The sequence below is a fragment of the Emticicia sp. MM genome (assembly GCF_001649495.1).
Map to the genome: position 1 here is coordinate 1 of NZ_LXHX01000097.1, position 57,671 is coordinate 57,671.

Consider the following 57,671-nt stretch of genomic DNA (forward strand, 5'->3'; position numbering starts at 1 on the left):
CTACCGAAAAAGTAGAGATACTAAAAAACACCATTCTTCAAAATCCTATTTTTGAAAATAAAGGTATCAGTCTACCACCCATTACTGATGCTATGATTACACAAATTGCAGCAGGTAGTTCACAATGCCAAACTGCTATTGATGGCTTGGTAAAGGATATAGAAGGCACTTCTTTAAAAGAACAATTTAATGATTTAGTCTCTAATCCTAATTTAATTGATGATGTTGTTGAGAATATTGATGCTTGCATTACTGGGGTTCTTAAACCTCTTTGGGAAACCGACGGACATTTTTCTACAGTTTATCTTATTGCGTTACAATTAGGAATGAGTGACACAGATGCAAGAAATTTGGCAATAGCAGCAGAAGACCCAGATACTGATATTAATTTTAAAACTAAAGAATATATTGTAGATGACACTTGGGCTAATGGCTCACTACAAAAAATATATCATACATTAAATGGTGGATTTCATGGAGTAGAAGAATTTCTTACGGCTCTTGGTATTATGAGTACACCCACTTCAGATTTGAAAACTTTAGGATTTCTTATTCATCGGTTTGGAGATACCTACGCACATACAAGACTACGAAGTATAAACCCCAGTGATTTGAATAAATTAGATATTGCGGGAGTAAATGTGTAAGATGGTATATCTCAGACAGAAGCTGATATTTTACAAAAACTAATGCTATCTTGGCAAAATGTGAGTAGTGGAATGATAGAAAATAAAGTGCCGGAATGGATGCAGTTAATCAACGAATACGTACGAAAATATGGAGGAAATCTTGATTATGGCTTAGTTTATAAAACCAGTGTTTGGGTAAATTCGAGAGGAGAAAGAGTTAAACTATCAGATTTTCTGGTTGATGTTTACAAGGTATATGCTCAAAACCCAACTAAGAATGGAAATCTTAGATTATATGGCTGTTCAGATTGTTTTATGACCTTGGAGCATTCTTTTCTTGATAAAGCAAATGCCGATTATATTTTTATAAGAGGAGATTGGTATCTCTCTTATGTGAAGAATTTAGCAGCACTACTCAAATACAAATTTAATTTATCAGGTCAATTAAATATTGAGGTATTTCAGCGAATGGTTGATTATGTTACTAAAAATAAATGCTCTATGAGAGGAGTGATTGATGTAGAAATAGCTTTGCACAATAAAAAAAACAATGTTGATATTTATAAATTCTTAACTAATTGGCAATCACATGGCATAGCGGCAGTAGCTATTGACGATGAAGATATTGAATTACAATATAAAAATGATATTAAAAGAACCCGAAATTATTTGATAAATATTAAAAATAAAGAAATTGTCAATGAAACAAGTTCTTTGGGTTATTTTACTCGATTTATATTTCATAATAAATGCAAATAATTTAATACGACAATGAAAAAAACAGCTTTAAAATCAGTTCTATTTATCCTTGAATGGGTATTAATATTAATCTTTCATATATACTTAAGAAATCATAATCTGCCTGACTTTATAAATTTCAAAAGTAGTTCGATTGATGTAATGAGTAGAGTAGTTTACATCGTTTATGTAACACCCATTTTCTTACTTCTAAGATTATTGCTTCAAACCATTAACAGTCTAAATAAACCTTTATTTATTTTACAAAATATCTATATGCTTACAGTGTTTTTATTAAGCAAAGTAAATGGTGGTGATAGCCTAATGAAGATGTATCTTTTTGGTGCAGTCTTAAATTTAGTTTTCTATTATATAGATGATTTTTTAGTAAAATTAATAGATAAAACAAGCAATAAGTAGATTTTTTGAGATTATTTAATAAATGTAAAAAATAAAGAAATTGTAAATGAAACCAGTTCCCTTGGTGATTTCACACGATTTATATTTCATAACAAATGCAATTAACAAATGAAAAAAATAATTTTAAAATCAACTTTATTTATTCTTGAGTGGATATCCATATTTATTCTTCATATATACATGAGTAAATATAGCCTACCTAAGTTTATAAATTATCAATCTAGCTCAAGTGGTCTCATAAGTAGTTTTATTTACATTGTGTATATATCTCCATTTTTTTTACTATTTAGATTGCTTTCTCAAACTGTTAATAGGATAAATCAACCTATATTCATTATACAAAATTGTTATCTATTCACAGTTTTTTTATTGAGCGAAGTAAATATGCTTTATAAAGATAATTTAATGAAATTATTTTTCTTTGGGGTAGTCTTAAATTTAGTTTTCTATTATATAGATGATTTCTTGGTAAAATTGATAGATAAAAAGGTAGTTAATTAATTTTCAAATGAGCAAAATAGCTTTAAAATCCGCCTTATTTATTATTGAATGAATTTTGATACTTATCCTTCATATATATTTGAGAGACCATACTTTATCAAAATTTGTAAAAGTTACAAGTGGTTCTATTGATGTAATGAGTAGTTTACTTTATATCGTTTATATATCCCCCATTTTTTTGCTTATAAGATTATTATTTCAAACAATCAATGGTGTTATTAAACCCATATTTATTTTACAAAATATCTATATGTTTACCGTCTTTCTTCTGAGTAGTCTAAATGATGGAGATAGCCTAATGAAATTGTATCTGTTTGGTGCCATTTTAAATTTATTATTCTATTATGCAGATGATTTTTTAGTGAAATTGATAGATAAAGTAGGCGAAAAGTAGATTCCTATAATTATTTAACAAACATAAACATAAGGAAATTGTTAATGAAACAATTTCTTTGAGTGATTTTGCACGTTTTATATTTAATAATAAATGTAAATGACTAAAAATTATAAATACTTAATCAAATCTGTCTTATTTATTGCAGAACTCTCATTAGTATTTGTTATACATATTTATATCTTGAATAATCATTTAAGAAATTTTATACAATACAGACAATCGAATGACATTTCTCAAATATTGTATATTGTCTATTTAATTCCTTTATTTTTGATATTAAGAATATTTCTCCAAAATTTTAAAATAGTCAGTACGATAATATTCCTTTTACAGAACATTATCATATTTAATGTTAGTTTGTTGGACAAAGTTTATTTACAAAATGACCTTATAAAAATGTATGTTTTGGGAGTAATCTTGAATATATTATTTTATCTCTTAGACTATTTTTGTATTAGAAGCATTGACAAAATGTTTGATAGATAAATTCTGTTCCATCAAAGTTTGTTGCTTCAATAGATGCTGTTATACAAACAGATTATTTAAAAGAGGCAGAACTTGCTAAAACGAATACATTAGCCTATCTAAGACAAGTAGAAGCAATTGTAAACACGGAGGTAACAGAAATAAAAGATGTGATTAAAATAAACAAAAATTGTACATTTAACACATTAGCATTTAAAATAAAGTTTAAATAAAATGGCGACAAATAAATTGTTTTGGAAATTAATGAAAGAGGATTTACGTATCTGTGTCTTTCAAGTTATACCTTTCTTATTTTATCCTATTGAAGATATAAGGGGTAAAATGATTCTTATTTTCACAATCTCTATTTATCAATTATTAGAAATATTAGTACTAACAATTATTACATTATTTCTTATTTACATTAGTTCTGTTTATATAAAAGAGTTAAAAACATCCCTTCTTTTACTATTGCTTTTATATCTCAACTACTCAATCTCTGCCTTTCACAATAATATTAATAATGCTTCTTTTTCCATATGCTATGTGGTTATTTCAATTTTACTTTTGTACTACTATTCAAATCAAATAGGTAAAATTATTGAAGAACTGGATGTAATGTAATCATCACCAGTGTGGTTTTGTTAGTAAGTAAAGTATGTATTAGTTTCTACATAGTTTACAGAATGATAAAACAGGTAAATGGCAAATACTGTATTGGGTTAGTCAACACTATAAATAATATTTCAATGAAACTTATCGTGAAACAGATTAGTATATCTGATTTAGTATTTGTTTGTTTTTGGATTTTAGGAAACTCTATTTCGGAAAGTTTACATGATTATGGTTTTTTTTTCTATTCATTTGCTTTACTGAGTATATCGTTTTTAGTTGGATATTCAAGCATTAGTATTTTAGAAATAATCAAGAATAAATTCATTCGCATTTTTATTGGGTTGATTATATATGCAATATTACTATTCATTTATATAAGTTTAAATGGAAAGTTTACAAAATGGGGCTTGCTTATCATCATAATTGCGATACAAATATTTTTATTCTATCTCTGCTTAATGATAATCAAGTATTTTTTTTCAAAAAAAACTGACTAAGAATTCTATAATATTTTGTAATGGACTGAATCCTTCACTCCTTATTGTAGTTTTTTTTATTATATCATATGCAAAAACATAATATCAAAAAGAAGCCTGTGTCAGCCCCCAAAAGTTGGAAAATTATATTTAAATGAAAAGAATAGCTTGGATTCTATTAGTGGTTTTTGAAACACTATCAATACCTTTAATTTTCTCATCGGTTGAAAAATTTTTATTAAAAAATGTAAACTTTTTTTAGGACGAGACACAGGGTGAAATTTGGAACAAAACTTGCTCATCACATAATAAACTATTTATATAGCTTTTTACGTTATAGAATTCAATTATTAACCTTATGAACGAATAACTATTTAGACAGTTATTTTGAAAACCAAACACAAAAATGAAGAAAACACTTTTTATAGCACTTGTTGGCGTTTTCATGAGCATGGCTTCATTTGCTCAACACGGTAAGAGTACCACAGGCATAAAGTTTACTGAAGCATCTTGGAAAAAAATTGTTGAAAAAGCCAAAGCCGAGAAAAAGCTTATCTTTATGGATGCCTACACAACTTGGTGTGGGCCTTGTAAAATGCTTCAAGCGAGGGTTTTTCCAGATAAAAACTTGGGAGATTTTTTCAACCAAAACTTTGTAAATGCAGCCATTGATATGGAGTCTGACGAAGGCGTAAGGCTTTCAAGTATCTATGAAGTACAAGGCTATCCATCCTTGTTTTTCATTGACCCAAACACGGGTAAAGTTGTAAAAATGTTTTTGGGTTATACCGAAATTGACCAACTTTTAAGTGCAGGAAAGAAATTGGTAGAGAAGAGAAAAGTGTAATCAATCGTAATATGTGATATTTTAGAAAAGAGAAAGCATTCAATGTTTTCTCTTTTTTTATTATAAACCTTTTACTCAAAAATTCCGTTTATATATGTATATACATCTAATTTTTATATCAAATGAAAAAACTTTTCTTTACACTTGCTTTGGCAAGTATTTCAGCGTTTAGCTTCTCACAAAGTTGTTGCGAATTGGTTTTTGCCAGTAATGATGGAAACATGGGCGTTTTTGCATCGGATAAAGCTTTTATCGCTTCTCACTTAGCACCAATCGTTTATAAGCATACAAGTGAAGTTGGCGGAAAAATGACTGAATTTGCTACACCAGATGGCAAAAAAGCCAATGCGTATTTCGTAAAAGCCAAAAAGAAGTCAGACAAATGGCTCTTTGTATATCAAGAATGGTGGGGCTTAAACGACCACATCAAACGCCAAGCCGATATTTTTTACAATGATTTAGGCGGAAATGTAAATGTGTTAGCACTTGATATGTACGATGGGAAACTGGCAACTGATGCAAGCGAAGCAGGAAAGTATATGCAAGGTGTGGTTGAGGCTCGTCTTGAAAGCATCGTGCAAGGTGGCTTACAATTTGCAGGTAAGAAAGCTAAAGTTGCTAACGTTGGTTGGTGTTTTGGTGGTGGCTGGTCATTGAAATCGGCTATTATTGGTGGAAAACAAACAGTAGGTTCGGTAATGTACTACGGAATGCCAGTAAAAGATGTTGAAAAGCTAAAGACATTGAATACTGATGTTCTTGGTCTTTTCGCAACCGAGCAATGGATTTCTAAAGCAGTAATTGAAGAATTTGCAGCAAATATGAAAACTGCGGGTAAATCTCTCAACTATAAAATCTTTGAAGCTGAACACGCATTTGCGAATCCAAGCAATCCGAAATACGATGAAGCCAAAGCTAAAGAAGCCTACGGAATGGCTATCGAGTATTTAAAAAAGAAACTTTTGTAAATATTCTGGAGCGAACCTTAGGTTCGCTGTAAAAACATAATGAGTTGTACTCAATTTTAGCTTTCAAAAGCAAAAAATTGAGTACAACTCATTTTTTTATCAGCATATTTCAATAAATTCACTTCTCTAAAATCATCCAAACTAAAACCTCCCTGAACCATGCCCTCACGCCGTAGTTTTTTGAGCAAAGCCGCCATGCTTGCCAGTACCTCACTCATTCCATCGTTAAAAGCTTTTTCCCATGAGGAATTACTAACTTTGGCTGCTTACAAACCAGAAAAGTCAGCCATCGAACTGGCAACCGATGAAGATTATTGGTGGCAAATACAGCAAGCTTACACAGTTTCACCACAAATCATTAATCTAAATAATGGAGGTGTGAGTCCATCACCAATGGTAGTGCAAAATGCCGTTGATAGATATAATAAACTCGCCAACGAAGCACCCAGTTATTATATGTGGCGAATCTTAGACCAAGGCAGAGAACCACTGCGTGAAAATTTGGCAAAATATGCAGGAGTTTCGCCCGACGGAATAGCCATCAATCGAAATGCCACCGAAGCTCTCGATACCGTAATTATGGGTTTACCCTTACAGCGAGGCGATGAAATCGTAATGACCCGCTACGACTACCCGAATATGCTGCATGCCTGGCGTCAACGAGAATTACGTGATGGGCTAAAAATCAATTATGTAGAACTTGATTTGCCCGCTGAAGACACTGAATTAATTGTCAAGAAATATGTCGAGCAAATGACCCCACGCACTAAAATTGTGCATATCACGCACATTATGAATTGGAATGGACAAGTTATTCCAGCCAAACGCATTGCCGACGAAGCCCACAAACGTGGTATCGAAGTTTTGATTGATGGAGCTCATTCGTTTGCTCATCTCGAATACAAAATTCCTGATTTGGGCGGAGATTATTACGGAACAAGTCTGCACAAGTGGCTTTCTGCTCCCATCGGTTCGGGAATGCTTTGGGTGAAAAAAGAAAAAATTAGCAAAGTTTTTCCACTTATTCCCAACGATAAACCAAATTCTGACAATATCCGAAAATTTGAAAACCTTGGCACTCGTCCATTTATGATTGAGCAAGCCATCGGACAAGCACTTAATTTCCAATTGGCCATTGGTAATGCAAGAAAAGAAGCCCGTTTACGTTTCTTAAAAGATTATTGGGCAAAAGAGGCAAGTAAAATGCCTAAAATAAAAATGAATACTTCGCTAAAACCCGAATTTTCGGGGGCATTGGCACATTTTAGTGTTGAAGGTTTAGAAGCAGGAAAAATGGAAGGCGAATTGTTTGCTAAGTTCAAAATACACACCTCACCAACCAAATGGGAAAAACTCGATGGAGTGAGAGTTACCCCACACGTTTACACCTCACTACGAGATTTAGACCGTCTCTTAGACGGAGTGCAGCATCTGACAAAACTATAAGACTTAAAACCATAAAAAACCCAAAATATTAGTATGCTTGCATACTAATATTTTTTTATATAACTTTGATTCATCAACAACATTAAAACAAAACCAAGTAAAACTATGACAGCAACTACAATAGAAGGAATCAACTTTAACTTAACCGAAGAACATTTGGCGGTGCAAGCCGCAGCCCGAGATTTCGCCCAAAATGAGCTTTTACCTACTGCCATTGAGCGAGATACCCATTCGGTGTTTCCGTATGAGCAAATCAAGAAAATGGGAGAGTTAGGTTTTATGGGAATGATGGTTTCGCCCGAATACGGTGGCGGTGGTATGGACACAATCTCGTATGTGCTGGCGATGGAAGAAATCTCGAAAGTGGATGCTTCTGCTTCAGTGGCGATGTCGGTCAACAACTCGTTGGTGTGTTGGGGTTTAGAGGCTTTCGGAACAGAAGAACAAAAACAAAAATATTTAAAGCCACTCGCATCGGGCGAAATTATCGGGGCTTTTTGCTTGTCTGAACCCGAAGCTGGCTCAGATGCAACTTCACAAAAAACAACCGCCGAAGACAAAGGCGATTATTATTTAGTAAACGGTACAAAAAACTGGATTACCAATGGTGGAACATCGTCGGTTTGTTTGGTTATTGCTCAAACCCACCCCGAACTAAAACACAAAGGAATCAATGCTTTAATTATCGAAAAAGGCACTGAAGGTTTTGTAGTAGGAAAAAAAGAAGATAAAATGGGAATTCGCTCATCAGATACACATTCTTTGATGTTTACTGATGTAAAAGTTGCGAAAGAAAACCGCATCGGAGCCGATGGTTTTGGATTTAAGTTTGCCATGACAACTCTCAACGGTGGAAGAATCGGAATTGCTGCACAAGCTCTCGGCATTGCAGCAGGTGCATACGAACTGGCCGTAAAATATTCAAAAGAACGTAAATCATTCGGCAAAGCCATCAGCGAACACCAAGCAATTCAGTTTAAATTGGCCGAAATGGCAACCAAAATAGAAGCAGCTCGTTTGTTGGTTTATAAGGCCGCTCGCCAAAAAGACGAAGGCAAAGATTACGTAGAATCAGCAGCGATGGCCAAACTTTTTGCCTCAGAAGTAGCCATGTGGGCAACTACCGAAGCCGTACAGATTCACGGGGGCTATGGTTATGTAAAAGAATTCCACGTAGAACGCCTCATGCGTGATGCTAAAATTACGCAGATTTATGAAGGAACTTCCGAGATTCAAAAACTTGTGATTGCAAGAGAGATTTTGAAATGATAGCTTTGCATAAAATTTGCATTTAGCCATTTTAAAAATTAACATGAAAAATCTATTTCTGGTATTATTTGTTTGCATTGGTTTCTCAGCTTTTTCACAAGAAACCATCACGGCTTCGCAAGCTAAAGATTTTGTGGGTAAAGAAGTTTTCTTGACGGGTAAAGTTGCTGGTTCAAGACTTTTTCAAAGACCAATGGGCGATATGCTTTTGTTAAACATTGATAAACCTCACCCAAGCAATGACATTACTGTTGTTGTTGAAGGTGAAGTCATTTCAAAAGGGAAATTTTCAGAAGCTACTTTACAAGGAAAGTCAATAAAAGTGAAAGGAATTGTGAGTATTTATAAAGAAAAACCACAAATAAAACTCGAAAGCGAAGCTAACCTAACAATCATAGAGTAGCACAAAATTTTAAATTGTGTTGAGAGCGATTTAGAAAATTGCTCTACTAAAAGGCTCAAGTTGAGCCTTTTTTAATATCTGCACCACCTAAATTAAATTTTTTTAAAAATAATATCTTCACTTTTTATCAAAATAAAAATAAAATCTTCTATTTTAGTAGTTTGATTCTTAAAGCAATTAATTTCTATTTCATCCCTAATAAAAAATGAACTTATTCGAGATTAAAGAGCAGGCTAAAGTGTATGATGTTGTCATTGTTGGCTCAGGAGCTGGTGGTGGTATGGCAGCGTATCAACTCGCAAAAGCTGGTGCTAAAGTTTGTTTGTTGGAAGCTGGTGGCTACTTCGACCCCGCTGACCCAAAGTATATTACCCAAATGAAAAACCCTTGGGAATCTCCTCGTCGTGGAGCAAGTACTCGCCATCGTCCGTTTGGAGATTTTGATGCTGCTTGGGGTGGCTGGGACATCGAGGGCGAGCCTTATACGGCTGCTCAAGGTACGCAATTCCGTTGGTTCCGCTCAAGAATGTTGGGTGGGCGTACCAATCACTGGGGGCGTATTTCGATGCGTTTCGGTCCAGATGATTTCAAAAGAGGCTCTTTGACTGGTATTGGCGACGACTGGCCAATTGATTACGAAGACCTTGCACCTTACTATGATAAAGTAGATAAAATGATTGGTCTTTTCGGTACAAAAGAAGGTATCCGAAACGAGCCAGATGGTATTTTCTTACCTCCTCCAAAACCACGTTTGCATGAGTTAATGCTCAAAAAAGCGGCTACAGGCATCGGAATTCCTGTAATTCCTTCTCGTATGGCCATGCTTACGAAGCCAATCAATGACTCTCGTGGTTCGTGTTTCTATTGCGGCCAGTGCGGTCGTGCTTGCCAAGCTTATGCCGACTTCTCGGCTTCTTCGGTGCTTTGTATTCCTGCCGCAAAAACAGGTAACTTGACTTTGATAAACAACGCAATGGTGCGTGAAGTATTGACCGATGCTAACACTGGTTTAACAACGGGTGTTTCGTATGTCAATAAAATGGACTTGAAAGAATACACAATCAAAGGTAAAATTGTGGTTTTGGCGGCCAGTACTTGCGAAACAGCTCGTATTCTTTTAAATTCAAAATCATCAAGATTCCAAAAAGGACTCGCTAACGATAGCGGAGTTGTGGGTAAATACCTCAATGACTCGACTGGTGCGAGCCGTTCGGCATTTATTCCTGCCTTGATGGATAGAAAACGCTACAATGAAGATGGTGTTGGTGGTATGCACGTATTTACGCCATGGTGGTTGGATAATAAAAAATTAGATTTCCCACGTGGGTATCACATCGAATACGGCGGTGGTATGGGAATGCCAGGCGGTGGTTTCGGTGGTGGAATTGAGCGTGTAAACGGTCTTTACACCGATAAAAATGGTAATAAAAAACGTGCTGGTGGCTACGGTGCAGGTTTGAAAGAAGATGTGATTCGTACATACGGTGCGTATATCGGTATGGCTGGACGTGGAGAACCTATTCCGTTGGAGTCGAACTACTGCGAAATCGACCCAAATAATGTTGATAAGTACGGTATTCCGACGCTTCGCTACAACTACAAATGGAGCGAAAATGAAATTAAGCAAGCCAAACACATGCAGGATACATTCGAGCAAATTATCCACGAAATGGGCGGTATTGCTTTGGGTAAAAAACCAGATGCAAGCACCAACTATGGTTTGGCTCAACCAGGAGAAATCATCCACGAAGTTGGAACGGTTCGTATGGGTAATGACCCTAAAAAATCGGCATTGAACAAATGGCAACAAGCACACGATGTGAAAAACTTATTTGTGGTTGATGCGGCTCCGTTTGTTTCGCAAGGTGATAAGAACGTTACATGGACAATCTTGGCGAGTTCGTGGCGTACTTCAGATTACATCATCGACCAAGTAAAAGCTAAGAATTTGTAATTTAGACATGAGATATTAGACAAGAGACAAGAGATTTTGTTTTATATATTTCGGTAGCTTAGGCATCGCTCAGCACCAAAAGAATATCTGATAATAAAATCTCGTATCTCAAATCTTGTGTCTCGCTTCCAAATAAAGAAAAACATGAAACGTAGAGATACATTAAAAGCAATATCTTTAGGTACTTTCGGAATGGCGGCTTTACCAACTACCGATTTGGTAGCGGCTGCTCCAGACCCAAAGCCTTTTAAGACCACGCCTGCTCGTGTAGCCGAGGAAATTGAGCGTGATAAAAAACTAATGGCCGAGAAGTTTTTCACGGCTGCCGAATTGACAACGATTGGTATTTTGTGTGACATTATTATGCCTGCCGATGCAAAATCGGGAAGTGCTACGCAAGTAGGCGTGCCAGCTTACATAGAGTTTATGGCAAAAGACCAACCTGCGTATCAGACTCCACTTCGTGGCGGTTTGAAATGGTTGGATAATGTTTGTTTGAAGCAATTTGGTAAGGTTTTTTCTTTATGTTCGGCAAAAGAAAGAATTCAGATTGTTGATGAAATTGCTTATCCGAATGATGTAAAACCAGAATATACACAAGGAGCAGCATTTTTTACGCAAATGAGAAACCTAACTGTATCGGGTTATTTTACAACACAAACAGGATTTGAAGTATTGGGTTATGTAGGAAATCGCCCAAATCAATGGGATGGTGTTCCGCAAGATGTATTGGATAAATACGGCTTGAAGTATGACCCTCTTTATGACAAAAAAGATTGATTTTTTTAGTCGACAGTTTACAAGGCTCGGTAGAATTTTTCTACTGAGCCTTTATTTTTGCCCAGAACAAAAACGTCGGCATGGCTCGAAGCCATGCCGACGTTAAAAAAGCGTTTTATATAGAAAATTCTACAACAAAGCTCTATCCAAATGTACATAACCACCATCGACGTGAATCAGTTGGCCAGTGGTGTGGCTTGATTTGTCAGAAAGTAAGAAAACGACCATATTGGCTATTTCTTCGGCGGTTGTCATTCGGTTGCCCAATGGAATTTTTGAGTTGATTTTTTCCAAAGTTTCTGCTGGATTTGGCAAGGTTTGTATCCATTTTTCGTAAAGAGGCGTATAACATTCGGCCACAATTAAGGAGTTTACTCTGATGCCGTATTTCAATAATTCAACTGCCCATTCACGCGTGAGAGCATTTCTGCCACCGTTGGCGGCTGCGTAGGCCGATGTACCACCTTGTCCAGTTTCGGCAGTTTTTGAGCCAATATTTACAATCGAACCTTTTGATGCTTTCAGAGCTGGCAAAGCGTGCTGAACGATTAGATAATAATGCACTAAGTTTTTGTGCAAAGACTCCATAAATCGCTCATAATTACCATTTTCGAGTCCAACGCCATCGTTTACACCAGCATTATTCACAACGCCATCAATTCGGCCAAATTTTTGATTGATTTCGGCAATGGCTTTTTCACATTCACTTGGCTGCGAAAGTTCGGCTACCACTTGTTCGCATTTCTGACCCAAAGCAATTATTTCGTTGACCAATTTTAAGTTATCGGCTTCATTACGGCCAATAATTACGGGAATTGCACCTTCATTGGCCAACACTCTCACGATGCCTTCTCCGATGCCTTTTGCTCCGCCAGTTACGATAATTACTTTGTCGCTTAAATTAAGATTCATTTGTTTTAAAATGGATTTTTGAGGTTGAATTATTCTTTATGAAAACTATTTGACTATGTGAAACTCCAAATCTTGGAAATCAAAACTAAAATCGGTTAATGGCGAAATTGCTTCCATGGTCATTCCTGCGGCTTTGCCTTCGGTATCTAAATTGAAGTTTACATAGGCATCGGCATCGAGGCTTCTATCGTTCCATTTCGCTACAAACGTATTGCCTTTGTAGTAAAGCATTTCGCCCGAAATTTTTGGTGAACGCTTCGAAGCAAATAGTAATTTTCCGTTTTTCAACGAAATCGTTACATCGCCAAACCACGCATCTTTGTACGTACCAACAAATTGATTGAGGTCGATTTTTGTATTATTTTTTTGCTGAGCATCAATAGTTGACCATATTTCATCCGTGATTTTCTTGGCATTTTCGTTGCCAGCCACCACACGGGCGTGGTATTCAGCCACACGGTCAACTTTTGGCATTCCTAAGTAGCTATCTTTAATGGTATTCGTGATGGCCGTAAAAGCTGCACCGACTTGTTGGTTGGTAAAAACAATGATTCCGAGTTTTAATTCAGGTAAAATCGTTATTTGTGTTACTACACCAGCCAAGCCGCCTGTGTGGGTAGCTTGCTTGTAGCCTTTCACATCGCTTAAAAACCAACCCAATCCATAAGCCGAAAAGTGTGTATTATAAGCCGTTGGGCCACGAACTGGAATAATGGTTTGTGGTGTCCACATTTCCTCGTGAACTTCTTGGCTGAAAAGTCTTTTTGAACCATCGCCGTACTTTCCGCCATTGATTTGGGCAATCACCCATTTGCTCATGTCCGAAACACTACTGCAAATTCCGCCCGCAGCATTGGCGGTTTCGCTCCAGTCAATATCAATGGCTTGTACTTTTCCATTTACTGGGGCGTGCGGAGAAATAATATTCGATTTGTCTTTGAGCCTGCTTATCGAAGCCGCTGTTTTGGTCATGCCGAGCGGTTGCATGATGCGTTTTTCTACAAAGTCTTCCCACGAAATACCCGAAACACGAGCAACAACTTCGCCCGCTACGATGTAAAGGTTATTATCATAATCATATTTTGAGCGGAAACTCGAAACAGGCTTTAGGTAGCGAAGATTATGAATAATATCGGTTTTAGTGAAATTGCTGGAATCGGGAAACATCATTAAATCTCCAGCCCCTAAGCCCATTCCACTACGGTGACAAAGCAAATCTCTGATAGTAAACTCTTCGGTTACGTACGGATTGTATAATTTAAATTCGGGAATAATATCGGTTACTTTGGTGTCCCACTTGATTTTCTTCTCATCAACTAACATTCCCAGAGCGGCTGCGGTATAGGCTTTGCTATTGGAAGCTACGCCAAAAAGCGTATTTTCATCAACCTTTTGCTGGGTTCTTAGCGAACGAACGCCATAGCCTTTGGCATGAATTACTTTGTCATCTTTAATAACGGCCACGGCAATTCCTGGCACATCAAACGTTTTTAGGGTTCGCTCAACTAAGGCATCAATTTCGGCCGAGGTGATGGTTTGTGCCTTGCTCGAAAAAAAGCTTGATGATAAAATGATAAAGGCAAATAGGATTTTTTTCATGGGTAAAGAATGAAGATGAATATAATGCCCGAATTTATCTTAATTTGGGGAGAAATACAATTTATGAAAGCTTGTAAGCTGAGTATGGTTTAACTATATGGCTATTTTACGCCACATAATTTTACAAAAGTTATTGGACTAAAACGTTCAAAAATTCTTCTACTTTTAAAACTTGAATCTTAGGGAAGGGAATTTGTTTTAGAACATCAAAATGGCGGTCTTGGCTCACTAAATAAGTAGCATTACAAGCAATGGCACAGTCAACAAATTTATTGTCGTCGGGGTCAGATTGTATCAAATTCCAAGCAAAATATCGAGTAATATACTCTACATTGGGTTGTTCAAGCAATAGTTCAACTTAACGTTTGTGCTACATCAGCTCCCATTTTATGGCCAATTATTTCGACATACTCTTCCAATATTTAGTTGGAGAAACAAAGTGTATATTTTTCCTCCAAGAAATAATCAAAAACCACTCGATTGGCCGATTTACTCGAAATGATTGTTAGTAGAATATTCGTATCTAAAACAATCTTCATTGATTTTTATAGGGAGTTCGTAGATGCGAATTTAAAATTTGCTCTTCATCGGTTGCTGTCCATCCGTTTTGTTCCCATACGGCATCAGCTTGTTTGGTTAGTTTTTGAGCTAAATACTTACGCACCAGTTTTTTTATCTCTATCAAATCATCTTCTTCGATATTCGCCATGAGCCTAAGCATATATAATTGGCTTTCGCTCAGTGGACTATTGATTGTTTGTGCTGCCATTTGTCTGAAATTTTCACTAAAAATAATTCTTTATACTCAATTTTGCAATGAGATGAATAGATTAGAATACTTTACGAACCTTTAGCTCTCAATTTATTTGTCGTAGATATTTCTGATAAGCCATTGCTACCAAAGCCGTCGTGTAAGCATCAGAGGTAAAATAGAGAATATTCCGAACGACCGTTCCACCCGAAAAGAAAACCCCGCCTGTCCAATAGGCTTGGTTTTGTTCGATCTTCTTTTTTGAATCAATAAATGCAATGGCTCGATTGATTGATTCTTGTGGAACATCCAAACCAGATTCTTTCAGATAAAGCATTGCCAGCAAGGCATAAGTAGTTGACTGTAAGACATCTCGCTTATTTACGTGCTTCCAACTTTCGTAGCTTCCGTCGAGTTTTTGGCTTTTTTTTAGGTGAACCAGAAGTAATTTTGCCGAGTTTTTTAAGGCGGTATCGCCCGCAGCTAAGGCTCGCCCAACCGCAAAATGAAAATGGTAACGGTTTGGGTAATAAATGCCCATTCTGTTCCATCGTCCACGTTTGGTGTGTTTTTCGATGAGTTGGTGAGCGGCTTTGCTACCTTTACTATTATTAAGCGAGCCTTTTTTTGTTAGGTACGTCAGTACATTGGCATTTACAACTACATCGACATCATTTGTTCCCCACGGAATGTACGGCACGTATGGGTGTGGGTAGCACACACTAAACGGCAGAAAGAAAATCAGATTATTGAAAACGGTTTTATGAAAACGCCAATTTTCGTAAGTCGATTCTTGAGCCAGCCAAGTCATGTACGCTCCCGATTTCTTGAAACCGTGATACATATAATTATACCAATGTCGATTCTGACGATTTTTATCAAGAAATTGGTCGAAAATGCTGTATTTAATCGGAATAATGGAATCGGTTTTTCCAAAAATCTTTTGGTGATACCAAATGGCCAAATTTCCGAGAGCCGTGTCATCGGCATCGTTGGCTACATTGGCTGCATTATTGATGAAGCGTTCTTCGAGGTTAAAAGTTGTCGGTCGCCTTACCAAAGGCACAGGATTTGGTTCTTTTCCCCAACTTAAATCTCGACGAGGTGGTAATTTCTTCCAAAAATTAAATTCATAACCGAGCGGCGTAGGAGTACCGTAACTCAAAATTTCGGGATAGACTTTCTGCAACATCGGTAAAATATGCTTTTGGGTCGTATCTGCCAAATACATTTCGGCCAGAATATTATGGATACCCGCCATCGTGAAGCAGTTGGAGTCTCGATAGCGGTTTTTTGTACCGAGCAAGAAAAAAAAGCCTTTCATCTGCATATATGCTACCCATTCGCCTGCATACTGTTGACCTTCAATGGTTTGGGTAGTTTGGTTTTGAGCTAAATAATGGAGGCTTCGCTCAATATCTTTTCGGAGAGAATCGGGCGAAGGTTGCTGAGAAAAAGCCGTAAAATTTATCAGAAAGAGTAGAAATAGAGCGTTTTTCATGGAATTATAAAAAAATAGCCTCCACGAAAGAGGCTATTTGATAGAATTTTATGCAATTACTATTCTTTCACAACCATGTTATGATAGATATTTTGCACGTCATCGTCTTCTTCGAGTCTTTCGATGAGTTTTTCAATATCGGCGGCTTGCTCTTCGGTTAGTTCTTTTGTATCGGTCGGAACTCGTTCGAAATCTGAATGAAGTAATTCATAACCTTTTTCTTCGAGGTGTTTTTGTAATGCACCAAAGGCCGTAAATTCACCATAAATATTGATTTGGTTGGCTTCTTCGTCCAAGAAAACTTCTTCTGCTCCAAAATCAATCAATTCAAATTCTAATTCTTCGATATCAGTTTTCCCATCATTTGCAATCTTAAAAACAGATTTACGGTCGAAGATAAAATCGAGCATTCCCGAAGTTCCGATGCTTCCTCCGCATTTAGTGAAATGACTACGAATATTGGCAATCGAACGGTTAGTATTATCAGTAGTACATTCAACCAAAATAGCTACACCATGTTGACCATAGCCTTCATACACCATTTCTTTGTAATCTTCTTGGTCTTTCGATGAAGCACGTTTGATGGCATTATCAACGGTTGCTTTAGGCATATTAGCCGCCTTTGCATTTTGGATTAAGGCACGTAAACGTGAATTACTGCTTGGGTCAGTACCTCCAGATTTTACTGCAATCGCAATATCTTTACCAATTCTTGTAAAAGTTTTTGCCATCTGCCCCCAACGTTTCATCTTGCGGGCTTTTCTAAATTCAAACGCTCTTCCCATTATTTATAAAAATTCTAATATTTTGTATGTCTTTATTTTGCTGCGAAATTATGAAATTTTACGCAAAAACGCACAAATATATTTTAATTGGAAGGTAATATCCATTCTTTTTAACGTCGGCAAGGTTAAACCCACAGTGGAACTGCTTGCCGACGTTTCGAAACTACTTAGTTCGATAAGGCAAGTTCTTCGCTACCTGATTGAGCAGGCTGGTAGTAAGTTGGTGCGGCGTATCCATTCTGTTATTTGGTTGGTTTGAAAGAACTGTTGACCAAACCAATTCGCCAGTGGCGGCATCAAAAAGTTTTACATCGGTTTCTACGCCATCATTGAATCTTGTGTTGTTCATCATTACGGGCGAGATTGACATCGAGCGATCGGTTGGGCGACTGATTTTTACAATCAATTCGCCAAAAATAACGGCATCAACATCTAAAAGTTTGGCCAAATCAGCTTTATTTTGAAACTTAATATCTTCTAAGCGAATACCATTTGCTGCCAAAACCTTGTTGGTGCGAGTAAAATCTTGAAACGCAATTTCGTAGCGGCCCTTTTCTACTTGTTTGGCCACATTCATAAAAAGCTCTTTTTGGGCGTCGAGACTTGCCTCTTGCTCTTGTTTGCTGAAAGGGCGTCTTACTTGCTGAACAGGACTTCCTTTTGCCTGCTTTGAGTAGTCGAGTGGATTCTGAAACTGAACCCCAAATGGTAAAATGGCGATTTTTTTATGCGTATTTTTGATTGTAGCAAAGTTTTCGGCAACGAAATCTTTTGACGATGCACAGCCCGACAACACCAAAGCAACCAAACCGATGGCCAATAAGCCTTTATTTATTTTTGAAGTTTTCATTTTATATTTGGTTTTATAGATAATTAACGAACTTTGATAAGGCATTTATTATGAGAATGTTTTTTTTAATTCAAACGTTGTATAGTGGTAAAAATAATTGATGCCAGCCCTTGCAGCGAAAAATCATACATATTGATATGGACGCATTTTTTGCGTCGGTTGAGCAGCGTGATTTTGTAGAATTACGAGGGAAACCCGTGGCCGTAGGTGGAAGTAGCGAGCGTGGCGTGGTAGCAGCGGCCAGCTATGAAGCTCGGAAATTTGGCGTTCGCTCGGCTATGTCTTCACGGATTGCGAAACAAAAATGCCCGAATCTGATTTTTGCAAAACCTCGTTTTGAAGTTTATAAGCAGGTTTCGAGAGAAATTCGTGAGATTTTTCTCGAATACACGCCTTTAGTTGAGCCGCTTTCGCTCGATGAAGCCTATTTGGATGTAACCGAAAACTTGAAGGGAATCTCAACCGCCACCGAGATAGCCCAAGAAATAAAAGTCAGAATCAAAGAAAAAACTACGCTAACTGCTTCGGCAGGCGTTTCTATCAATAAATTTTTGGCAAAAATTGCCTCCGATTACCGCAAACCCGATGGGCTTTTTGTGATAAAACCTTCACAGGCCGAGGCTTTTGTAGAAACCCTCGAAATCAGTAAATTTCATGGTATTGGTAGAGTTACGGCCGAAAAAATGCACAAAATGGGTATTTTTACGGGAAAAGATTTACGAACAAAAAGTGTAGAGTTTTTGGTGAATAATTTCGGGAAAGTTGGGCGGTATTACCATGACATTGCCCGTGGTGTAGATAACCGAGCCGTGAACCCCGATAGCATCAGAAAATCGGTTGGTGTAGAAAATACCTTCGACCGTGATTTAACCGAACCCGATGACCTTTACCTCGAACTCGATGATATTATCGAACAACTTTGGCGAAGAATGCAGCGGTCGAATGCCTTTGGTAAAAGCATTACACTAAAAATAAAGTTTGCCGACTTTGAAAGCATTACTCGCAGCCGTACGACACAAATTGCAGTTTTTGAAAAAGATTTTTTGGCAAAAATCGCCTACGAAATGCTCAATAATCTACTTCCAATGCCCAAAGGTGTTCGTTTGATGGGTGTTTCGTTTTCAAACCTCGAATTTGCCGATGAAATGATTGGGCGACAACTTACATTGGGTTTTTGATTCTTTGCCCTAACTCTTCGAGTTTTAAATCTAATCCATTTAATTTGTGGGGTTAAAACTCTAATCTATCCAATGACCGAATCAACTTATCAACAACTACAAATATCACCCTCACTTGCCGAACAAATTGCTTTTGAGTATTTCAATATTCAAGGAAGTGCCAAGCCATTGGCAGGCGAAATAGACTTTAATTTCAAAATCATGAGTTCTGAGAAATCATATATTTTGAAAGTAAGTCGCCCCAATGCGGCTCTCGAATACCTGACTTTTCAAGATGATTTATTAAAACACCTCGAACAAAAATCACCCGATTTTACTTATCCAAAATCTTACAGAAATGCGGATGGCCAAGGCATTTTCGATTATATCGACGCTCACGGAAATACGAGAAAAGTACGCCTTTTAGAATGGATTGATGGGCATTTGTATTCGGCGGTAAGCCCTAAAAGTGAAAATTTGCGGTTTTCGCTTGGCCAAAAATGCGGTCAAATAACTAATGCACTTTTAGATCTTAATCATGCCTTAGCTAAACGTAGTTTCGATTGGAATTTGGCCGATGCTCTTTGGGTAGAACGATACGTTGGGCTATTTTCGGAAAAAGAACTCGAAATCATCAGCTTTTTCATCGAAAAATTCAAGGCAATTCAGCCGCAGTATCAGAACCTCAGAAAAAGTACGATTCATAATGATGCCAATGATAATAACATCATCGTTTCGCATCAATTACAAAATCCAAGCGTTGAGGCCATCATCGACTACGGCGATAGCGTTTACTCGCAGATTATCAACGATTTATCGGTCGTTTTGGCTTACGGAATCATGGATTTTGAGCAACCTTTGGAAGCTGCAAAAGCCATTGTGGCGGGTTATCATCAGCAGTTTCCGCTTTTAGACGAAGAATTGCAGGTGCTTTACACCACAACCGCCATGCGTTTGGTGATAAGTGTTACGAAATCGGCCATCAATAAAAAGAAAGAACCAGAAAACGACTACTTGCTGATTAGCGAAAAATCTGCGTGGCGACTTTTAGAACAATGGAAAGATATTTCGGAAAATTACGCCTATTATACCTTCAGAAGTGCGTGCGGAATGACACCTTGCAGCACTTACGAAGCCTTTGTCGAGTACGCTCAAAATGGTCGTTGGACGATTGAAGACTTAATTCCCGAAAGTAAAAACAAAACCATCACTCCGCTTGATTTGTCAATCGCTTCGACTTTTATTGGTAATTTTAGTAATTATATCAATTCGGCGGCACTTGACGATAAAATTAGTCGAAAAGTGAAGGAAGAAAACCTGCTTTTTGTGGGCGGTTATGGCGAAGCAAGACCGATTTATACGACCGATGCGTTTAAGATAAAAACCAACGAAGGCTACGAGCATCGCACGATTCATATTGGCGTTGATTTCTGGACGTTGGCTCACACGGCGATTCATGCCTTAGAAGATGGCGAGGTTTTTGGCTGCCATAATAACGACCACCCGAAAGACTATGGCCCAACGCTCATCCTGAAACACCAAGTAAACGGTTTGGTGTTTTACACACTTTATGGCCATCTGACGAAAGAAAGTTTAGTCGATAAATTTATAGGAAAAACTATCAAAAAAGGTGAAAAAATAGCCGAGATTGGCCTTGAAGCCGAAAACGGAGCGTGGTCGCCGCATTTACATTTTCAGATAATCTTAGATATGTTGGGGCATGAAAATGATTTTATTGGCGTTTCGAGTCCGAGCAATTGGCCGATTTTTTCGAGTATTTGCCCCGACCCAAATCTTCTTTTCAAAACACTATTGCTTAATTCAAAAAAACGCACCGAACAGCTTGACCAAATCAATTATCGAAAACAGCATTTGGGTAAAAGTCTGAGTTTATCTTACGACAAACCGCTGAAAATAGTCAGGGGCGAAATGCAGTATTTGATTGATGAATTTGGCCAAAAATACCTCGATACTGTCAATAATGTTGCTCATGCAGGCCACGAACACCCAAAAGTTGTAGAGGCTGGTCAGCAACAAATGGCAGTTTTGAATACCAACACTCGTTATCTGAATGATGAAATTTTGGGATTTGCCGAAGAATTGCTCGCTACTTTTCCCGAAGAATTATCGGTTTTGCATTTTGTAAATTCGGGTAGCGAAGCCAACGAATTGGCACTAAGAATGGCCAAAGCCATGACTGGAGAAAAAGACATAATTGCCTTAGAAATTGGCTATCACGGAAACACACAAGGCTGCATAGATATTAGTTCGTATAAATTTGATGGGAAAGGTGGTAAAGGTTGCCCCGAACACACGCACATTGTTCCGCTACCCGATGCGTTCCGTGGTATTTATCAAGGCGAAAATACTGGAGAAAAATATGCTAAACACGTAGCGGAAGAAATTCAGAAAATACAATCAAAAAATAGAAATGTAGCGGCTTTTATTGCCGAAAGCATTGTGAGTTGTGGCGGACAAATTGATTTACCCGAAGGCTATTTAAAAGATGCTTACCGCTATGTACGTGAGGCGGGTGGCGTTTGCATTGCAGATGAAGTTCAAGTCGGTTTTGGGCGAGTGGGAAAAGCCTTTTGGGGCTTTGAGTTGCAAGGTGTTGTGCCTGATATTGTCACGATGGGAAAACCAATCGGAAATGGGCATCCATTGGCGGCCGTTGTCTGCACAAGAGCGGTGGCCGATGCTTTTGCCAATGGCATGGAATATTTCAATACGTTTGGTGGAAACCCCGTTTCGTGTGCCATCGGGCGACAAGTTTTGCAGGTAATCAAAGAAGACAAACTCCAAGAAAATGCCTTAGAAGTTGGCGAATACCTAAAAAAACAGCTTAAAAACCTACAACAAAGCTATTCGATAATTGCCGATGTAAGAGGCGAAGGTTTATTTTTGGGAATAGAGCTGGTGGATGAAAACAAAATACCTTTACCAGACGAGACAAACTATTTGGCCAATCGAATGAAAGATTTTAAGATTTTGATGAGTGTCGATGGCCCGCAGCACAATGTACTAAAAATCAAGCCTCCGATGTGTTTTTCAAAAGCCAACGCCGACTACATGCTGGAGGTTTTAACACAAGTTTTGAACGAAAGTTTCATGTTGAGTTTTTAAACAAAAATGCCTCTCACAATTAAGTAAGAGGCATTTTTTGTAAAACAATGTTGTTCGCAACACCGATTCTAAATTGTTCTTTATACATTAGGCTTTTTTACCACCTTTCTTCACTTCTTCAGTTGCTACAACTGGCACGGCTGCCAATTTAGCATCTTCTTTTTTCATGTCACGTTGCATTCCATCAACAACGATTGGAGTTGCTACGAATAATGATGAGTAAGTACCCACGATTACCCCTACAAACATTGCAAATACGAAACCACGGATAGTTTCACCACCGAAAATCAATAATACTAAGAGTACTACCAAGGTCGAGAAACCAGTTACGGCCGTACGGCTCAATGTGCTGTTCAAGGCATTGTTGATAACCGTCGGAATATCTTCTCTTACACCACGTTTTTCGGTTAAATATTCACGAACACGGTCAAATACAACAACAGTATCATTCATTGAGTAACCCATGATTGTGAGTACCGCCCCTACAAAAGCTTGGTCAACATCAAGTGAAAAAGGAAGAATTCCACGGAAAATTGAGAAAATACCGAGAATAATAGCCACGTCGTGGAATAAGGCAACCAATGCACCATAACCAAAAGCCAATCGACGGAAACGAACAAAAATATAAATAAATACCAATACAATTGAGAGTAAAACAGCTTTTAAAGCACCGCCAATGGCATCATTTGCAATCGTTGGACCAACTTTCGATGAACTTGTTACTTTACCTTTATTGCCATTTACGTTAGCTAAAGCAGCATTAACACTTGTTTCAATTTGTTTTTCAACTTCTGGACTTGTGTTTTCGATTTTGTAAGGCGTTGTAATTTTTACTTGGTCGAAACCTCCGAAAGTTTTAATCTCAGTTGCTTGTCCTTCAAAAGTTGCTTTCAAAGCGGCATCTACTTCTTCAGTATTGACAGTTTTTTCAAATTTCGCTACGTACGTACGACCACCCAAGAAATCAACACCTAAACCAAATCCTTTGAAGAAAATAGAAACAATACCTAAGATGATAATCGCACTTGAAATTGTATAGTACAATTTACGTTTCGATACGAAATCAAAGTTTGAATCTTTGAATAATTTCTCTGTCCATTTTGTAAAGAAAGAAACCGTTTTTCCTTTGCTGATATAGTATTCAAACAATAATCTTGAAACAAAAATCGCCGAGAATAATGAAGTGAAAATACCAATCAAAAGAGTTGTTGCAAAACCAAGAATCAAGCCTGAGCCAAAGATAAACATCACCGCACCCGTAATTAAAGTCGTAACGTTTGAGTCAATGATTGATGACATCGCATTTGTGAAACCATCACGCACGGCCACTGGGAATGTTTTACCCAAAACTAACTCTTCTTTGATACGCTCGTAAATCAAAACGTTTGCATCGACCGACATACCAACCGATAATACTAAACCTGCAATACCTGGCAATGTAAGTGTTGCACCAAAAGATGCCATTACTCCTAAAAGTAAGAATAAGTTAACGATAAGGGCAATATTAGCAATCAAACCAGCCTTGTTGTAATAAATCATTACGAAAGCTAATACGAACAATACACCAATAATTGATGAAAGGATACCCGCACGAGCAGCTTCCGAACCTACGGTTGCACCCACGATGTCTTCTGAGATTACGTTTGTTGGAGCAGGAAGTTTACCCGCTTTCAATACGTTTGCTAAATCGAGAGCCTCTTCGACAGTAAAGTTACCGCTGATGCTTGAGCGTCCACCACCGATTTCACCGTTTACGTTTGGAGCTGAATAAACGAAGTTATCAAGAATGATAGCAATCGGACGACCAATATTTGCACCAGTCAACGCTTTCCATTTTCTTGCACCTTCTGCATTCATTTGCATTTCAACTGCTGGCTTGCCTCTTTCGTCAAAATCTTGTGTTGCGTTTGTTACAACATCACCTTCCAACGGAGCTTTACCTAAGTCTTTCACAAAATACATATCAACGATTTCCTCGCTTGCGTTCGTACCATTAGCACGTGGTTTTACATCGTATAATGCACTTGCATTTGCTGGGAAAAGTGCCTGTACATCTGGGCGACGCATGATTGTGTTCACTCGTGATGTATCTTTTACACGTACAGCCACACCGTAGCCAGTTCCGATAAATAAATTACTGAATGCGTTTGTTTGACGTTGAGCCAAAGCCGCCGAATCTTTCTTAGACGTATCTGTTTTGCTTCCACCAGCCAATTTCGCTGCCAAGCTATTTTTTGAAGTATCGTTCGTTGCAGTTGCTGAATTATCGCCTTTTCCTGCGGCAGGCGTTCCTGCTATTTTGCCTAAATCAGTTTTAGCAGAAGCCTTTGCATCAGCATCCATTTGTAATAAAATAGCCGCCAGACCATCAAATGCTGGAGCGATTTCTTGCATTGTATAAACTTCGCAGAACTCCAATTTTGCAGCACCCGAAAGTAATTTACGCACACGTTGTGGATTGTCAACACCCGGTAATTCAACTTGGATACGGTTAGTACCTGACAAACGTTGTAAGTTAGGGTTAGCCACACCAAATTTATCAACACGTGTTTGGATAATACGGAATGCACGGTCGAAAGCACCATCAACTTCTTTCTTGATATAGCTAACAACTTGACTATCAGAAGATTCTAAACTCAATACACCACGGTTAGAACTATTCGAGAAAATGCTCGCTAATTTTGTATCTGGAGCAACTTTCTTAAACTCATCCGCAAACAAATCGACGAAGTTTGTGCTGCTTGTTGCTGCTCTTTCTTGTGCTTTCGAGATAGCTGTCGCTACTTTAGGGTCACGTGAGCCAGCCAATGCACGAACGATTTCGGTTGGAGAAACCTCCAAAATAACACTCATACCACCTTGAAGGTCAAGACCTAAGCCTAATTCTTGCTTCATTAAGTCTTCAGTAGTAGTCATTCCTAAGAAAACTGGTTGTTTCCAAAGTGAATCTAAGTAGCGTTGTTTTTTTGTGTAATCTACTTTACCTGATTTATCTGTTGCATACGCTTCTGCGTCTTTTCTAATATCGTTGGCTTTCCAAGTACGAGCCAAGAAATAAATACTAATTGCTAAAAAAGCCACCAATAGAGCGACTATACCACCTTTGTTTCTCATTTTAGGGAAATGTTTGTAATAAATAAAATTTGATAGAAAATAATACATGGAATCACGAAGGACTCATGATTCAAGCAATAAAAGGAAAGAAAAAAATATATTTCTTTCAGAGCGAAAGATTTATGGGGCGTTGGGAGCAATAAAATGCTCGTAGAGATTCTCGAAATAAGAAAGTATGAAAATTGGCTTCGTGAAAACTTTAGCCGTTTTTTCGATATTTAGATAAATAACTTGCGGAGTAGGTAAAATGAGGGCGTCGTGGTTGAAGTCGAACGCATGGCTGGGTACAACCACCTCCAACGACAACTCGCTAACAACTGTTTGGTTTTCAGATTGCTGCTTTTTGTCAGACTTCTCTTGCTTTGGTTTATTGGGCTTATCATGTTTTTGTTGGGGTAGCTGCTTGCCGAAAACGCTCGTCAGCATCACCATCATGAACATCAAAAGTCCAAAAGCACGTGATATGTATGAGTACTTCTTCATTTTAGGAACGCAAAGCTACAAGAATTTCTCGAAATAAGTCAAATCTTATGCCAAAAATTCAAAAAAGTGAGTTTAGGTTATGATTACGAAGCTACTCTTCAAAATTAATAGCTAAGATTTGAAGATTAAGACATTAATAATTTAAAGAGTTTCTAAAATTCACATACTTTGTCGGCTTGCATACCTTTGTGTAAGTAGAAAAAGCCTAAATTGCAGTCGAAATATAATTTTAATGAAAATAATCGTCATCATTCCAGCTTTCAACGAAGCAAAATCTATTGATAAAGTCATTGCCGAAATTCCAAAAGATATTGTTGGAGAGGTTATCGTTGTAAATAATAATTCGAGCGATGAAACCTCAAAAGTTGCTCGTCAGGCAGGAGCAACGGTTTTAGATGAGCCCCGACAAGGCTATGGATTTGCGTGCTTAAAAGGGATTGATTACGCAAAAAAACAAAAACCTGAAATTGTAGTTTTCTTAGATGCCGACTATTCGGATTATCCTGAAGAAATGCGAGAATTGATAAAACCAATTACTGAGCAAAATTATGATATGGTGATTGGTTCAAGAGCCTTGGGTGAGCGTCAAGCTGGCTCAATGACCATTCCACAAATTTTTGGTAATTGGCTGGCTACAAATCTTATGCGTTTGTTTTATGGTGTGCATTATACCGATTTAGGACCTTTCCGAGCAATAAAGTTTGAATCGCTTTTGGCTTTAAATATGCAAGACACAACCTATGGTTGGACAGTAGAAATGCAGCTAAAAGCCGCCAAAATGAAAATGAATACTACCGAAATGGCTGTCAATTACCGCCGTAGAGTAGGAAAGTCAAAGATTTCGGGAACTGTGAAAGGTACTATTCTGGCTGGTTATAAGATTATTACTACTATTTTTAAATATTTGTAAAAGTCAATGGAGTTATTCATTCTTGTCATTTACGCCATTCCGTTGGTTTTTATTTTTTCTTATAGCTTGGTGCAGTTGAGTCTGATTATTAATTATTTAGGCAAAAAACAATTATCAACTATTAATTATCAATTATCAATTGATACCTCCCCTTTCGTAACGATTCAACTTCCTATTTATAACGAACTTTACGTTGTTGAGCGATTGATTGATGCGGTTGCAGCTTTTGATTATCCAAAAGACCGTTTTGAAATTCAAGTTTTAGATGACTCAACCGACGAAACGGTAGCAATTATTGCTCGAAAAGTAAAAGAAATACAAGCATATGGGATTGATATTCAGCAGATTAGACGAGAAGATAGAAAAGGATTTAAGGCTGGTGCATTGGCTTATGGAATGAAAATTTGTAAAGGCGAATTTATCGCTATTTTTGATGCTGATTTTGTTCCGCCAGTCGATTTTCTTCAACAAACAATTCCCCATTTTGCAGCACAGAAAGTTGGAGTAGTACAAACTCGCTGGCAACACCTCAACGAAAACTATTCTTTGCTGACTAAGCTTCAAGCCTTTGGTTTAGATGCTCATTTCACGATTGAACAAGGCGGACGAAATGCTAAAAATCATTTTATCAATTTCAATGGCACAGCAGGAATTTGGCGAAAATCTACAATCGAAGACGCAGGAGGCTGGTCGGCTGATACTTTGACCGAAGACTTAGACCTAAGTTATCGGGCTCAAATGCGAGACTGGAAATTTATATATTTAGAAAACGTTGGATGCCCCGCCGAACTGCCCGTAACGATGAGTGCGGTCAAATCTCAACAATATCGTTGGACGAAAGGTGCGGCTGAATGTGTGTCGAAAAATATAAGTAAGCTATTGAAAGACAGTCATTTAAGTGTTTCTACGAAATTACACGGTTTTTATCATTTGATGAATAGTGCGGTTTTTGTTGCAGTATTTTTCCTGTCGATTCTGAGCTTACCTGTAATGCTTATTACTTCAAACTCTGATAGATTCGATGTGTTTTTTCGATATACTGCTTTATTTCAAGTAAGTTGGGTGATTTTAGGGGGCTTCTACTGGATTTCTTTCCGAAAAACTGGACTTGGTTTTTTTGAATTTGTGAAGAGATTTGTGCTGTTTTTGTTATTTATGATGGGGCTTTCTTTTCATAATACTATTGCCGTAGTTGAAGGTTGGATGGGTCGCAAAACACCATTTGTGCGTACACCCAAGTTTAATGTAAACAAACAATCGGATTCGTGGCGAGGAAATAAATACTTGACAAAAAACCTTGGTAAAAGCACTTGGATTGAGCTTTTGTTGATGCTTTATTTTATTGTAGTTCTGGTTATTGAGATTTATCAAAGCAACTACGGTTTAGTGCCTTTTCATCTGATGCTAATTGTTGGTTATGGAAGTGTGTTATTTTACACATTTAAGCAGATGAAAATTTAGTTTTATTACAAATCGGAAATAAAAAAGGTCGGAATTTACAATTCCGACCTTTTCAAGGTTATAAAAAGGAGTAAATTACTCTTCCCAAGCCCAGTCAATGCGATGTTTCATATCTTTGATTGACATGCCGTTGGCTTTAAAATAGCTTCTGATTTCGTCAACTTTATCGTATTGTTGAGCGGCTTTGTATTCTCGGTAAAGATTTAACATACCATTCAGAACTGCGTCTGAGTTTTCAGATTTTTCTTCTTTCAAACCTAAAATTCCTTCAATAAAAAGCACAAACTTTTCTTTTAGCTCATTGAAAGTTTCTTCACCAATAGCGGCAGGTTGCAACTGGTTCATGTAAATCATGTTTACATATTTCAGCAAGTTAAATAATTGAGCAATCGCAACTGCAGTATTCAAATCATCGTTCATGGCATCATAAAAAGCCACGATTGATTTTTCGATATCTTGTTTTTTCTTTTCGTCAATGGCAACTTCAACTGGCTCGAAAGTAAGCGTTTTTGCTATTCTGAGTCCATTTGTCAATCTTCTGAAGCCTTTTTGTGCTGCTTTTAGGGCATCGTTCGAGAAATCAAGCGTACTTCTGTATTGCGATTGTAGCATAAAGAAACGCACCGTCATTGGGCTGTATGGTTGTTCGAGCAAAGCATGGCTTCCCGCAAAAAGCTCGGCTGGAAGAAACGAGTTTCCCAAAGATTTCGACATCTTTTGTCCGTTTACTGTAAGCATATTCGAGTGCATCCAGTATCTTACTGGCTCTTTGCCCGTGATTCCTACACCCTGTGCAATTTCACATTCGTGGTGCGGGAATTTTAAATCCATGCCACCACCATGAATATCGAAAGTAGCTCCTAAATACTTGCTACTCATGCAAGTACATTCTAAGTGCCAACCTGGAAAACCCATTCCCCAAGGACTTTGCCATTGCATGATGTGTTCAGGACTTGCTTTTTTCCAGATGGCAAAATCAAGCGGATTGCGTTTTTCGGCTTGTCCGTCCAACTCACGTGTTTCATTCAAGAGGTCTTCCAAGATTCTACCCGAAAGTTTGCCGTATTCGTGTCCGCCTTCGTTGTATTTATTAATATCAAAATAAACAGAACCGTTCGATTCGTAAGCTAAACCTTTTTCTATCAAGGTTTTAACGGCCTCAATTTGTTCGATTAAGTGACCAGTAGCAGTCGGCTCGATGCTTGGAGGTAGGAAGTTGAATTGCTCCAAAACTGTGTGAAAATCGTTGGTATAACGTTGCACAATTTCCATTGGTTCGAGCTTTTCGAGCTTCGCCATTTTGCCGATTTTATCTTCACCTTCGTCGCCGTCACCTACTAAGTGACCAACATCGGTGATATTGCGAACATAACGCACTTTGTAGCCAATGTGTGTGAGATAACGGTAAAGTACATCAAAGGTCATAAACGTGCGGACATTACCTAAGTGAACATTATTGTAAACCGTTGGCCCACAAACGTACATACCTACGTGGTTGGGCGTGATAGACTGAAATTCTTCTTTTTGACGAGAAAGCGTATTATAAATTTTTAGATTTTGCATAGAAAAATCAATGATGAATTATTGAGTGAAAGAATGATTGAATGTTATCACCATCCTTTATGAAAGTCTTTGTGTTAGAAATAAGGAGAAATGAACTATCTGATTATAAATAGTTAGCAGAAACAGCAGCAACAACATCGAAAAGCAGAGGTATGAGACATTTCTTGGGCTTTTTTTACAAAATTACAGAACATAAACCAAAACATAGCAGGATTTATAAGATTTTTAGATTAGTGAGATTTATCACTTGATTTTTTGCGATTAAAGACCTTACTTTAAGGTTATTAACTCAATACTAAAACCTTGCCATGTCTTCAAACCTCGAACCATCAAACGAACAAAAACTTCAAAAAAGCTTAACTCCTACCCTTCTCTGGGGCTTAGGCGTTGGCTATGTTATTTCTGGAATGTATTTTGGTTGGAATCTTGGCCTCGAAAAGGGCGGTACTTTTGGAATGGCTATTGCAACTTTCTTTGTAATTATTCTGTATATTACTTTTTCATTGAGTTATGCCGAATTGGCCTGTGCGATTCCGCAAGCGGGTGGAGCTTTCGATTATGCAAACCGTGCTTTGGGAAAAAAATGGGGATTTTTGGCTGGAATGGCTCAAAATATTGAGTTTTTGTTTGCTCCACCAGCCATTGCGGTTGGAATTGGGGCTTATTTCAATGCCGTTTTTCCGCAGCTTTCTATTTTAGGTGTGGCCATTGGAGCATATTTGGTTTTTACTTTACTGAATATTCTCGGCACAAAACTCGCCTCGGCATTTGAGTTGGTCATCACGGTTTTGGCGGTTTTGGGTTTGATTATTTTTTGGTATTTTACTTTTCCTAAATTTGAAGTAAAAAACCTATTAACCAATAATTTGCCGAATGGTTGGAGTGGAGCTTTTGCGGCTTTGCCGTTTGCGATTTGGTTTTTTCTGGGAATTGAAGGTTTGGCAAATGTGGCCGAAGAATCGAATAATCCACAAAAAGACATTACGTGGGGATTTGGCTCGGCAATGGCAACTTTGGTGGTTTTGTGCGTGCTAACTTTTATTACGGCAGTTGGAATAAACGGCTGGGAATCAATTGTTTATAAAGCTGACGGAAGCGTAACTGACTCGCCTTTACCGATGGCTATGAGCAAAATCATGAGCGATACGAGCGGGGTTTATCAACTCATTGTGGGTATTGGTACTTGCGGACTCATTGCGTCGTTTCACGGCTTAGTTTTGGCGGCTGGACGAGCAACTTTTGAATTTGGTAGAGTAGGAAATGCTCCAAAATTTATGGGTAATGTTCATTCAAAATTTAAAACGCCAGCCAACGCTTTGCTCTTGAATATGGTTTTTGGAATTGTGGCACTTTTGAGCAATTCAACGGCCGATATTATCATTCTTTCAGCTTTTGGTGCTTTGACGATGTATATTTTTTCGATGGTTTCGTTATTGGTTTTACGCAGAAAAGAGCCAAATCTTAAACGCCCTTTCCTTGTGCCGCTTTATCCAATTTCGCCAATAATTGCTTTAATTATCGCTTCGGTGGCTTTGGTAGCTATGATTATTTATAATTTCAATCTTTCGCTGGTTTTCTTCGGAATTTTGATTGGCAGTTTTATCATTGCAAAAATGCTTAAAACTGATTGGGAATAACCAGTTTTAAGCAAGAATAAAAAGCTATTTTCGTAGTTGATAAAACTTCATTGGAGCATTATTGATGCCGCAGAGCAGTTTGTCGCCCGCAAAAGCTATGTTTTTAACATCGCCACGAAGATTTAAACCCGATTTTGATTGCGATACGAACTCGAAAATCCCTTTTCCTTTATTGACGAAAACCTGTCCGTGATTGGCATCTAAATTACCGATTCTTACTCGCATTTTTGAATTATTACCTGCTAAAAACAAATCGGGTAATTTATCGTTGTTGATGTCTTTTAGGCTGATAGCATTCACCATCGAAAACTGAGCTTGAACAGGAAGTTTCATAAAACTCAATTCTCCGCCTTGATTCAGCAAAACACCTGAAGCCAGTTCATGGATTTTGTTAGTGAAAGAATCTTTTTCATCTAAAAAAGTCAGAATATCGCTCGTTTGGGCTTCTGAAAAGGATTGATAGTTGGTATATTTTTTTCGGACATTAGGCAATTGAGCCGCCAATTCATCTAAACTGTAAGCTGGGTGGCTTTTACCTTGAATGTAATAAGACATTATCGGGTCAATGAGGCCGTTGCCATCAAAATCCTTTACGGTTAGCGTGAAAGGCTCGCTTACTGAAGCTTTATACTGTGAATTTAGCCCCAGATTTCCCAAAACAAGGTCTTGGTCACCATCTTGGTCGAGGTCAGCAGCTTCGATGCTTTGCCAAAAACCATTGAGATTTGGCAATTCTTTTTTCTGAAAATCCCCTTTTTGATTCATCAAAAGCGTTATGGGCATCCACTCGCCAACTAAGGCAATATCCTTTAGTCCATCTTTATTTATATCAATTGCTACGGCATCGGTTACAATACCCAATTTGGTGAAAATTTCGTTTGGAACTTCTTTAAAAACACCTTTTTCGTTCAGTAAAAACGAACAAGGATTATACGCAGGATAATTATGCGGAACTACGTAACCCGTCAGAAACAAGTCTAAATCTCCATCATTATCGGCATCAAACGGCACGACTTTACTTTTTGAATTACGAATAGGTGGAAGTCTGTCTTCTGACTTTGTAAAATTTCCTTTGCCATCATTCAGATAGAGGCGGTCTTGGAGCAGAAAATCATCCACTAAATATTCATATCCCCCACTGACCACGTAGAGGTCTTTGTCGCCATCTTGGTCGGCATCAAAAAAAGCGGCATCGGCATCTGTACAAAGTTCGTTTTGTTTGAAATCGGCTTGTTCTTTTTCGCTGAAAGTCCCCGCTTTATCTTGCAGAAGTATTTTTCCTTTGAAACCTTTTCCACCACCTAAAAATACATCTTCCAATTTATCACCATTGACATCGCCAACCGCCAAAGCAGGGCCTTGATACGAGTACATTTGTGGTAAAAGTACTTGTCGACTGAAATCATTTAGCGGCATTTGTCCGTGACTAAAAGCTACGTTTTGAAATTCATCAAAGTACTTATTTGGCTCAATGCTTGGTTGAAACTCTACGCCTTTTTGATAATTTATTGTGCAGATTTTATTAACCGCAAGGTTAGTAATAAGTTGCGTAGAATTATCATTCCAAACGATTCGGACGCTATCAATTTTCTGGTTTTTGCCTAAACCGAAGTGGAGCGGAGCAACTACACTACTCTGAAAACCACGAAGATTCGAGGCTTCGATGTATTGTTTCAATCCTCCCGAATAAGCGTATATTTTTGTACCTTCTATGCTCTGGTTATTCTTTTTTAAGCTAATCGAAACAAAATTTTGTGGGTCGTTTTCTTGTTGTAGGTTTTTATAAATACTCGCCTCTTCGTTCATGTTATTGACAATCAGTTCGAGGTCGCCATCATTATCTAAATCAGCATAAATTGCTCCGTGAGAATTGACAGGGTGTTCGATTCCCCAATCTTTGGTCAGATTTGAGAATGTTAAATCGCCATTATTCTTGAAAATATAGTTTGAGTTGAGCGAAGAAGGCATCTCTTTGATAATTTCTAAGAGGCTTTTTTCACCGCTATTTTTTTGGTCAGCATAATACTTCATGAAATCCATGTTGGTATAATCACGCAGATAACCGTTGGTCACGAATAAATCTTTGTAGCCATCATTATCATAATCGGCAAAGAGAGCCGACCAGCTCCAATCTGTATTGGAAACACCCGATACCTGCCCAATTTCGCTAAAAGTGCCATCACCATTGTTCATTTGAAGCATATTTCGCATGATTTCGGGGTGAAAACCATTTTTTAGCATTGACAAATACGCCTCATAATTATCGGGGCCAAAGAGGAGTTTTTGACGTTTATTATCTTCGGGAAGCATATCAAGTGTGAAAATGTCGGGCAGTAAATCATTATTGAAGTCGGCCACGTCATTTCCCATCGAATAATAACTCGTGTGGTCGGTCATTTGGGAGATGTTATCGCTAAATGTTCCGTTCTTGTTATTAATATATAAATAATCAGATTCTATGTAGTCGTTGGAAACATAAATATCTGGCCAATTGTCATTGTTGAGGTCAGCAATGTGAAGTCCCAAACCAAAACCAATCGGATTTCCTTTAATTCCTGCTTCAACCGAAGCATCAATAAATTTCCCGCCTTCATTTTTGAGTAATTTATCGCCCGCCAGTGAGTCTCGCATGGCATGAACCGCCTGCACATCGAAGCGGTTAAAATCTTTTACATTATGATTCATGACGTAGGCATCTAAATCGCCATCTTTGTCGTAATCAAAAAATGCTGTTTGTGTGGTATAGCCGTTGCAATCAAGGCCAAATTCGGCCGCTTTTTCTGTAAATGTTAAGTTTTTATTATTGATATAAAGCTTATTTTTTCGGAGAGCGGCATTATCAATATTTCCCGAAACCGATATATAAATATCATTCCAGCCATCGTTGTTGATATCAACCACCGAAACACCCGTTTTCCATTCTCCATTATAGCTAATTCCTGCCGCTTCGGTTATATCTTCAAACTTTAAAGACTCCCCGCCTTTGTTGATATACAGTTTATCGCTCGCAAGATTTGCCGTAAAATACAAATCAAGCAAACCATCATTATTAAAGTCAGCCGCTGCAACGCCCCCTCCATTATAGAAATATTCGTATTCAAGTACATTGAGAGTTTCACTTTCTTCTATTTTATTAATGAAAGTTACACCCGTTTTGGACGAGCTAAGTTTATCGAATTTCTTATTTTTTGAAGAGCAAGAAGCAAAAAGAAGTGTACTAAAAACAATAAGAGATTGTATGAAAATTGATGAATGACGATTCATGGTTTTGCTCGAAAAACAATGGGTTAGGAACTAAACAAAAGAAACGGAGCAAATATAGCTCCGTTTCTACTAACTTCTATATGAAACAAATCTACTTATTTATCCCACCAAACTCTTGCAGTGAACGTATCTCCACCATTGATAGCTGCTACCGCAGTTTTATAATTCTCTGGATTGTAAGATGGTTCCGATGATTTATAAGGAATTCTTCTCGGAATTGTTCCGTTCGAGAATCCGTTTGGATATACAACTGGAGTCAAGGCAGGATAGCCCGAACGACGCCAGTTAGTCCAGTTTTCAATAAAATTGAATGTAATACCAGTTGCTACCCAAATCTGCTCGTTGATTTGCTTGATAGAAGCATCAGTTGAACTAACGTTTAATGGGTTTTTAACTAAGTAAGCATCCATTGCCGCTACTGCTTTTGCAATAGCTGCATCTGAGCCTGCAGTTGAGTTAAACTGTGCTAATGAAGCAGCAGCAGCTTTCACCCCATTTTTGTAGTGGTCTGCCGCAGATGTTGCACCTACATTCCAACCTTTCACTTTTGCTTCAGCCAAAAGTAATTCTGTTTCAGCGTAAGTCATCACGAAGTTTACACCACTTCTATCAATAAAAACAGAAGTGCGTGGACGTGAGTACTTTCCAACACGAGCTACATCAGCACCTGTACCAGAAGCACCAGGATATTGTGGATGTTTGGCAATATCTGTATTGCCACCACTCAAATCATAACCATTTGGAAGACCAATTTGGATAGACTCAGTGTTATCGCCTGCCAATGCTTGGTTGGTGTTGTTTGCATACCCTGCTTGTGCTACTTCAGCAATTGCACCCAGACGAGGGTCAGCAGTTGCTTTTAAATAATCAATGAAAGTTTTGCTCCAACGAACCTCACGGTAATCGTCAGGTACTCTCAAAGCTCCACTTGTGTTGTTTCCGTTGGTAGCATTATCAGTCAAAACTTTAGCGTTGTCGTCGATACTTGCAAAAACACCACCTGCAAAAGCCTTTTCAGCCCAAGTTTTAGCGGCAGCGGCATCAACTTTCGATAAACGCATCGCCAAACGCAACATCAATGAATAACCAAATTTTTTCCATTTTACAATATCACCACCGTACATTAAATCAGCACTTGGTTTTACCTTAGATGTGCTAAGAGCAGTAATTGCGGCATCTAATTCGGTCAACATTCCAGGATAAATGCTTGATTGTGTATCGTATTTTGGTAAAGTGATTCCTTCTTTTGCTTTCAAAGCCTCAGAATATGGAACATCACCATAGCAATCAGTAATACGAGCCATGCAAAGCACTTTCATGATTGTGCCAACATTATAAAGATTCGACATTTCTGGCTTATCTTTTACCAAATTCATCATCTCGTAAGATAATGAAGCGGCACGATAGGTCTCTTCGTGTACACGCCCTTGGTACGCTACAAAGCTACCTGATGGAACATACTTATCTCCGTTTCCGTAATATGAGAATGTAGAGGCCAAAACTTGTGTCCACATACTTTGAAATAGTAGCTGTGAATAGCCAGTATTTCCGTATTCAAATTGCGACTGAGACAAAAGGTAGTTAGGGTTGAAAACTGCCGCACTTGTGCGGTTCGGGTCAGTATTTATTTCTTCAAAGTTATCAGTACATGAAGAGAAAAATACGGTCAGAATTAATATATATCCTATTTTTTTCATTTTAAGCCTAATTTTAGAATTTAACATTTAGGTTCAAGCCATACGTGCGAGTCGATGGTAAACTGTTTCCTTCGATACCTGCATAATTAAGAACTGGTGAGAAACCAGCCTCTGGGTCGATGTTGTCCGTGCGTCTTAACAACGTGAGGAGATTTCTTGCCACCAACGAAAGCTCAACCGATTTGATAGGTGTTTTGCCTAAAAATTTAGGATTCAAAGAGTATCCGAGCGTAACTTGACGAAGCTTGATGAAACTTCCATCCATTACGTTCAATGCTGAAATTCTACGTGCCAAGTTTTGGTAGTAAGTTTGAGCTGGTACATTTACTGTGTTTGTTGCACCGTCTTTTGTTACCCCAGCAGCTACTACACCAGTTTCACGACCCTCAAGAGTCATTTGGTTCAAACCACGGAAGATTGTATAATAGTTTGTAGCCGAAAGCACTTTATTACCAAAACGATAGTCTAACAAGAATGATAGGTTAAAGTTTTTGTAGCTAACTTCGTTATTGAAACCACCATAGAACTTAGGTAAAACCGAACCCATTGGCTTACGAGCTGATGCTTCGGGAATACCAGTTGCGTCAACTACAATTCTTCCTTGTGCATCATACACGTAGTCATTAGCCATGATTTGTGGACCAGGTAAGCCTTTAATCAAAGCAGTGTTAGCGTTTAATGGGCGGTAAGTTCCTAAACCTAATTGTTGGTCAGCCGAGCCAGAACCATTGATTTCAACGATTTTGTTTTTAATCCAAGTAAAGTTGAATGAGGTTGTCCATTTCAAACCGCCCGTTTCAATAGGCACACCCATTACTAAAGCTTCTAAACCTGAGTTTTGAGTTGAACCAGTACCGATTTGTTGGTTACTGAAACCTGTTGCTTCTGATAATGAACCATTGATGATTTCGTTTTTAGTTTTACGGTTGAAGTAAGCTAAATCGAGACCTAAACGGTTTTTGTAGAATTTCAATTCTGTACCAACTTCAAATTCTGAAAGCGTATATGGTTTCAAGAATAAGTTTGGTAGTGTACTGCTAAACGACCCCGTTGTGATGCCTTGAATGGCACCTCCTACACTGTAATACTGAGATGTACTGTACGGGCTTGCTGGTTCACCGCTTACTACTGCATACGAAGCTCTGAATTTACCGTAGCTTAATTTTGAAGAATTAACGAGTTCTGTAAAATCATAGCTCAACGAAACCGATGGTGTAAAGATTCCGTAGTTGTCTTTTGGTAAAGTTGAGAACGCATCATAACGGCCAGTTGTCGATAAAATTAATTGATTTTTGAAATTAAAATCGAGCGAGTAGAATGCCGAATTTGCTTGTCTTTCATTATAGCCATAGTCACGGTTGAATGATAAAACGTTGTATGGGCTATAGAAGAATGGAATCACGAACGGCCCACCACCTACACGAAGCATATCGTATTTGTTTTTACGAATAGCCGCACCCGCAATTGCATCAATTGAGAAATCATCTACAACTTTGAAACTACCACCCAAGATCGCCTCTGCATTTAATTCAGAAGTTGTCGATTTCGATAAATCATCTAATCCACCTTTTTGTCCATTTGAATAAGCTGTACCAGTTGGTGTTACTTTAAATGTTCCATCATTCAATAAGTCATAACCTAAACGTACTTGTCCGTAGATATTTTTTGTAATATCATATTTAGCTGTGATAGCCGAAAGAATACGCTTACGTTTTACGTCATTTCTATAACGATTTACTACAAACCAAGGGTTAGTTACGTAAATATCATCGTTATACTGAATTTCATTACCATTTTCGGTGCTTGCATCATAGCCAGGCATCAAGATAGACTGGTCAACGTTGGTTGCCAAGAAGTTTACGTTATTGGCATTCATTGGACCATCGCTCAATTGTGGTTTGTTGGTGTTTTTCTCATCAACATAATTCACCATCAAATCTACTTTGAGCTTCTGACCAAATTTCTGCGAACCGTTAAAGTTGAATGTCTTACGGTCAAGGCCACTATTACGAAGAATAGAGTTGTTATCAAGGTTTGCAAGTGATAAACGGAAGTTTCCTGTTTCATTACCGCTGGCAATAGCCAAAGAATTGGTAATCGAAGAACCCGTACGATAGAAATTGCTAATATTGTTTTTTACAGCAGAATATGGGTAGTTTTTACCATCAAATTGGATAGTTGAAGAACCATCTAATTTTGAACCCCAGCTCAACATTCCGCTATTCAATGCACTAACTGTGTTGGTTGGTTTTTGTCCATTTAAACCTTGACCATATACATACTGATAGTCTGTAAAGTTAATTGCTTGTTCGGCAGCAGTATTAAGGTTATAATCAACCGACATTTTGCCTTTTTTACCAGATTTAGTTGTAATCAAAATTACACCGTTAGCAGCTCTCGCACCATAAAGTGCTGATGCCGAAGCACCTTTCAAAACCGACATACTTTCGATATCATCAGGGTTTAGGTTTGAGATACCATCACCGTTATCTGCACCACCCCACTCACCTGCACTACCTCTTTGTGTATTGTCAATCGGCACACCATTTAATACAATCAGAGGAGAACTCGCCGTGAAACTTGCCATACCTCTCAATAAAATTCTTGCCGAAGATCCCGAACCACCATTCGTACCAGAAATATTCAAACCAGCAACACGACCAGCCATTGAATAAGCTACGTTTGTTTCACGTGCTTTAGTCATTTGGTCGCCACTTACAGTTGTTACGGCGTAACCAACTTTACGAGCTTCTTTCGAGATACCCAAAGCCGTTACAACAACTTCATTCAAAGCACCTGCTTCAGGAGTTAAACTTACATTGATAACACTTGAATTTCCAACAGTTACGTTGCTTGGAGCAAATCCGATATAACTAAAAGTTAGTACACTTCCTTGAGCTGCCTCAATTGTGTATTCACCTTTGTCATCAGAAATTGTTCCTTTTGTAGAACCCTTTACGGATACGTTGACACCATAAAGTGCAGAACCTCCATCATCGGTTACTTTTCCTTTAATTTTCATGTTTTGGGCAAAACCCGCAAACGCTGAAAGAGAAAAGATGAAGGCATAAAAAAACTGTCGTAATGTTTTCTTCATACTTTTACTTAGGTTAATAAATTAAAATAAAATTTTGTTTTAAAACTCTTCGATAAATGTATTAACACCTCAATAATTTTTTATTAATTTTTGATTAACGGGTAAATGTTTAGTTAATGTTAAATTGTGTGTTTTTTTGAAAAAACGGCATTAAATAGAACAAAAACAAGGAAAAATTAAACAAAAACGTGTTTTTAAATTTTTTTAATAAATGTGTTTCTGTGATTATTTTTTTTATAATTACACATTAAATAGTCTTTTATATAAAGGTTGAATAAAATTACTAACATAAATTTTAACTGATTATCAACGCTATGATACTAAAAATTCTTTTTAAATGATTACACTATTTTGTAGTTTCTCATAGCCATTTATCCTTATAAAATCCACAAAATTTACACTATAAAATCTATGTAAATTGTCACTAAGAAATACGCTTTTTAACTGCTTTATCAATATTCTTAAATATTTCCATTTTACTACTTCACATTGAATTTCTATAAGTCTTAGATGTAAGCTTAATTATAATCCAATCAATTTTAAAAAGATAATATTTTTCATTTTATAGATTTTGCCAACCCTCGTATTAAAACCCCAAATTTATCCAATACTTTTTTGCCTCATTTCTAACATATTCTGCCCTATCTTTTGAGTATCAGCTATTTTGTCTAATTTTGCACCGAGTTTTCAATTAACAAGAAACATTTTATGGCACAATACGACGTTGTTATACTTGGAAGTGGGCCGGGCGGCTATGTAGCTGCTATTCGTGCATCACAATTAGGCTTGAAAACAGCCATCATCGAAAAAGAAAATTTAGGTGGTATTTGCCTCAACTGGGGTTGTATTCCAACAAAAGCGTTGTTAAAATCGGCTCAAGTATTTGAGTACATCAAGCACGCAAAAGATTATGGTATCCAAGTGAGTGAGGCTCATGCAGATTTTGGTGCAGTTATCAAGCGTTCACGCAGCGTTGCCGAAGGCATGAGCAAAGGTGTAACTTTCTTGATGAAGAAAAATAAAATTGACGTAATCAATGGTTACGGAAAAGTAAAAACGGGCAAAAAAGTAGAGGTTACTGATGCAGAAGGTAAAAAAATTGACGTAGAAGGAAAGCACATCATCATTGCAACGGGTGCAAGAGCAAGACAATTACCAAACGTGCCGCTTGATGGTGAGAAAGTAATTGAATACCGCAAAGCAATGAGCCTCGAAAAACAACCAGCTTCGATGTTGGTGATGGGTTCGGGAGCAATCGGTGTTGAGTTTGCATATGTATATGCAAGTATGGGTACGAAAGTAACTATCGTAGAGTTTATGCCAAACATCGTTCCTGTAGAAGACGAAGACATATCGAAAGAATTGGCAAAAATCTATAAGAAATTGGGTATTGAAATCTACACAAGCTCAAGCGTAGAAAAAGTAGATACTTCGGGAAGTGGGTGTGTATCAACTGTTAAGACTCCAACAGGCGAAATCAAAATCGAAACTGATGTTGTATTATCAGCAGCGGGTATCGTAGCAAATATCGAAAACATTGGTTTGGAAGATGTAGGTATTGCTACTGATAGAGGCAAGATTTTGGTAAATGGTTTTGCCGAGACAAATATCCCAGGATATTATGCTATCGGTGATGTAACTCCAGGACAAGCATTGGCTCACGTAGCATCGGCCGAAGGTATTATTTGTGTCGAGAAAATTGCGGGACACCACCCACAGCCACTTGACTACAAAAATATCCCAGGTTGTACATACTGCTCGCCAGAAATTGCTTCGGTTGGTTACACTGAAAAAGCTGCTAAAGAAGCAGGTTACGAAGTAAAAGTTGGTAAATTTCCATTCTCAGCATCGGGTAAAGCAAAAGCTGGTGGCGTATCAGAAGGTTTCGTAAAAGTGATTTTCGATGCTAAATACGGCGAATGGTTAGGTTGTCACATGATTGGTAATAACGTAACTGAAATGATTGCCGAGGCCGTTGTAGCTCGTAAACTCGAAACAACAGGTATGGAAATCATCAAGTCGGTTCACCCACACCCAACCATGTCAGAAGCCATCATGGAAGCGGCTGCCGCTGCTTATGGTGAGGTTATTCACTTGTAAGATGTTTAATGGTGAATGATAAATATTTAATTATCAAAGCCTGGCAATAATTAAAAAACGGTCGTAAGATTAATTCTTACGACCGTTTTTGTATGAATAATTTAACATTCACCATCAAACATTAATCATTATTTCAAAACTTCCATCTAACAAACGCTTCCATCGCTTCGTATTCTGCCAAGCCAAGTTTGTTATATAGTTGAGCCGTTCCACGGTTACGCTCTTCGGCACGTTGCCAAAACTCACGAGCATCTGTTCCTTGGAACACCACACCGTCTTTTTGAGACTGATGCTTAAAGATACCCATACGTTTTTGTAAAACTTGGTCAGGCGACATCGGTACTGCCATTTCGATTTCGTGAATATCCCACTCTGCCCAAGCACCACGATACAACCAAACCCAACAATCTTTCATAAAGTTTTTGTGTTTGAGTTGCTCAACTGCCGCAAAAATAGCATCTAAACATACTTTGTGCGTGCCGTGTGGGTCAGCTAAGTCGCCAGCAGCATATACTTGATGAGGTTTAATTGATTCTATTAAATCGGCAACTATCGCTACATCATCTGCTCCCAGCGGTTTTTTCTCGATACGCCCAGTTTCGTAGAAAGGCATATCCATGAAGTGAACATTTTCTTCTGGAATACCCACAAAACGGCAAGTGGCTTTTGCTTCACCTCTACGAATCAAACCTTTTACATATCTTACGCCATCAGTATCAACATCGCTATCTTTTTTATTCTTCAAAAATTCTTTTGCATCAGCAAAGAGTTGTTGCGTTTCTTTGTTTTCGATGCCAAATTTATCATTAAAATCAACTACGAAATCAATAAAACGAATGGCTTCATCATCTGCTACGGCGATATTTCCCGAAGTTTGATAACCAATGTGTACGTCGTGTCCTTGGTCAACCAAACGTTGGAAAGTGCCTCCCATTGAGATGATATCATCATCAGGGTGTGGACTGAATATAATTACACGTTTTTTAGTAGGTAAAGCCCTTTCTGGACGATTGGTGTCATCAGCATTAGGCTTTCCACCTGGCCAGCCCGAAATACTGTGCTGTAATTGATTAAAGACATCAATATTTATCTCATAAGCTTGTCCGTGGCGAGCCAATAGGTCACTTAATCCATTATCGTTATAATCTTTATTTGTTAATTTTAAGATTGGCTTACCGAGCGTCAGGGCCAAGTTTGTAACGGCTTTTTTGACCATTTTGCTTGACCATTCAACGTCTTCCACAACCCATGGTGTACGCATACGAGTAAGCTCGTGAGCGGCACGTTCGTCAATGACAAACATGGCATTTGGGTGTGTCTGTAAGTATGATGCTGGAATTGTCTCGGTTACACGACCTTCAACTGCTTCGGCAATTACTGGTGCTTTTCTTTCACCCCAAGCCAATAAGACTACTCTTTTGGCACTCAAGATTTTCGCAACTCCCATTGTAATGGCCTTCTTTGGCACTTTTACCAAGCTACCACCAAAATCAGAAGCGGCAGCTACACGAGTTGAGTGGTCGAGCATCATCAAGCGAGTGCGTGAATTTACTAACGACCCTGGCTCATTAAAACCAATGTGTCCATTTGCACCAATACCTAATAATTGAAAGTCTAAACCACCAACGGCATCTATTTTACGCTCATATTCTTCGCTAAAATCTTTTACTTTGCTTGCAGGAACTGTTCCGTCTGGAATAAAATAATTCTCTTTTGGAATGTCCACATGGTCGAAGAGTTGTTCCTTCATAAATCTGACATAACTCTGCAAAGAGTCTGGTTCCATCGGGAAATACTCATCTAAGTTAAAAGAAACCACATTTTTAAAGCTCAAACCTTCTTCACGGTGCATTCGGATTAACTCCGCATAAACCGATTTTGGAGAAGAACCCGTAGCAAGACCTAAAATACAATTGCGGTTTTGGCGTTGGCGTTCTCTGATTAATTCGGCGATTTCGTGAGCCACGGCATTCGATGCTTCCTTTGAATCTTTAAAAATCTTGGTTGGAATCTTTTCGTAGGCAATAGGGTCAGTTGTAATAAGCTGTTGCTCCATTATTGTCGTAGTTTTAGGTTTTATTCGCTAAAATAAAAATATTTCACAAAGGTAAAAATTATTTATTTTAGTACACCATAATTAAAGCTGAAAGATATAATATTTTATCATAATTTAATTTATTAAAAAATATTTTTTTAATAAATTATAATCAATGAAAAACTATTATGGCGAAAATACACAAAAAGCGTATCAAATTAAGAAATTCCATCTGAAATAATGGTTTTATTCTTGATTTGATACGCTTTATAATTATATGGGGCGAATATCTTGTTCGCCGATGATATTTTATGCGAAAACCTCTTCGAGTTGTTCTTTTTTCGGAAAGTCTGGCGTTACCAAGTTTTCTTCTGGTTTGTAGATATATGGCATCGGAAAACCTCTTTCTTTGAAGGTCGGCTCTGCCATATTATTATAACGCAACTGAATCGACCAACGAATGTTTTTAGTGATATTTTCGCCCGAACGGTGAACCAAAAATGCTGAGAAAACTAATAAATCACCAACTTCAAATTGAGTTTGTACATAATCTTCTTCTGGAATAGCTTCTTGAATACTTCCTAAATAGCCCGAAGTATCGGCTTTTAAAAGACCAATTGTATGGCTCGCTGGTACTATTTGTAAAGCACCCAAATCGGCACCACAATCAACCATCGGAAACCACATAACAATACTATCAAGTGATCCTTGACCAGTTCTCCAGTCTTGGTGAGCACCGAGTTTCCAGTGGCTACCACCTTTTGATAAATATCGGCTGTTGAATTGCATCGCAGGACGAACACCAATCATCGGAAATTCATAACCTAAATCTTTCAATACATTGATGATTTTAGGGTCAGTACCCAAATGATGCAACGAAATTAGGTGTTGTGCTTGCTTTCCTGTATTCACAAAAGTTGTAAAATCGGCCTCGAATAAATCGAACATGGCTTGCTCGAAAGTATCTCGGTCGTTGATGTCAACTTTTTTGCCCAAAACTCGCTCTATTTGCAAGGCAAAAAGACTACGAGCTTCTGTGTAAATTTTATTAATTTCTTCTTTAGAAAAGAAGTTTTTGATGATAATATATCCGTCTTTGTTGAATTGTTCTTTCATGGTAAACATTGCTTTATTATGGTGCAAATTTAGCCTTTGAGCCGCTCAGAAAAGAATGACATCGGTCAGCTATTTGTATTTATTTTTCCAAAACAGCGTAGGCAAAACCAGCTGCTCCGAAACCATTACCATTATACAACAAATATTTCTTGCCATTATGTTCATAACAGTGAGCATAATTTATCATTTGGTAATCAAAATCGGCTGGATTTTCTGATTTATGGATACCAACTAAATCATCTTTACGTTCCCACTTGTAGCCATCAATCGACTCAGCGTAACCCAGACGATAACTTTGATTGCGGTCGGTGCGATAATCACGTGTATGACGGTATGAGTAATACATCTTGAAAATACCATCTTCGTGAAATACACTCGGACGACCTACGGCATGTAGGAAATCATCAAAAGGAAGGGCAATATCCCCCGTTGAAGTCCAATTAATACCATCATCTGAAACTGCAACTCGGCAATCGTAGAAAGGTTCAGGATAGCCATGAATATACTCGCATTTCTGACCTGAAATATGCCACATCATCCATTTTCCGTTAACAAACATCACCGAAGGTTGTGCTGCCCAAATTGGATTATGAATTGAGCGGTCCATGATTGGGCCACGAAACATTTTCTTGAAGTTCAAACCGCCATCGGTACTTACTGCAAGTCCCATCGAAAGGCGATATGAGTTGTGAGTTCTGTTCCAACCAGTATAATACAACCAAATATCTCCATTTGGTTGCGGCACAAACCATGAAGGCATTGCACCTGTTTCGTCATACTCGCCCGGGCCTCCTAAATCCAATACAAATGTATCGTGGATGTAAAGAATTTTGGTTGGGTCGTCGTAATCAACATCAATAAATGTTGGGCGAGAATAACCGTTATCGTCTCTTGAAGAGAAATAAACTCTTAGAAAATCTTTGTGCTTGTACGCATAAGGCACTTGTGCATGCGAACGGCTATGCGATAAACTACCATCGGGTTTATAAACGAGGCCGCATTTTTTCCATGCACCCCTAACCTCTGAAGGGGAATTTAGGTTTGATTCTATTATCATTATTTTAATTCTCTTTTACTCCCCTTTAGGGGCGGTCCGCCGCAGCGGTTGGGGTTACTTCTTACGATTTCTATCGGCTCTGATTTTCCAGTTGTCTTTAAAATCTTTACCTGGAATTTGAAGATTTACATTTACAGTCGGAGCTTTTTTCGTTTTCTTGAAATCAAGAACGTAATATCCATTTCCGAATATCCATTGGAGTTTTACATCTTTGATGTTTTTTGGCAAATCTTGCATTGGTACTAAATCCGCAAACATTGGATTAGCATCCATCAAGATTTGATACGTTTTTTGGTCACGAAGCCATGCTCCTACGCTTTCATCGCCAACAACCACTCGTCCGCCTACTTTTACCACACGGTTAAATTCTTCAAAAGCTTTGGCTCTTTCCGAGAATGTATTGATTCCTCCGAAATGAAAAAGGGCATCGAATGAATTATCTTCAAATGGTAAATAAGAGCCATTTCCGATGAAATAATCAATCGTAACATCTTTTTTATCAGCAAATTTTTGTTTGGCGTGACTCAACATCGCTGGCGATAAATCAGATAAAACTGCGTGTCCGCCTGGGGTAATTTTATCAATAATATAAGCTGAATCTTTGCCAGTTCCTGCTCCAACTTCCAGCACTTTCATACCTGGTTTTAATTTCAATAAGCTAATCATTTGCTTGCGAGTAGCAGCTTCATTGGCATGAAGTGATTCAAAAACCCATGAAACTCCACGGTCATAACGTGCGTGAGCATCGTTATAGGCTACTTGTTCTTTGCGGTCTTGCTCGAAAAGCTCACGAGGATAAACCAAATCAACGATGTCGTTTACGTCGTAGCTTACAGGTTCTTCGCTTGAAGTATTATTGAGGGTTTTGCCATCGGCCGATAAAACAAGTTTTGTATGTGTTTTTGGGCAAATTAATTGCTTGAAGAAATCGCTCATGCTTGTATTTTTTCTTGTATAATTTTTAAAATATCTATCAAATTCACTGCAGAACTTGCAACTACGTTTGTTTCTGATTGAAGGTGTTGATGATGAGGATAAGAACTAATATTTGGGAAATGAGGTGCATTATCCCAACGACTTATTAATTCTTCGTTCACATTTTGCCAATGAAAGCTATACTTTCGTCGATTTTCAAAGGAAATGAAAATATCTGTTACGAATAAAACTGACGAGTCGATGAATGTTATTTTTAATCGTAAAATTTGAACACCGTCACGATTTTGATGCTCAATTATTTCAAAATCTTTTAGTATCGGTTTAAATCTTACAATATCGGGAATCATTCAACGATTTTTTTTATCATTTCTAAATAATGATTTTTTAGCGAAATTTCAGTTTCCCAAATCATGCCATCGTCTTCTTTTTCAAAAACATTAATAGTATTTATTGAGTGAAACTTTTCTTCAAATTCGCCATAACTCATTGCGTATTTGATCTCAAACTCCTTGATTCTTTCTTCACAATGCTTGATTTTCTTCCACAAAACTTCTTGTGCTTGTTGTTTCGCAAATGACGCTAAATCAACGTATCCCAGCTCATGGATTACGTTTTCTAAACCGATATTTTGTTCAACTAAAAGCATAATTTATTTGTTTTCGCTACAAAAGTAAGAAATAAATGCTTATAATTATAGATTTATATCTTTACTTGACACTTCCGATTTAACGGCTGGGTTGCCTTTCCAGATGCTCCAAGGCTCGGTTTTTGCCTTGGTTACGTTGGCTCCCATCGCTACGAGCGTACCTTCACCGAGCGTACAGCCATCTCTAATAGTAGCGTTTACACCAAAGAATGAATATTCGCCAACTACGCAACGACCAGATAAAACTACGTGAGAAGTAAAGTAAACGTGGTCTTTGATTTCACCGTGGTGGCCGATATGATTTCCGCTCCAAAGCACTACATTATTACCAATTTTTACGAATGGTTGAATCGTATTATCTTCCAAAATAAAACAATTTTCGCCGATTTGGTTAGTTAAAACGGTTGCTTTTGAGCTGATGTATGAAATAAAAGAATACCCTTTTTCTTTGGCTTCGGCGTAAACCTTTGCACGAACCATATTCATTTTACGCTCGCTCAAAGGGGCAAAGAATTTGTAGTCGGTGGGTGGATAAAGTGTAGTTACGTCTTCAAATGGCACAACTGGCAAGCCGCAGAAAGTATCTTCCTTGATATATTCTTTATTGACAGTAAATGCCACGATTTCGTGTTCTGAATCATTTGTGAGGTAATAATGGGCTAATTCTGCCACCAGTTCTGTACCGAAAACTACTACTTTGGCCATATTTATTGTTGTTATTTTTGTTACAAGATAGTTGCAAATTGCTGTAGAAACTCTTCAAACAATGTGCAACAAAATAAACTATTTCTATATTAACTCAAACTTATCTAAATGTTCGTTAATTTCTTCCACTGAGCAAAACATCAGTAAGTCAATGATTGAAAGCCACGGCACAAAAGATGCTTCGTCTTTATTAAATTGCTTATATTGAATGGGCTTTGCTTTGATAAAATTAAGTAAGATTTCGTTATCTGCAAAAAGTTGTTTGTCGTAGATAGCCATTCCACCAATCGGATTGATATAATGATTAGCTTTTTCTTGCAAACAAATATCCAAAATTCGGCCTTGAGCTTTTAGGTCTTGATTGTTGTAAATCGTTGAACTTTCTACGACTTCAGTTTCGATATTTAAGTATTTGCAAGTTTCTTTTAAACTTGCGGTTGCCAACTCTGCAATAGATACAACAGGCAAGTTAAAAACTTGCTCTACTATACGAAAACCTTCATTATAAAACGGAGCTTTTTTGTAGGATTGCTCAATAGTCTTTAAAAACTTTTTGCTCCAAGCAGCCAAATTATCAACTTCAATGTCCAGAATCAAGCGATTTTGACTTGCACCAATCAACGGAATCGTAAACATGGAGGCTTTGCCATTGACCAGAATATTATTTCGATTTATCCAACCTTTGTTAATAAAAGCTACGTCATCATACACCACAAATTTATCAACTGCTTTGATTAGCTGAAAATAGCCAATATAAGGAAAAACGTAGGGCTGCATGATGCCAACAACACAGCCACCACCCCCAACCCCTAAAGGAGAGTTAGAGTTAAAATTATTTAGTATTTTATTATCATTCATTCCACTATTTTTAATTTTTGTCCCCCTTTAAGGGCGGTGCGACGGTTCGCTTAGGGGTGTTAGGGTTTTAACTTTCTTAAATAAAACTCACTATCATTGACAAGTATATCCGATTTGCTATTGATTAAATTAAGCCGAATATCGCCTTCTTGATATGGAATAACCCCTTTTGAATAGAATAAGTACTGTGCTTCGGCAGGAATCGGTTTCACTGCACTTCTGAATGGATGAATCGGAATCAGTTTTCGCTGAAAGTCTTCGCCCCAAAGTGGATATTCAAAATCTTCATGCTCTTGCTGGGTTCCGAGTGCCACGATAGCATCTTTAGGTACGATTTCATCAAATTTTTTGTAGGCTTCGTAAACATTGGGTCGGGCAATTGTGATTAGTTCTAAACGGGTAGAGTTAAATATATTTTTCTTCCCAAAAACAGGATGTATTCGCATGAAAAGAATTGTCGGAATCGCTGAAATAACAATAAAAAAGCTGATAATTATGAAGAAAATCTTATTAAAAGTAGATTTTTTGCGTAACCACGATATACCAATCAACGAAAGCATTGGCATGCACCAAACCGCCATATTCAGAAAATAACGAGCCTTGATTGGGTCGTAAGGAGCTGAATAGCATAGTGATAAAAAGTGTAGTGTTGCCGCAAAAACAAGTACCGAAAGGCTTTTTTCAACGCTATTTAATTTCTTGAAACTTCGCAAAACTTTCCAACCCAAAAAGAGCATAATTGGTAGTATCAGACCAAAACCAATAAATCCCCAAAAAGGTCTTTCGAGATAAAATCTTACTGGATGTTCAAAAGAAAAATACGAAACAACTGTAAAGTGCTCACCTTCAAGATCCAGTTTACTAAAGATTTTATTTGGCCAATATCGTACAATCTCATTCAACTCTTTCCCCATAGGAGAACTCCTAAGTCCATCCATATTTAAAAAATCTGATGAATATCGCCCAATATTGAAGGCTAAATTTTTGATTTTTTCTTTTCCTGTATAATGCTCAACACCGTGCCATTGCATCACCATTTCAGGAGCAGAAAGGCTTCCAAGACTAAATTTCTTTGATTCTTTTATATTACCGATATAGCCAGTTGGTAAGGCATAAATGCTAATTGCAGCTACAAAAATAAGGATAAAAACCTTAATTTGTTGATAGAATTGCTTTTTCAGCAACACTGTGTGGAATGCCACAACTACTGCTGCGGGAGCAATAAGCAAGAATGTAACTTTATGACCAATCCAGATACCTGCCATCAGTGCAATGAGCGAAACGTTGAGGCGAGAAGGGTTGGCTTTAAACGAAAACATGAAGTATGTTAAACAGCCTAAATAGGCTGACAAAACGATATCGGTTTCGGTAGTTGTTGCTTGTACTAAAGCCGTTGGAAGTAAAGCTGAAAGCACAAAAACGAGCAAAGATGCTGCTTTATTTTGGGTTATTCTGAAAGCTATCCCGTAAGCTGAAATAGCAAACACCCAATATGATAAATAATGAATTACTTTAAAACCTTGTTCACCAAAAAGATGAAAGCCAAACATTTGTAAGGTTGGCAGTGAATTTGGATAAAAATCAACCGTCCAAGTAGTGCCTTGTAGGCGATTCATGTTGCCGTTTTGGAGGTATAAAGCACATTTTACCAAATGCCCTGTCATGCTATCCCACTCATTGGGATAAGTCAAGAAAAACATTCCTACATTTAAAATGCTGACAATCAGCAAACCTATGCCTAAAATACCAAACACGGATTTTCCTAAAAAGCTTTGTTCTTGCCAAACTTCAGTCAGATTTTTGGGAAGTGTTTGAAGTGAATTTCTGAGCGAATATTGATGATTTTCGGAAATTTTCGTAAAAAAGAAATAAAACAAAAAAGCCAAAACGTTTACACCAATACCCCAAGATACGGCATAGCTTATCTGATTGAGTTCGGATAAAAGGAAACCTGTTGGAATAATACAAGAAACCAATCCAACAAAAAACTTGATTAGATAATCATTGAGGCTTTCAGAGATATACGAAGTATTCCGATGAATTTGCCAAAGAAAAACAAGAAATAATACTATAAAAAGTAGATACATTGAATCAGAATAAGGACTTTCACGGTGCAAAGATAATGAAAGCCCTTCTTTTATTATGCTTTTTGTAATAAACTATATCAAAAACTCGAAAAGTTCGGGTTTATCGTTGATGTACTCGAACTGAACGTTATTTTCTTTCATGCGTTCGATAAGGGGCTGAAAGTCAGACTGCTGCTTCAATTCGATACCCACTAATGCAGGGCCACGTTCACGAGCGGTTTTCTTGGAATATTCAAAAAATACAATATTATCAGTTGGGCTTAGTACATCATTCAAGAATGTTTTGAAAGCCCCAGCACGTTGCGGAAAGCGAATAATGAAGTAGTGTTTTAGTCCTTCGTAAAGCAACGAACGCTCTTTTATCTCTTCGGTTCGGGTGATGTCATTATTCCCACCACCTATGATACATACCACATTTTTACCTTTTATTTCATCTTTTATGAAATCGAGAGCTGAAACCGATAATGCTCCTGCTGGCTCGGCCACGATGGCTTCTTCGTTATAAAGTTGAAGAATCGTTGAGCAAACTTTTCCTTCGGGAATGAGCAAAATTTCATGATTGAGATTTTGTTTACAGACCTGAAATGTCAAATCTCCTGCACGTTTTACGGCCGCTCCATCTACAAATTTATCAATTTCTTCGAGCGTTACTACTTGGTCTTGCTCTAAGGCAGTTTTCATGGTTGGCGAGCCAAGTGGTTCTACAGCAACGAGTTTGGTTTTGGGCGAAAGTTGTTTAAAAACCGTCGAAACTCCCGAAGCTAAACCACCACCACCAATAGCAAAAACCAAATAATCAATTTTGAAATTAGAGTCTTTGAAGATTTCCAAGCCTACTGTTCCTTGCCCTTCCATTACCTGCAAATCATCGAACGGATGCACGAAAGTGGCCTTTTGTTCTTCACAGTATTTTTTTGCGGCATAATAAGCATCGTCGTAAGTATCGCCCACGAGTTCGATTTTTACAAACTCTTTTCCAAACATTCCTACTTGCTTTATTTTCTGAGCAGGCGTAGTGGTGGGCATAAAGATTGTGCCTTTTACCTGCAATTTTCTACACGCATACGCAAGCCCCTGTGCGTGATTGCCCGCACTGGCACACACGACACCTTTTTTAAGTTGTTCTTTCGGTAGAGCTGACATTTTATTGAAAGCTCCTCTAATTTTATAAGAACGAACAACCTGCAAATCTTCACGTTTGAGGTAAATATTTGCTCCATAACGCTCCGAAAGATTCAAGTTATGCATCAAGGGCGTGTGAACGGCCACACCTTGCAGACGTTCGGCGGCGAGATAGATATTGTCTAAATCAGGAAATATGATTTCCGACTTTATTTTGGTCATGTGATGAAGGCTTATTTTATAAAACTCAAATATACAAAAAGCACAGAGATTTTGCCCCTGTGCTTTCTGTAATTTATAAAACGGTCGTCTATTGTCTATGTGACAGTGGACTACAATTAATTGTTTTCTGGACGTAAGCTACGAACAGTTTTACCTGCTTGCCACATTTCCGAATCACGAAGTTCAGCTAATTCAACTTCCAATTTCTCACGGTAATCTGGCTCAGAGTTACGAGTGATAGATTGAGTAGCTTCTTTTTGTGATTTCACACTTTGATACAATTTCTTGAAAACTGGTTTTGTAGCATCGTGGAAAGGTTTCCACCAGTCTAACGCACCACGTTGAGCAGTTGTAGAGCAGTTTGCATACATCCAATCCATTCCGTTTTCTGCTACGAGTGGCATCAAAGATTGAGTTAATTCTTCAACAGTTTCGTTGAAAGCTTCTGATGGAGAGTGGCCATTTTCACGCAATACTTCGTATTGAGCAGCAAAAATACCTTGGATAGCACCCATCAAAGTTCCACGCTCACCAGTAAGGTCAGATGTTACTTCACGGTAGAAATCTGTTTCGAATAAATAACCAGAACCTACACCGATACCCATTGCGATGGCAGTTTCACGAGCGTGACCTGAAGCATCTTGGTAAACAGCGAAAGATGAGTTAAGACCTTTTCCTTCAACGAATAAACGACGAAGTGAAGTACCCGAACCTTTTGGAGCTACCAAAACGACGTCAACGTTTTTAGGTGGTTTGATACCCGTTTTTTTGCTGTACGTGATACCGAATCCGTGAGAGAAATATAAAGTTTTACCTTTTTTGAGGTATTGTTTCACTGTTGGCCATAAGGCAATTTGAGCTGCATCTGACAAAAGGAAACAGATGATTGTACCTTTTTTCAATGCGTCTTCGATGCTGAAAAGCGTTTTACCTGGAACCCAACCATCAGCAACGGCTTTGTCGTAAGTTTTACCAGGGCGTTGTCCAACGATTACGTTGAAACCATTGTCACGCATGTTCATTGCTTGACCTGGGCCTTGTACACCGTAGCCAATTACTGCAATAGTTTGTTTTTTCAAGAACTCTCTTGATTTTTCGAGAGGGTACTCTTCACGGGTTACTACTTCTTCTTCAACACCGCCGAAATTTAATTTTGCCATTTTTATTGAATTTGTTTTATTGAATGCGACAACTAATTGTATATACTTTTTCTTGTAAACTGTTTACTGTATTTTGTCTAAAACCTCTTTAAATGCTGTTATTGAAATTATATTGAATTTTGGAAAATCAATCGTCTTTAAAATATCATAGTGGGTATCATTTGTTACGATATAGTTTGCATTTCCTGCAAAAGCACAATCTACAAATTTATTATCGTCAAGGTCATTATGTATGAGTTGTAACCTAAAAGATACTTCTACTTTTTTAATATTAGAAGCAGTCGTTAGAATTTCATAAACTGGCTCAACTGTTTCAGGTGAAAAGTATCTGCCTATGATTTCTTCGTACTCCTCCAAGATTTCAGTAGATAAACACAACTCAAATTTTTTATCAATTAATGCCTGAAAAAGCCAATTGTATTGCGATTTTCTTGAAATAGATACCAGTAAGCAATTTGTATCAACTACAACTCTCATTCTCTCAAATCTGCTTTAAGCCATTCGTCCATCAAATCATTAGAATATTTTTTTTCATCCCAAATTTTATCTGCGGAATCTTGGGCTTTTTTAGCAAAATAATTTACTATTAAACCATTAATAGCTGCTAAATCTTCATCAGAAACACCACTTCCGTAAAGTTTTAATAATTCTAACTGAAGGTTTGATAGTGGAGCTTGTGTTGTTAAATTACTCATAACTATTTGGTATAATTAACTTTTCTCTGCAACAATTTACAATGATTTTGTATTGGACATATTTCATAATTAAGAAAGTATGAAACAAAAATAGACAAAATCTATCGTTTCTTTACAAATAATACTCCCATTCGGTAATTTCTTCTGGTAAATATTCGATTAGCCCTTGAGGAGTTTTACCTACTGCAACTCTGCCCGAACGAACGAATTCGATGATTCCGTGAGGTTTTATGTACCTAAAGAAATCAAAAATTTCAGTTTCAGTACCTGTTTTTTCGATTACTACGTAGTCGAGTCCCCAATAAACTACCCATGCCTTATAGACCTTATTGATGGTTTCGACATCAACAGATTTGCCGTTAAGTGGAGTAGAAATCTTGAAAAGTGCGATTTCGTTATAAACAATGTCTTCGTTGAGATAGCCAAAAACAGCTAAAACTTCAATGATTTTACGAATCTGGCGTACGAGTTTTTCTACTTCTTCACGTTTTTCGTGTTTGATAACGATGGTGAAACGAGAAATACCCTTACGCTCAGTTTCCGAAACCGTCAGCGACTCAATATTGATTCTGCGACGGGTAAATATGATTGTGATTTTGTTGAGTAATCCGATGCTATTTTCGGTAAATACGCAAATAGTGTATGTTGTCATAACCCCCAGCCCCTAAAGGGGAGTAAAAAATTAAAAATATAAAAACACCTTTATCCCCCTTTAGGGGTTAGGGGTGGCTGTTTACTCCAAGCGAATCTCGCTTACGCTTGTTCCCGCAGGAACCATCGGGAATACGTTTTCTTCTTTTTCTACGATAACTTCGAGCAGGTATGCCTTCTTAGAATCAAGCATTTTATCCAATGAATCGCTTAGGTTTTCTCTCTCCGAACAAGTGTGTCCGTCAATTCCGAAACCACGAGCAATTGTAATAAAATCTGGATTTTGTAATTCTACGAACGAGTAGCGATTATCAAAGAATAACTGCTGCCACTGACGCACCATTCCTAAGAAATTATTATTCAAGATAATCATCTTTACGGCCAAGCCACTTTGGGCAATTGTGCCGAGTTCTTGAATGGTCATTTGAAAACAACCATCACCGATAATTCCGACTACTTCACGGTCTGGAGCTCCGACTTTCGCACCAAAAGAGGCAGGAATCGCAAAGCCCATCGTACCAAGCCCGCCAGAAGCAATGTATGAGTTTGGCTTACGGAATTGGTAGTAACGAGCCGTAACCATTTGGTGCTGACCAACGTCAACCACGATGCAAGCCTCACCATTGGTTTTATCTGAAAGTAAAGCTACAACCTCTGCCATTTTGATTTTGCCTTCTTGGCTTAAATCGCGGAGTGTAACTTTATCATATTCTTTTACATCAAGTTTACGGAATTCGTTTTTCCAGCCCGTAAAATCTCCTTTTTTTACTAAAGGCATGAGCATTTTTAGGGCTTCTTTGGCATCTCCGATTACTGGAGCTTCGGCTTTTTTGATTTTATCAACTTCCGAAGGGTCAATTTCAATGTGAATAATGCGAGCTTGTGGAGCAAATTTGGTAGAATCTCCCGTTACACGGTCATCGAAACGCATACCAACGGCTATTAGAACATCGCACTCGTCAGTCATTACGTTTGGAGCATACATTCCGTGCATACCCAACCAACCCATGTAATTTGGGTGATTATTTGGCATTGCCGAAAGCCCAAGTAATGTACTTGCACAAGGAATATCTGTTTTTTCAACAAAATCGAGCAATTCTTGAACAGCATCGGCTATCAAAACGCCGTGTCCGAATAAAATGTATGGACGTTTTGCTTTATTGATAAGCTCCGCCGCCCTTTCGATTTGTTCTTGTTTTGGAACAATACGTGGGCTATAACTTACCATTTTCTCTACTTTTTTATAGACAAATGGCTTTGTCATTTTTGCTGCTTGGGCATCACGAGCAAAATCAATTACTACTGGGCCAGGTTTTCCTGACTTAGCAATAAAGAAAGCTTTCGCCATGATTTCTGGTACTTCGTTGGGGTCGGTAATCTGATAATTCCATTTGCAAACTGGCGTAGTTACACCAATCATGTCAGTTTCTTGGAAAGCATCAGTACCCAATAAATTTGATTTTACTTGACCCACAATACAAACCAAAGGTGTACAGTCAATAATTGCATCAGCAATTGGCGTAATGAGGTTCGTACCACCAGGGCCAGAGGTTACCAAACAAACACCTGTGCGTCCACTTACACGAGCATAGCCTTGTGCTGCGTGCCCAGCACCTTGTTCGTGGCGCACCAAAGTATGTTTTATTCTATCAATATAATCATAAAGGGCATCGTAGGTTGGCATAATTGCCCCACCCGGATAACCAAAAATATTATCTACACTTTCAGCCAACAAACACTCCATCATGGCTTGAGCTCCCGAAAGAAAAGTTTGACCTTCTTTCTCTTGAGCGGGTGCTGCGAGTATTTCTTGCTTTAATTCGATTTCGAGTAAATTTCCCATATCGTCTGAGATATTTTAGGATGAAGTTTTTATTTGGTTTGCTGTACTCCGTATTTCTTACAAGTCCGTCACGCAACCTTCGCTGGCCGAACTTACGTTTTTGATATATTTACGAAGTACGCCTCTTGTGTGTTCTGATGGAATTTGTTTCCAAGCAGCTTTACGTTCGGCCAATTCTTCGTCTGAAACATGCAAAATCAATTGATTATCAACCGCATCAATCGTAATTTTATCACCGTCTTTTACTAAAGCGATTGTGCCGCCTTCAAAAGCTTCTGGCGTGATGTGTCCAACCACAAAACCGTGTGTTCCACCCGAAAAACGTCCGTCAGTAATCATTGCTACGCTATTTCCGAGACCTGCACCCATCACAGCTGACGTTGGTTTAAGCATTTCTGGCATTCCTGGTCCGCCCTTAGGACCTTCGTTTCTGATTACGATTACGTGACCAGCTTTGATTTCGCCTTTTTCTAAGAACTCAATCACTTCCTCTTCACGTTCACAAACTTTGGCAATTCCTTCAAATTTTTCGCCCTCTTTTCCGGTGATTTTTGCCACAGCTCCACCCTCAGCCAGATTTCCGTAAAGAATCTGTAAGTGACCAGTTGGCTTGATTGGAGACT

45 protein-coding genes (1 of these 45 running past the window's edge) are annotated in these 57,671 nt (G+C 37.9%); 15 read left to right on the forward strand and 30 right to left on the reverse strand.

Translation table 11 applies throughout. The features are described 5' to 3' along the window. The 9 genes from A6M55_RS17465 to A6M55_RS11760 all read left to right on the forward strand — a co-directional run. Positions 1 to 647, forward strand: a 647-nt coding sequence (locus A6M55_RS17465) for a hypothetical protein (RefSeq protein WP_197491701.1), incomplete at its 5' end; no start/stop codon positions are given. Positions 648 to 689: 42 nt separating this feature from the next. After that, positions 690 to 1,388, forward strand: a complete 699-nt coding sequence (locus A6M55_RS11695; RefSeq protein ID WP_064197771.1) for a hypothetical protein — start codon at positions 690 to 692, stop codon at positions 1,386 to 1,388. Between the two features lie 3,259 nt (positions 1,389 to 4,647). After that, entirely contained in the window at positions 4,648 to 5,088 is a 441-nt protein-coding gene (locus tag A6M55_RS11730) for a thioredoxin fold domain-containing protein (protein WP_064197778.1), read from the forward strand. Positions 5,089 to 5,210: 122 nt separating this feature from the next. Beyond that, a complete protein-coding gene (locus tag A6M55_RS11735; RefSeq protein WP_064197779.1) occupies positions 5,211 to 6,056 on the forward strand; it encodes a dienelactone hydrolase family protein in 846 nt (281 codons plus the stop codon). 159 nt (positions 6,057 to 6,215) lie between these two features. Further along, on the forward strand, positions 6,216 to 7,502 hold the full coding sequence (locus A6M55_RS11740; RefSeq protein WP_064197780.1) for an aminotransferase class V-fold PLP-dependent enzyme: 1,287 nt from the start codon (positions 6,216 to 6,218) through the stop codon (positions 7,500 to 7,502). Positions 7,503 to 7,607: 105 nt separating this feature from the next. Next, complete coding sequence (locus A6M55_RS11745) at positions 7,608 to 8,771, forward strand: acyl-CoA dehydrogenase (protein WP_064197781.1); 1,164 nt, start codon at positions 7,608 to 7,610, stop codon at positions 8,769 to 8,771. A gap of 43 nt (positions 8,772 to 8,814) precedes the next feature. After that, positions 8,815 to 9,174: a hypothetical protein gene (locus tag A6M55_RS11750; RefSeq protein ID WP_064197782.1), complete on the forward strand. Its 360-nt coding sequence runs from the start codon at positions 8,815 to 8,817 to the stop codon at positions 9,172 to 9,174. Between the two features lie 205 nt (positions 9,175 to 9,379). Beyond that, positions 9,380 to 11,128, forward strand: coding sequence for a GMC oxidoreductase (locus A6M55_RS11755; protein WP_064197783.1), 1,749 nt, complete (start codon positions 9,380 to 9,382; stop codon positions 11,126 to 11,128). 144 nt (positions 11,129 to 11,272) lie between these two features. Beyond that, complete coding sequence (locus tag A6M55_RS11760; protein ID WP_064197784.1) at positions 11,273 to 11,908, forward strand: gluconate 2-dehydrogenase subunit 3 family protein; 636 nt, start codon at positions 11,273 to 11,275, stop codon at positions 11,906 to 11,908. Between the two features lie 129 nt (positions 11,909 to 12,037). Here A6M55_RS11760 and A6M55_RS11765 read toward each other — a convergent pair whose 3' ends face one another. From A6M55_RS11765 to A6M55_RS11795, 8 genes are all read right to left on the reverse strand, one after another. Beyond that, entirely contained in the window at positions 12,038 to 12,820 is a 783-nt protein-coding gene (locus A6M55_RS11765) for an SDR family oxidoreductase (protein ID WP_064197785.1), read from the reverse strand. Positions 12,821 to 12,865: 45 nt separating this feature from the next. After that, complete coding sequence (locus tag A6M55_RS11770) at positions 12,866 to 14,419, reverse strand: serine hydrolase (protein ID WP_064197786.1); 1,554 nt, start codon at positions 14,417 to 14,419, stop codon at positions 12,866 to 12,868. 130 nt (positions 14,420 to 14,549) lie between these two features. Next, positions 14,550 to 14,768: a putative toxin-antitoxin system toxin component, PIN family gene (locus tag A6M55_RS17575; RefSeq protein ID WP_229235521.1), complete on the reverse strand. Its 219-nt coding sequence runs from the start codon at positions 14,766 to 14,768 to the stop codon at positions 14,550 to 14,552. Positions 14,769 to 14,841: 73 nt separating this feature from the next. Then, complete coding sequence (locus tag A6M55_RS17580; RefSeq protein ID WP_229235522.1) at positions 14,842 to 14,958, reverse strand: PIN domain-containing protein; 117 nt, start codon at positions 14,956 to 14,958, stop codon at positions 14,842 to 14,844. Continuing rightward, complete coding sequence (locus A6M55_RS11780; protein WP_064197787.1) at positions 14,955 to 15,188, reverse strand: hypothetical protein; 234 nt, start codon at positions 15,186 to 15,188, stop codon at positions 14,955 to 14,957. Before A6M55_RS11780 ends, A6M55_RS17580 begins: the two co-directional genes overlap by 4 nt. Before the next feature lie 88 nt (positions 15,189 to 15,276). After that, positions 15,277 to 16,671: a hypothetical protein gene (locus A6M55_RS11785; protein WP_064197788.1), complete on the reverse strand. Its 1,395-nt coding sequence runs from the start codon at positions 16,669 to 16,671 to the stop codon at positions 15,277 to 15,279. Positions 16,672 to 16,730: 59 nt separating this feature from the next. Further along, positions 16,731 to 17,456: a YebC/PmpR family DNA-binding transcriptional regulator gene (locus A6M55_RS11790; protein ID WP_064197789.1), complete on the reverse strand. Its 726-nt coding sequence runs from the start codon at positions 17,454 to 17,456 to the stop codon at positions 16,731 to 16,733. Between the two features lie 163 nt (positions 17,457 to 17,619). Then, positions 17,620 to 18,306, reverse strand: coding sequence for a hypothetical protein (locus A6M55_RS11795; protein WP_156511042.1), 687 nt, complete (start codon positions 18,304 to 18,306; stop codon positions 17,620 to 17,622). Positions 18,307 to 18,443: 137 nt separating this feature from the next. Between A6M55_RS11795 and dinB the strand changes: the two genes are divergently transcribed. Together dinB and A6M55_RS11805 are read left to right on the forward strand one after the other, a co-directional pair. Further along, positions 18,444 to 19,484 carry a DNA polymerase IV gene (dinB, locus tag A6M55_RS11800; RefSeq protein WP_229235523.1) on the forward strand — a complete coding sequence of 347 codons (1,041 nt, stop codon included), beginning with the start codon at positions 18,444 to 18,446 and terminating at the stop codon, positions 19,482 to 19,484. 72 nt (positions 19,485 to 19,556) lie between these two features. After that, complete coding sequence (locus A6M55_RS11805) at positions 19,557 to 22,589, forward strand: aminotransferase class III-fold pyridoxal phosphate-dependent enzyme (protein WP_064197792.1); 3,033 nt, start codon at positions 19,557 to 19,559, stop codon at positions 22,587 to 22,589. Positions 22,590 to 22,676: 87 nt separating this feature from the next. Here the strand turns inward: A6M55_RS11805 and secDF are convergent, their stop codons facing one another. Both secDF and A6M55_RS11815 read right to left on the reverse strand, forming a co-directional pair. Continuing rightward, the gene (gene secDF, locus A6M55_RS11810) at positions 22,677 to 25,703 is read right to left on the reverse strand and encodes a protein translocase subunit SecDF (protein ID WP_064197793.1); all 3,027 of its coding nucleotides are present in this window, start codon (positions 25,701 to 25,703) and stop codon (positions 22,677 to 22,679) included. Between the two features lie 120 nt (positions 25,704 to 25,823). After that, positions 25,824 to 26,186, reverse strand: a complete 363-nt coding sequence (locus A6M55_RS11815) for a hypothetical protein (RefSeq protein WP_064197794.1) — start codon at positions 26,184 to 26,186, stop codon at positions 25,824 to 25,826. A gap of 232 nt (positions 26,187 to 26,418) precedes the next feature. Here A6M55_RS11815 and A6M55_RS11820 point away from each other — a divergent pair, with 232 nt between their 5' ends. Together A6M55_RS11820 and A6M55_RS11825 are read left to right on the forward strand one after the other, a co-directional pair. Further along, complete coding sequence (locus tag A6M55_RS11820; RefSeq protein WP_064197795.1) at positions 26,419 to 27,096, forward strand: glycosyltransferase family 2 protein; 678 nt, start codon at positions 26,419 to 26,421, stop codon at positions 27,094 to 27,096. A 6-nt stretch (positions 27,097 to 27,102) separates the two neighbouring features. Continuing rightward, positions 27,103 to 28,557, forward strand: coding sequence for a cellulose synthase family protein (locus A6M55_RS11825; RefSeq protein WP_064197796.1), 1,455 nt, complete (start codon positions 27,103 to 27,105; stop codon positions 28,555 to 28,557). Positions 28,558 to 28,632: 75 nt separating this feature from the next. On the opposite strand, the gene cysS is transcribed toward A6M55_RS11825, so the two are convergent. Next, complete coding sequence (gene cysS / locus A6M55_RS11830; RefSeq protein WP_064197797.1) at positions 28,633 to 30,120, reverse strand: cysteine--tRNA ligase; 1,488 nt, start codon at positions 30,118 to 30,120, stop codon at positions 28,633 to 28,635. 308 nt (positions 30,121 to 30,428) lie between these two features. Here cysS and eat point away from each other — a divergent pair, with 308 nt between their 5' ends. Continuing rightward, entirely contained in the window at positions 30,429 to 31,757 is a 1,329-nt protein-coding gene (eat, locus tag A6M55_RS11835) for an ethanolamine permease (RefSeq protein WP_064197798.1), read from the forward strand. Between the two features lie 24 nt (positions 31,758 to 31,781). Here the strand turns inward: eat and A6M55_RS11840 are convergent, their stop codons facing one another. From A6M55_RS11840 to A6M55_RS11850, 3 genes are all read right to left on the reverse strand, one after another. Then, positions 31,782 to 35,021 (reverse strand): VCBS repeat-containing protein, encoded by a 3,240-nt coding sequence (locus tag A6M55_RS11840; RefSeq protein ID WP_064197799.1) that lies wholly within the window; start codon positions 35,019 to 35,021, stop codon positions 31,782 to 31,784. 95 nt (positions 35,022 to 35,116) lie between these two features. Further along, a complete protein-coding gene (locus tag A6M55_RS11845; protein ID WP_064197815.1) occupies positions 35,117 to 36,718 on the reverse strand; it encodes a SusD/RagB family nutrient-binding outer membrane lipoprotein in 1,602 nt (533 codons plus the stop codon). Positions 36,719 to 36,731: 13 nt separating this feature from the next. After that, the gene (locus A6M55_RS11850) at positions 36,732 to 39,815 is read right to left on the reverse strand and encodes a SusC/RagA family TonB-linked outer membrane protein (protein ID WP_064197800.1); all 3,084 of its coding nucleotides are present in this window, start codon (positions 39,813 to 39,815) and stop codon (positions 36,732 to 36,734) included. Positions 39,816 to 40,523: 708 nt separating this feature from the next. On the opposite strand from A6M55_RS11850, the gene lpdA reads away from it, so the two are divergent. Next, positions 40,524 to 41,915, forward strand: coding sequence for a dihydrolipoyl dehydrogenase (gene lpdA, locus A6M55_RS11855; RefSeq protein ID WP_064197801.1), 1,392 nt, complete (start codon positions 40,524 to 40,526; stop codon positions 41,913 to 41,915). Positions 41,916 to 42,048: 133 nt separating this feature from the next. Here lpdA and nagB read toward each other — a convergent pair whose 3' ends face one another. The 16 genes from nagB to ilvD all read right to left on the reverse strand — a co-directional run. Further along, positions 42,049 to 43,971 carry a glucosamine-6-phosphate deaminase gene (gene nagB, locus A6M55_RS11860; protein ID WP_064197802.1) on the reverse strand — a complete coding sequence of 641 codons (1,923 nt, stop codon included), beginning with the start codon at positions 43,969 to 43,971 and terminating at the stop codon, positions 42,049 to 42,051. Positions 43,972 to 44,259: 288 nt separating this feature from the next. Then, the gene (locus A6M55_RS11865; RefSeq protein WP_229235524.1) at positions 44,260 to 45,066 is read right to left on the reverse strand and encodes a phytanoyl-CoA dioxygenase family protein; all 807 of its coding nucleotides are present in this window, start codon (positions 45,064 to 45,066) and stop codon (positions 44,260 to 44,262) included. Positions 45,067 to 45,145: 79 nt separating this feature from the next. Beyond that, positions 45,146 to 46,123, reverse strand: coding sequence for a hypothetical protein (locus tag A6M55_RS11870; protein ID WP_064197804.1), 978 nt, complete (start codon positions 46,121 to 46,123; stop codon positions 45,146 to 45,148). A gap of 54 nt (positions 46,124 to 46,177) precedes the next feature. Next, positions 46,178 to 47,059, reverse strand: a complete 882-nt coding sequence (locus tag A6M55_RS11875) for a class I SAM-dependent methyltransferase (RefSeq protein WP_064197805.1) — start codon at positions 47,057 to 47,059, stop codon at positions 46,178 to 46,180. After that, a complete protein-coding gene (locus A6M55_RS11880; protein WP_064197806.1) occupies positions 47,056 to 47,406 on the reverse strand; it encodes a DUF6516 family protein in 351 nt (116 codons plus the stop codon). Before A6M55_RS11880 ends, A6M55_RS11875 begins: the two co-directional genes overlap by 4 nt. Then, positions 47,403 to 47,705, reverse strand: a complete 303-nt coding sequence (locus A6M55_RS11885; RefSeq protein WP_064197807.1) for a hypothetical protein — start codon at positions 47,703 to 47,705, stop codon at positions 47,403 to 47,405. Before A6M55_RS11885 ends, A6M55_RS11880 begins: the two co-directional genes overlap by 4 nt. Before the next feature lie 45 nt (positions 47,706 to 47,750). Further along, on the reverse strand, positions 47,751 to 48,410 hold the full coding sequence (locus A6M55_RS11890; RefSeq protein WP_064197808.1) for an acetyltransferase: 660 nt from the start codon (positions 48,408 to 48,410) through the stop codon (positions 47,751 to 47,753). A gap of 84 nt (positions 48,411 to 48,494) precedes the next feature. Beyond that, on the reverse strand, positions 48,495 to 49,187 hold the full coding sequence (locus A6M55_RS11895) for a WbqC family protein (RefSeq protein ID WP_064197816.1): 693 nt from the start codon (positions 49,185 to 49,187) through the stop codon (positions 48,495 to 48,497). A 140-nt stretch (positions 49,188 to 49,327) separates the two neighbouring features. Beyond that, the gene (locus tag A6M55_RS11900) at positions 49,328 to 51,355 is read right to left on the reverse strand and encodes a hypothetical protein (RefSeq protein ID WP_064197809.1); all 2,028 of its coding nucleotides are present in this window, start codon (positions 51,353 to 51,355) and stop codon (positions 49,328 to 49,330) included. A gap of 72 nt (positions 51,356 to 51,427) precedes the next feature. Further along, positions 51,428 to 52,699, reverse strand: a complete 1,272-nt coding sequence (ilvA, locus tag A6M55_RS11905) for a threonine ammonia-lyase (protein WP_064197810.1) — start codon at positions 52,697 to 52,699, stop codon at positions 51,428 to 51,430. A gap of 116 nt (positions 52,700 to 52,815) precedes the next feature. Then, the gene (ilvC, locus tag A6M55_RS11910; RefSeq protein ID WP_064197811.1) at positions 52,816 to 53,859 is read right to left on the reverse strand and encodes a ketol-acid reductoisomerase; all 1,044 of its coding nucleotides are present in this window, start codon (positions 53,857 to 53,859) and stop codon (positions 52,816 to 52,818) included. 63 nt (positions 53,860 to 53,922) lie between these two features. Further along, a complete protein-coding gene (locus A6M55_RS11915; RefSeq protein ID WP_064197812.1) occupies positions 53,923 to 54,336 on the reverse strand; it encodes a putative toxin-antitoxin system toxin component, PIN family in 414 nt (137 codons plus the stop codon). After that, positions 54,333 to 54,554, reverse strand: coding sequence for a hypothetical protein (locus A6M55_RS11920; protein ID WP_064197813.1), 222 nt, complete (start codon positions 54,552 to 54,554; stop codon positions 54,333 to 54,335). Before A6M55_RS11920 ends, A6M55_RS11915 begins: the two co-directional genes overlap by 4 nt. 112 nt (positions 54,555 to 54,666) lie before the next feature. After that, the gene (gene ilvN / locus A6M55_RS11925; RefSeq protein ID WP_064197814.1) at positions 54,667 to 55,206 is read right to left on the reverse strand and encodes an acetolactate synthase small subunit; all 540 of its coding nucleotides are present in this window, start codon (positions 55,204 to 55,206) and stop codon (positions 54,667 to 54,669) included. An 81-nt stretch (positions 55,207 to 55,287) separates the two neighbouring features. Further along, the gene (gene ilvB, locus A6M55_RS11930) at positions 55,288 to 57,048 is read right to left on the reverse strand and encodes a biosynthetic-type acetolactate synthase large subunit (RefSeq protein WP_156511043.1); all 1,761 of its coding nucleotides are present in this window, start codon (positions 57,046 to 57,048) and stop codon (positions 55,288 to 55,290) included. 57 nt (positions 57,049 to 57,105) lie between these two features. Beyond that, positions 57,106 to 57,671 carry the end of a dihydroxy-acid dehydratase gene (gene ilvD, locus A6M55_RS11935; protein ID WP_064197818.1) on the reverse strand. The gene runs 1,111 nt beyond the window's last position, so 566 of the gene's 1,677 nt are visible here — the last part of the coding sequence; its start codon lies beyond the right edge, outside the window; its stop codon occupies positions 57,106 to 57,108.

Bases quoted from the DNA above. Each gene is read 5' to 3' on its own strand.
- A6M55_RS11695 (WP_064197771.1), top strand. From the start codon at position 690: ATGCTATCTTGGCAAAATGTGAGTAGTGGAATGATAGAAAATAAAGTG.
- A6M55_RS11730 (WP_064197778.1), top strand. From the start codon at position 4,648: ATGAAGAAAACACTTTTTATAGCACTTGTTGGCGTTTTCATGAGCATG.
- A6M55_RS11735 (WP_064197779.1), top strand. From the start codon at position 5,211: ATGAAAAAACTTTTCTTTACACTTGCTTTGGCAAGTATTTCAGCGTTT.
- A6M55_RS11740 (WP_064197780.1), top strand. From the start codon at position 6,216: ATGCCCTCACGCCGTAGTTTTTTGAGCAAAGCCGCCATGCTTGCCAGT.
- A6M55_RS11745 (WP_064197781.1), top strand. From the start codon at position 7,608: ATGACAGCAACTACAATAGAAGGAATCAACTTTAACTTAACCGAAGAA.
- A6M55_RS11750 (WP_064197782.1), top strand. From the start codon at position 8,815: ATGAAAAATCTATTTCTGGTATTATTTGTTTGCATTGGTTTCTCAGCT.
- A6M55_RS11755 (WP_064197783.1), top strand. From the start codon at position 9,380: ATGAACTTATTCGAGATTAAAGAGCAGGCTAAAGTGTATGATGTTGTC.
- A6M55_RS11760 (WP_064197784.1), top strand. From the start codon at position 11,273: ATGAAACGTAGAGATACATTAAAAGCAATATCTTTAGGTACTTTCGGA.
- A6M55_RS11765 (WP_064197785.1), bottom strand. From the start codon at position 12,820: ATGAATCTTAATTTAAGCGACAAAGTAATTATCGTAACTGGCGGAGCA.
- A6M55_RS11770 (WP_064197786.1), bottom strand. From the start codon at position 14,419: ATGAAAAAAATCCTATTTGCCTTTATCATTTTATCATCAAGCTTTTTT.
- A6M55_RS17580 (WP_229235522.1), bottom strand. From the start codon at position 14,958: ATGAAGATTGTTTTAGATACGAATATTCTACTAACAATCATTTCGAGT.
- A6M55_RS11780 (WP_064197787.1), bottom strand. From the start codon at position 15,188: ATGGCAGCACAAACAATCAATAGTCCACTGAGCGAAAGCCAATTATAT.
- A6M55_RS11785 (WP_064197788.1), bottom strand. From the start codon at position 16,671: ATGAAAAACGCTCTATTTCTACTCTTTCTGATAAATTTTACGGCTTTT.
- A6M55_RS11790 (WP_064197789.1), bottom strand. From the start codon at position 17,456: ATGGGAAGAGCGTTTGAATTTAGAAAAGCCCGCAAGATGAAACGTTGG.
- A6M55_RS11795 (WP_156511042.1), bottom strand. From the start codon at position 18,306: ATGAAAACTTCAAAAATAAATAAAGGCTTATTGGCCATCGGTTTGGTT.
- dinB (WP_229235523.1), top strand. From the start codon at position 18,444: ATGGACGCATTTTTTGCGTCGGTTGAGCAGCGTGATTTTGTAGAATTA.
- A6M55_RS11805 (WP_064197792.1), top strand. From the start codon at position 19,557: ATGACCGAATCAACTTATCAACAACTACAAATATCACCCTCACTTGCC.
- secDF (WP_064197793.1), bottom strand. From the start codon at position 25,703: ATGAGAAACAAAGGTGGTATAGTCGCTCTATTGGTGGCTTTTTTAGCA.
- A6M55_RS11815 (WP_064197794.1), bottom strand. From the start codon at position 26,186: ATGAAGAAGTACTCATACATATCACGTGCTTTTGGACTTTTGATGTTC.
- A6M55_RS11820 (WP_064197795.1), top strand. From the start codon at position 26,419: ATGAAAATAATCGTCATCATTCCAGCTTTCAACGAAGCAAAATCTATT.
- A6M55_RS11825 (WP_064197796.1), top strand. From the start codon at position 27,103: ATGGAGTTATTCATTCTTGTCATTTACGCCATTCCGTTGGTTTTTATT.
- cysS (WP_064197797.1), bottom strand. From the start codon at position 30,120: ATGCAAAATCTAAAAATTTATAATACGCTTTCTCGTCAAAAAGAAGAA.
- eat (WP_064197798.1), top strand. From the start codon at position 30,429: ATGTCTTCAAACCTCGAACCATCAAACGAACAAAAACTTCAAAAAAGC.
- A6M55_RS11840 (WP_064197799.1), bottom strand. From the start codon at position 35,021: ATGAATCGTCATTCATCAATTTTCATACAATCTCTTATTGTTTTTAGT.
- A6M55_RS11845 (WP_064197815.1), bottom strand. From the start codon at position 36,718: ATGAAAAAAATAGGATATATATTAATTCTGACCGTATTTTTCTCTTCA.
- A6M55_RS11850 (WP_064197800.1), bottom strand. From the start codon at position 39,815: ATGAAGAAAACATTACGACAGTTTTTTTATGCCTTCATCTTTTCTCTT.
- lpdA (WP_064197801.1), top strand. From the start codon at position 40,524: ATGGCACAATACGACGTTGTTATACTTGGAAGTGGGCCGGGCGGCTAT.
- nagB (WP_064197802.1), bottom strand. From the start codon at position 43,971: ATGGAGCAACAGCTTATTACAACTGACCCTATTGCCTACGAAAAGATT.
- A6M55_RS11865 (WP_229235524.1), bottom strand. From the start codon at position 45,066: ATGAAAGAACAATTCAACAAAGACGGATATATTATCATCAAAAACTTC.
- A6M55_RS11870 (WP_064197804.1), bottom strand. From the start codon at position 46,123: ATGATAATAGAATCAAACCTAAATTCCCCTTCAGAGGTTAGGGGTGCA.
- A6M55_RS11875 (WP_064197805.1), bottom strand. From the start codon at position 47,059: ATGAGCGATTTCTTCAAGCAATTAATTTGCCCAAAAACACATACAAAA.
- A6M55_RS11880 (WP_064197806.1), bottom strand. From the start codon at position 47,406: ATGATTCCCGATATTGTAAGATTTAAACCGATACTAAAAGATTTTGAA.
- A6M55_RS11885 (WP_064197807.1), bottom strand. From the start codon at position 47,705: ATGCTTTTAGTTGAACAAAATATCGGTTTAGAAAACGTAATCCATGAG.
- A6M55_RS11890 (WP_064197808.1), bottom strand. From the start codon at position 48,410: ATGGCCAAAGTAGTAGTTTTCGGTACAGAACTGGTGGCAGAATTAGCC.
- A6M55_RS11895 (WP_064197816.1), bottom strand. From the start codon at position 49,187: ATGCAGCCCTACGTTTTTCCTTATATTGGCTATTTTCAGCTAATCAAA.
- A6M55_RS11900 (WP_064197809.1), bottom strand. From the start codon at position 51,355: ATGTATCTACTTTTTATAGTATTATTTCTTGTTTTTCTTTGGCAAATT.
- ilvA (WP_064197810.1), bottom strand. From the start codon at position 52,699: ATGACCAAAATAAAGTCGGAAATCATATTTCCTGATTTAGACAATATC.
- ilvC (WP_064197811.1), bottom strand. From the start codon at position 53,859: ATGGCAAAATTAAATTTCGGCGGTGTTGAAGAAGAAGTAGTAACCCGT.
- A6M55_RS11915 (WP_064197812.1), bottom strand. From the start codon at position 54,336: ATGAGAGTTGTAGTTGATACAAATTGCTTACTGGTATCTATTTCAAGA.
- A6M55_RS11920 (WP_064197813.1), bottom strand. From the start codon at position 54,554: ATGAGTAATTTAACAACACAAGCTCCACTATCAAACCTTCAGTTAGAA.
- ilvN (WP_064197814.1), bottom strand. From the start codon at position 55,206: ATGACAACATACACTATTTGCGTATTTACCGAAAATAGCATCGGATTA.
- ilvB (WP_156511043.1), bottom strand. From the start codon at position 57,048: ATGGGAAATTTACTCGAAATCGAATTAAAGCAAGAAATACTCGCAGCA.